Origin of the sequence: Stenotrophomonas sp., from assembly GCF_035634915.1 — a bacterium.
Lineage (GTDB): Bacteria > Pseudomonadota > Gammaproteobacteria > Xanthomonadales > Xanthomonadaceae > Stenotrophomonas.
This window is the reverse complement of sequence record NZ_DASQCB010000013.1, coordinates 114474-172144: the sequence shown is the minus strand read 5'-3', so window position 1 is coordinate 172144 and position 57671 is coordinate 114474. Positions and strand designations below refer to the sequence as shown.

The window sequence follows — 57671 nt, the reverse complement described above, 5'->3', positions numbered from 1 at the left end:
ACCATTCGTAGTAGCCGGCCATGGGGATGACACAGCGGCGCTTCTTGAACGCCGTGCGGAAGGCAGGCTTGGTGGCCACCGTCTCGATGCGGGCATTTATGGTCGAGCCCTGCAGGCCCTTGGCTTTCGCCCAGAACGGCAGCAGGCCCCATGCCATCCGGGTGACCTGTCGGCCTTCGCCGCGGTCGAGGATTACCGAGGCGCGTTGGGTCGGGGCCAAGTTGTAGCTCGTTTCGATGCTGGCCAAGCCTGGGGCGAGGTCAGCCAGGCTGGGCTGGCCGAAGTCGACAACGGGGAGCTGGACGAATCTTCCGCACATGGCCGGAGGGTAGCCCTGCCGCCCGTGCCCGGCACGTGTAGGACTAGGTCAATAGTCGAACCAGAGCCGCAGGCGGCACGTCGGCAACCATGTCGCCAGTGTCATTGGTAATTTTACTAAGAGAGGTGAGGGATCTTCCCATCACAACGCCAACTGATACAATTTTAGGCGTTTGCATCCAATTGAACTCTCCACCGCTTGGGCTGTCGTAGCGTATGCGCAGGACGCACCTGATCGAGTATTAATCGCATGGAGGAATGAAACTGATGGCTGAATTGCTAGAGACTGCTCAACTTGCGCTATTCCCTGGAGCGCCGGCAAGTTTAAGCGTCGAGGAGGTCGCGAAGGTCTTGTTCGGTAAATCGCCGGAGAGAATCGAATCCCGGCCAGCCGAGGGGGTGCAGATGGCAAGTGTTCCCCATTTGGGAGGGAATGTCCAGATATCAGTTAATCCGCTTCGCGTCGATGTTATCTATCAGGCCGGTCCCTCTCAAGCATTCGACGGCCCGCCAGTGTTGGGGACGAAGGATATTGCTGGGGTACGTAAGTGGATTTCGGAAATAACTCCTAAGCTCCTGAAAGTGATTCCGCCGATCAATCGTGCTGGTGTTGTCGTTGCGCGCAGCGAGGAGTTCGATACGCAGGCTGCGAGCGTGGCTGGTTTTTCTCGCGCCGTTCCAAGTGACGTGAAAATTCCGGGCGATGTCGTTGAGTTGGCGTTGCAGTTCAATAGGCCTCGTCCGGCTACGACGTTCGCTGGTTCGATCAATGTCATGTACGCGTGGCAGAACTTGGCCAGACAGGATATTAGTTTTACGAATAGTGGGTTTTCGCATACCACGAAATATTCAGTCCGATCGATGATTGACGTGAATACACCGCCGGGTGAGCCGTGGGCAGTTGCGGTATTGGCCACTACGGAAGCGCCAAAGCTTGTCTGTGAGTTAATTGATATTGCCTTTAAGAATGCTTAAAAGGGCGGGAGGCAGCATGCTTTTTTACAATGGTATAGCGAAGCCAACCGCCCGGGCGCTTTCGATGACAGGAGTGCCATCTGTCAACGCCGCAGGTTGGGACGATGTAAAGAATTCAATGTTGGAGATCAGAGCCCAAGACAGGGTTAATGTTCTATCAGCAATGGTTGCCGCAGCGCTTCTCGCCAACCTGCAGTCTGTGGGCGGGCCCCCACCTACATCCGCCCTCGATCCGGATGGAGATGTGATCCTCACTTGGCATGAGGGTGCACGAAAGGGTAGTGCCGTTGTGGCGGAAGATAAGCTATCAGCGGTTGTGACCAATGGCGCACGGGTTGAGTATGTGTCGCCAGAGGTCAATGTTGTTGATGACGGTAGCTATCGGTTGGAGTTGTTCTCACAGGGGGTGGTGAAATGGATGCAACAATCGATGGGATCGAGCCCATCCTCGACGACGAGCATGTGCGCCGAAATATCTTTGCCCCTCATATGGAGTCAGAGAGGACTGGGGTCCGAAGTCTATTCGGGTTCCCAAACGCTTTCGAATTTCAGTCGAGAAGTGGGAGCCGAGTGGAATCTGTCGTCTGGAGCAAGCACGCTACTCCTGAGCAAACTATAGCTATTGGCGGAGAGATGGCAGAAGCCAAAAGACTGGCAAAAATGGAGGCAAATCCAGATATTTCTGCTGACCGACTCCCTCACTATGCAGGCTATCTTCAGGCGCAGGTTGGCCTTATTCGTGCCAGCGAATACGTTGGGGTGGTAACTCGCCCTGGCGAGCGTCGTTGTATACCAGGCCTCTTCGAAGTGGTGCATTTGCCAGAAAATGGGGTGCATGCCCATGCGCACGTGGTGCTTGCCGAGGATTATGCTGACGCCATCAAGGCTCAGATGTCCTTGGATGGTTCGCCGGGTGCTGAGAATATGTCTAAGAAACAGGCGTTCCCCGTGGCCATTAATATGTTACTTGCGACCATGGAGTTAACTGGATTTTTCTGCCATAACGGGGATCATATCCCTTGTTCCGCAATTGTCTGAGCTAAACAGATGGGGCCGCGTTCGCGCGGCCCAGGAGCAGCCGTCCATCAGCATCGCGCCGACGGGATCTCCCGCACGGAGGTCGTGTAGTTTGGCGAAAGCATGTGCTGCCGCATGCCCCACGCTGGCCGCGCCTGCCAACCCGATGCGCCAAGGCCGGCCGTGCCTCGCCCGAACTTCTGGTTGATCCGGTCCATGGTGGCCATCAACCTCTCGTTGCCGACCACCGTCGGCCCGAACAGATCCGCCTGCAACTCATCCGGCCGGGCCAGGTCGAGCAGTGCCACGCCGGCCTTCTTGTATCCGATTCCGTCGCGGAGCAGGCCGCGCAGCAGCTTGCGCACGACGCCCAGCACCACGGTGGTGTCTGCGGTCGACGCGGGCAGTCCGACGGTCCTACTGGCGTTGTGCTGCCGTAGCTCCTGCCGGAACACGTCGGAATGGGCGAACACCCATACACCGGCGGTGACCAGACCCCGGGCACGCAGCTTCTCGCAGGCGCGCACGGCGAAGGTGGCCAGCGCCTGGGCAACAGCTTCGTGGTCCTCGACCCGATCAGCGAACGACCGGCTGACCATGATCTGCTGTCGGTCCGGCTCCACCTCTTCCAGCTCCATGCAAGGATGCCCCTGCAGCTCGCGCTGGGTGCGCGCCAGGGTCACCCCAAAGGTGGCCAGGATGTCGTCCGCCGGGGCATCGCGTAGAGCGGCCGCGGTGCTGATGCCCATGGCTTCCAACCGCGGCGCCAGCCGGCGGCCAACGCCCCACAGATCACCGACGGGGAACGTCTGCAGCACCGAGGCCCTGTAGGCCGCCTCCCCTAGGTCGATCACGCCGTCGGCGCTCTTGGCCACCTTGTTGGCCAGCTTGGCCAGCGTCTTTGTTGGCCCGATGCCGATGCAGTTGGGTATGCCGGTCCATCGGTGCACTCGCTGCCGCAGATCCCGGGCGAACCGCTCGCGGTCCCGCACGCCCGCCAGATCGATGAAGCTCTCATCGATGCTGTAGACCTCCACCCGGGGCGCGGCTTCTCGCAGGATGGTCACGACGCGGGCGCTCATGTCGCCGTACAGGCCAAAGTTCGCCGAGCGCATCTGCAGACCATGGCGACGCACAAGGTGCTTCAGCTCGTGGGCCGGCTGGCCCATCTTGATGCCAAGGGCCTTGGCCTCGGCCGAGCGCGCGATCGCGCAGCCATCGTTATTGCTCAGTACCACCAGCGGCACGCCGCGCAGCGCCGGCTGAAACACGCGCTCGCAGCTGGCGTAGAAGTTGTTGCCGTCAACGAGCCCGAACATTGGGGCCTCGGCGCTTCATCTGGCGAACCACACCCACGACGGCGAACACCTCCACCTCGGTGGGCTGTTCCAGGACGATGGGCGGGAAGTCTGGGTTGGCCGAATGCAGCTCCATGTGGCTCTCGAACAGCTGCAGCACCTTGCAGGTGGGCTGGTTGCCATCCCAGATGGCAATGACCAAGTCACCGGCCAGCGGCGTGACTGAACGGTCCACCACCAGGATGTCCCCATCGCTGATCCCAACGCCGCTCATGGACCAGCCATCGGCCCGATACAAGAACGTGGCGGCCGGATTGCGCACCAGCAGGCGGTGCAGATCGATCGCTTCATCCATGAAGTCGTCGGCCGGCGACGGGAATCCTAGCCGCGCGCGTACTGCGGCCATTGGCACGAACTGCACGGGGCCGTCGATCATTGCAGGACCGAGAGGCAGGGCGAGGGTAGTGGGGTAGGGGAGGGACTGCATGGCGCGTACTCTGAGATTGGCGGGTCTCACCCGCCGCGACGGCGCAGATGTTAGTACAAATACTAACTAGCGGACAGGCAAGGAACTTTTGCGAAGGTGAATTGCTTCTTTATCGGGTGGCTGATCGGGCGTCAACAAACTATAAGCCACTGAAAAATAAAGATATGCGTAGGATTGCAAAGCCGTTGGCGTGAGATCCTGCTGGGTCCCTCCCAGGGCCACACGCGGGTGATCGAGCCTGGCCGCAAACGCGGCGCGCTCGTGGCACGCCGCCGGCTCTCCTCCGTAAAACTCACTGCTTGCGCAAGCAATCTGACGGGAAAAGCTGTCGGCCTTCCAAAAAAAAAATTACCGTAAGTTATTGAAATATGTGGAAAAGGGGCCGGACTTTTAATCTTTTGGTCGATGGTTCGAATCCATCACGGCCCACCAATGCATTCAAAGAAAAGACGCCCTTTGGGCGTCTTTTTTGTTTGCTCCGCACACTCCCTTTCACTCCGCAATCCGCCTGTCAGACAGACCCGTGGACAAGACCGTCGTCAGACGCTCATGTCCGCAGCGATGGCCAGGATTTCCTGGTGGCGGATGTCCGCGGCATTCCACACGGCGAACTGCTCTTGCGCGTTGGCCCCGGGGCCAGTGGCGATTACGAAGTGAAGCGTGCTTTCCGTGCCAGACGGCACGCAGGGAATTCGGGTTTCCAAGGCAGCGGGAAGATACTGCGTGGGGTAGGGGTCTTCCTGGAATCCAGACGCAGGAAGGCGCCAGCGCAGGGCATCAACGTCTTCGGTCGCAACCACAAGCACTTTGTCGCCCATCGTCCAGCATTGTGCGTCGACCCATTCGCCATTATCCGGGTCGCCTGCAATGCCGGGGTCGGTGGTCCAGCCGCAAGAGAATACGAGATCCTGCAGATCCCGGTGCGGTGTGATCGACAGCAGCGCGGCCATGACCTCGAAATTCCCGGAACCGAGCTGCGAAGCGTGGCCTTCCATCGGAACAATCCGAATGGACACGCCGTCGGTAACCGGCTCTCCCAGGCCGTCCTGCACGCTGCAGGTGAGCGTGCCCAGCCGAGTTTCAACAATCACGGATGTGGATGGTCGCATGCGGGCTTGTTCCTCGGTTTCGTCGAATCAAAGAGCAGGCTGCGCGGCGCGTTCAACAGGCACTGTGCACGACGATTGGCGCACTAGCCAATCCGCTGTGCAATACCACTCAATATCAGATCAACGCCCGCCATGAAGTCCGCATGGTCATCGTGGTGAGGCAACTGTGCCGCCATGCTGCAGGTGAATGGATACTCATCGGCGTCCAGCTCAGCCCAGCGCTGCGCAACCTCGGTAAGCGCGGGCGTGCGCTGCAGGTTCTGCTGACGCGCGAGCTGCGAGCGTGCGGCGTGCTGGCCGCCCACGCCCAGGATGTAACTCATCAGCGCCTGGGTGGTTGACCATTGGCTGGCGGAGTCTACGCCTAGTGCGCGTACCTGCTGGCCCAGCGCTTCCAGGATGCGCACCAGTGGCAGTTCGCCTGCAGCGACAGCCAGCGCCGCGCCCATCCACGGATGCGCTTCCATGGCATCGAACAGGCCGATGGCGATCGCACGGATACGCGCGCCGGGCGCGTCATCCGCTGGCGCCTGCACGGCGGGGCCGACGAACAGATCGCAGGCGGCCAGCACCAGGTCGCGCTTGTTGTCGATGTGCCAGTAGATGGCGCCGGCACCGGTTTCCAGCCGTTGCGCCAGCGCCCGGAAGGTCAGCCCCGGCTCGCCGCTCTCGTCGAGCAGGGCCACGGCCGCCCCGATGATGCGTTCGCGGGTGAGCGCACTGGCTCGGCGGTGGTTGCTTGCGGGCGTGTTCATGCGCGCATCTTGACAGCTCTGGAACGTCATTCCAATATTATGGAACGTCGTTCCATACTGCTTTCGAGGATTTCTTCATGAGCCGCAACATCGTGATCGTCGGCGCCGGCCTCGGGGGCCTCGCCCTTGCGCGCGTCCTGCACGTGCACGGCATCGCCTCCACCGTCTACGAAGCCGAGCCGTCGCGGGATGCCCGTGCGCAGGGTGGCATGCTCGACATCCACGAGCACAACGGGCAACGCGCCTTGCAGGCCGCCGGGCTGTTCGATGCATTCGACGCGATCATCCATGCCGGTGGCCAGGCCAGCCGGGTACTGGACCGCTCGGGAGTGGCGCTGCTGGAGGAAGCTGACGATGGAAGCGGTGGCCGCCCGGAAGTGCCGCGTGGCGAGCTGCGGCGCATCCTGCTGGATTCGCTGCCGGAAGGCACGCTGCGCTGGGGCCACAAGCTGACCTCGGTGACGGCGCTGGGCAACGGCCGCCATCGTCTGCAGTTCAGCCAAGGCGAAACGGCGGATGCCGACCTGCTGGTGGGTGCCGATGGCGCGTGGTCGAGGGTGCGCCCGCTGCTGACCCCGGCCGTGCCGGCCTACAGCGGCATGCTCTACGTGGAGACCCATCTGTTCGATGCCGATACACAGCACCCGCTGGCAGCCGCTGCAGTGGGCAGTGGTGCCCTGTTCGCGGTCGAACCGGGAAAGGGCATCCTGGCCCATCGCGAACCCAACGGCGCGCTGCACGCCTACGTGGCGTTGCGTAAACCGCTGGAATGGGTCGAACAGCTCAAGGGGGACGATAGCCCGGCAATCATCAGCGCCGTTGCCGGCGAGTTCGAAGGATGGGCGCCAGCGTTGACCGCGCTTATCACTGCTGCGCAGGCACCGCCGGTGCTGCGGCCCATCTACGCGCTGCCTGCCGGACAGCGCTGGCCGCGAACGCCCGGGGTGACGCTGCTGGGCGACGCCGCGCATCTGGCCATTCCGGCCGGCGAGGGTGCCAATCTCGCCCTGTTCGATGGCGCCGAACTGGCCGCTGCGCTGGTGGCGCATGGCGATGACACGGAAGCGGCGTTGGCGGCCTATGAGCAGGCGATGTTCACCCGCAGCGAGGCGGAGGCGGTGGCAGCTGAAGAGGTGACCGAAGCACTGCTGGGGGCGCGAAGCCCCCACTCGTTGATCGACTTCTTTGCCGGCCACGTCGGGGCGGCTTAGTCCTGCCCCCGCCAGCGGCCGCTCTCCCCCGTCGCCTGCTTTGCCTGAGCGTCCTTGGCCTTGACCGCCGCACGATCTGCCGCCGCCTGCGCAGCGATGGCCGCCGCATTCGCGGCCGCATTGGCATGCCGCTCTGCTGCAGCGTGCTCCGCTTCGATCTGCGCCCGCCGCTGGTTGCTGCGTTGACGCTCCAGCTCCATCGCGGCAACAAAACTGTCCGGGTGCTTTGCAGCGCACGCCTGCTGCACCAGCTGCACGGCGCGGTCAGACAGGCCGGGCTGGATGTTGGCCAGCAGGCAATCGCCATACGGCACCGAGGCGGTGGGGCCTGCGGCCAGTACGGCAGATATCAGTACATTCAACATGCGAACCTCCTTGTAGTAGTTTTCCAGTGACCCTGCACCGGCCCTGCCTGCAGGTGGGCCGGTATGCAGCAAGCGTGCAGCTACTGCGGCCGGATATCCCGGCATACCAGCTCGGCCAGCCCACGGCAGGCCAGGAACAGGCCATCGACCACGCCTTCGTCCAGATGCCGATCGGGCGTGGCCATCTGCCGGCAGCGATCTGCGGCATGCAGCATTTCCGCCACGGTAAGCAGGCCGACCGCAGCGCGTTCGACGCGGGCCAAGTCCTGGACGCGGCCGGGCAACAGCTTGGCTTCCGGCCAGAGCAGGCCATCGGCGCCGTCGCCATCACGGATGCGTTTCAGGCATCCCCAGAAGGTGCTCAGATCCGGTGCGGGATTGCTCTCATCATCGTTGACGCTGTTGCTGGTGGGGTAGGGAGCATGGGGTGGACGTCGGTTCATCGTGGCTTCCTCGCGAAGGAGCAGAAGAGCCACCGCGCAGAGCGGGTGGCGGACGGTGCGTGGCTGCAAGCCGGGATGACAGTAAGCAGTTAACCGGCGGGTCCGAAAACCCCCACGCACCGCCCGCCATAAAGGCCGACGGATCACCCGCCGGCACCATCCAGAGACAGTGCCGACGGGTGAGCGTAAACAACATGCTTACAGTCATTACGGGCTTGCAGACCCGCTGCCACCCGTTGTCGGTGGCACGGCATGTTGGTTACACCCGCGCCGGGAATTCAATCCCAGTTTTCCGAAAGTGATGCGAGGCCCGCGCGCGAAGAGGGAGTGTGGCAGGTGAACGTGATGCAGCAAACGACAGCCCGCGACGCATTGGCGACCACGTTCGGTGGATTGCGCTGAGGAATGCCGCAAATGGCTCGCTGGTGCCAGTCGAGTGTGCGCCGGCACGTGCAAAGCTGGCTTCTCATTTTTTGTCAGTGGTGGGCGCGTGGCTGGACCGCACCGGTCCAGATGCGACTGTCGTGACGTTCTGCGGGGTGCAGAAGCGACAGTCGTTGCGGGGAATCATCCACGCATCTGCATGGCTTCTCCACATCTGCAACGTGTCTGATTCCCTTTCCCCAGCAACCCGTGCAACGTCGATGCGTGTCTTCCACCGTCCGCCGGACACTCAACGAGGGGCTGACGCATGAATGCAGTGCTGTGTAGTGCCCGTGTGCTGCCTGCTGTACTGCTGCTTTCGGGGTGCGGGTTCCATCACCTCCCGCCGCCCACAGCGGTTGGCGATGAGGGGGCTGCGGGCATGCTTGCAAGCGGTGTGGCACCGCACCGGAGGCTGCAGACGTTTTCGGTGCTGCCAGGTCCGGACTCGAGTGAGGTTGCCGTGCAGAAGGCCCGCTGCGCAGCGGATGGTGTCCACGTGCAGGTGTGGTCCGCCGTCCACGATGTGGAGCAGGCTGCGCACGTGTGCCGTGCTGCTGCGCGGGCTGCTTTGAACTCACTGGATGCCGCAGGAAGGGCAGGCACGCGTGTGGACTATCGGCTCACGCTGGTGAGCGACGGCGGCGGTACGTGGCGCCATCGAGGTTCTGCTGGAACAGCCATCCCTTCGCTCGCGTTCTGGTTTCCTGCGCAGCAGCCTCTCACCGAGCGGGTGCTGGCGCGGATTGTCCGCACCACCGCACATGAGTTCCATCACGCGGGGTGGGCGCTGAACGGATCACCGCGGAGAGTGTATGCCGATGAGCCCGCAGCGTACGCCGCAGGCGCCTGCGCGCAGCTCAGGGTCCTTGGACGGCTTCGCCGTGAATGGCTGCCGCCCGCGCATAACTGGCTGGAGGATACAGTCTCCGACCAGGCTGTCATGCGGTCTTCCCGGGCCGGGGCGGACCTGCATGTCGCACTGCTGCCGTTCTTTGCAGGGGCCGAGGAAATCCAGCGCGATTCGCAACCCGGTCGGTCCGTCATGGCATGGTGCGGGGACGCGCGCGTTGTACGGTGAATCATGGTTGCCGCCATCCACGCATGGCGCGGGTCCACCGTCGGGTAGCGGCGTAAAGGCCTGTCAGGGCGCTATGCTCGGCGTCTTTCCCAGGATGGGTCGCCCCATGCGCTTGATCGTGCTGTCGCTGTTGTTGTCCGCCGTTTCCACCGCGCCGCTGATGGCAGCAGAACCGGTACCCACCACGCAGGCTGCACCCGCCACGCCGCTGGTGATCGGTGAGACCTTCACCCTCGAATCGAAGGCGCTGGGCGAAACCCGCCGCATCAACGTGTACCGCCCGCAGCCCTGGGGGCTGGACCCGAAGGCGCCGCTGCCGGTGCTGTACATGCCCGACGGTGGCATCGGCGAGGATTTCCTGCACGTGGCCGGGCTGGTGCAGGTGCTGGCCGGCAACTTCAGCATGCGCCCGTTCCTGCTGGTGGGCATCGAGAACACCGAGCGCCGCCGCGACATGACCGGCCCCAGCAGCGACCCGCAGGACCAGAAGATCGCACCTCGTATTGGTGGTTCTGCCGCCTACCGTGCGTTCCTGCGCGATGAGCTGATGCCGCAGGTGCGCCAGCGCTACCCGACCACCGATGAGCGCGCACTGATCGGCGAATCGCTGGCCGGCCTGTTCGTGGTGGAGACGCTTCTGCAGGAGCCCACGCTGTTCAGCAGCTATATCGCGCTGGACCCCAGCCTGTGGTGGAACAAAGGCGCGCTGTTGGCTGCGGCGCCGAAGCGGCTGCCTGCCGTGGCCAAGGTCCAGCCGCGCGTGTTCCTGGCCAGCAGCGGCCAGCCGGAACTGGCGCAGAGCGCGGCGCAGCTGGCCGCGCTGCTGCAGCAGGCCTCGCCCTCGCCGCTGGTGAAGTACCAGCCGCTACCGGAGGAGACCCACGCCACGATCTACCACCCCGCTGCGCTGCAGGCACTGCGCACGCTGTTCCCGGCGCTCGCGTCGGAACAGCTGTGAGGAAGCCGTACAGCAGCGGCCCAAGGCGAACGCCATCCACGCGTGGCGTGGATCTACCGGGACAGGCGCACTCACGGCGCGGATCTACCCGGTGTCAGTAGATCCATGCCATGCGTGGATGAGTACTTCAGGCTGCCTGCGCGTCCGGGCCGGTCAATACGCCGGCATCGGCGTGGCGGAAGCACAGCCGGATGGCATCGAGCAGCTCGCTCATGTTGTACGGCTTGGGCAGGAAGTGGATGCCATCACGCAGCTGCGGCAGCACGGCGTGCTGGTCCATGCCCGACGTGACCAGGATCGGCAGGTACGGGTACAGACCGCGCACCTGGTTGGCGGCTTCAATGCCACTGACAAGGCCCAGGTTGACGTCGGTGAACAGCAGGTCGAAGCACTCACCGGCGGCCAGCAGGCCCAGCGCGGCTTCGGCCGAGCTGACACCCACCACGTGGCAGGCCTGGCTTTCCAGCGCCATGCGGCTCAGCTCGCGGGTTTCCTCGGCATCCTCGATCAGCAGGACGCGGGGCTCAACGTGGCGCTTGGACAGCAACATGACGCGACAACTCCGGACAGCAGGGGTGAAATGGCGCGCAAGTATGCTCGACCGTGCAGTGATACCCGCGTGCAGGGCCGGCTAACGCAGCGTTACAGCGCGTTTGTTGCGCCCATACAGGCTCAATGCGACAACCGCCAGCAGCGCGGTGCCGATGCGCAGGCTGGTGGCCTGCCAGCCCAGCGCCACCGCATCATCAAGGCTGAACACGTTCCAGGCCAGGTTCATCGACACGTGCAGGGCCAGGCCGCACCACAGGGTGTCGCCGTCCAGATGGTCGAGCCAGGCGAAGATGAAGCCGCCCAGTGCGATGACCGCACCCACGAACAGGGCCAGGCCGCCGCCCTCGACGCCACCGAAGCCCTGCCAGTGCACCATGCCGAACAGCAGCGCCTGCGGCAGCGCGAGCAGCGCCCAGGGGCCGCGCACGATCTTCACCAGCAGCACGAAGCCGAGGCCACGGAACAGTACTTCTTCGGCCAGCGGAAACAGCACGGCCAGCATCGTGGCGTCCAATGCGGTCAGCGCGGTGTTGGGTGTGCCCAACGCGGCTAGGCCCAGCCAGCACGCCAGGCTGGCCAGCAGGACACACAGCGGTCCGCGCGCGCCGTTCCAGCGCAGGCCCAGGCTGGCCGCCAGGCCCACACCGTGCGGACGCAGCAGGGCCGCCAGCAGCAGCGCGACCAGCACCGCCAACGTGTTATCGAGCAGGCTGCCGCCATACGGCATGGGCAGGGCGGGGATGGGCAGGCCTGCTGCCGCGCTGAGGTCACGCAGGTTCAGGCCAAGGCCGACGCCGAGCAGGACCAGCAGCAGACGCATGGGGGTGGGCAGACGGTAGGGCTGGGGCACGTGCGCATTCCGTGCGGGATGAATCCGCAGTGTGCGCGGCCCGCCATGCGCGGGCACGCGCCGTTGGTCCCTGTGCCATCGGTCATGTTGCCGGACAGTCATCGATGTACAGGTACAGTCGAAGGCTGACCAACAGGAGCGACGCCCATGCAGTGCCCCGTGTGCACCACCCAGACCCTGCAGATCGCCGAGCGCCACGGCATCGAGATCGACTACTGCCCGGGCTGCCGCGGCGTGTGGCTGGACCGCGGTGAACTGGACAAGATCATCGAGCGCGCCGGGGCTGCGGTGCCGCCGCCGGCACCCGTGCAGGCTGCACCGCAGGTGGCGCCGCCGCCGGTGATGCATCGCGATACGCGTCATCTTGGCCAGCGCCCGAAAAAGAAGAAGGAAAGCTTCCTGTCGGAGTTGTTCGATTTTTAAGGCCAGCAGGTAGAGTCGAGCTTGCTCGACTGCTTTTCTGCCGGTTGCCGGCAGTCGAGCAAGCTCGACTCTACAGGTGAGGTGCAGTCGAGCAAGCTCGACGCTACGGCCGGCGCAGGATGTATTCGCGGTCGCGCGTGCTGCCCACGATGAAATCGTACTCGCCCGCCTTTTCGCAGCCATACCGCGCGTAGAAGCGCTGCGCGGCGAGGTTTTCTTCCCATACGCCCACCCACAGGGTGCGGCGCTGTGGCCGGTCCAGCCAGGCGATGAATGCATCCATCAGGCGCGCGCCGTGCCCGCCGTTCTGGTGCGCGGCCAGGATGTACAGCCGCTTCAGTTCGATGTCGCCCTCGCGTGCCTCGGCATGCGGCAGGGTGTTGGCACCGGCGGCCAGGTAACCCACCACTTCCGCGCCATCCAGCAGCAGCCAGACCGCGCAGCGCTCGTCGGACAGTTCCTCGCGCTGCGGCACGATGCCGTAGTGCGCCTGCAGGAACACGTCCAGCTCCTGCGGCGGATACGAGTCGCCCCAGGTTTCGGTGTAGGTGGCGATGGCGATGGCCGAAAGCGCTTCGGCATCGGCCAGGGTGGCGCGGCGGATCTGCAGGGACATGACGGTCTAGGGGATGGAACGCGGCGCAGTGTAGCGGGCCCCGGCCATTGCCGGGGCCCTGCCGTGCTTCAGAACCACATGCGCACACCGGCCACCCAGCGCGTGTCGCGCGCGTGGTCGCCGGCAGCGTCGGCGGCATCGCCGAAACTGCGCTCGTGGCTGATGCCGATGTACGGCGCGAAGCGGCGGCTGAACTCGTAGCGCAGGCGCAGGCCGGTCTCGACTTTGTTCAGGCCGCGGCCGATGCCGTACTCCGGTTCGTCCTTGGCCGCCAGCGTGGCTTCCACCACCGGCTGCAGGATCAACCGGTTGGTCAGCAGCACCTCGTATTCCACTTCGGCCTTGGCCAGCACCTGCCCGCCGGAGCCCAGGTAGAGCGTGGCCGAGCTTTCGAACTTGTACGGTGCCAAGCCCTGGATACCGAGGGCCGCCCAGGTGCGCGAGTCTGCCGGGCGGAAATCCTGGCGCACGCCGACCAGCACGTCCCACCACGGCGAGACGCTGCGGCCGTACAGCGCTTCCAGCGACGAAGACTCGGTGCGGCTGCCACTGCGCTCGCCATCGCTGCGCAGCCACAGGCGGTTGATGTTGCCGCCGATCCAGCCGGTGGCTTCCCAGGCCTGGCCGTTCCCGTTCCTGCCGTCCCAGTGTTCCAGGCGGTCGATCAGCAGCAGGCTGTTGATCTCCGGCGCGTGCTGCATGGCGCCGTGGTCGATGGGCGGGAAGGCGGCGGCGCGGTCGGCGTCGGTGGGTACCGGGATCGGTTCGCGCGGTTCACTCGGCGCGGGCATGGACATGTCGTGGCCCATCGCCGAGTGGTCCATCGTCGTATGGTCCATCTGCGAGTGATCCATCTCGCCGTGGTCCATTTTCGAATGATCCATCTTGGAATGATCCATCTTCGAGTGGTCGACCGGCGCCTGTGCGAGCGCTGCCATGTCATGGCCTGCGTGCGCGTCATGCGACTGCGCGAACGCGGGCAGGGCAGTGGCCAGGCCAATGGCCAGCAGGCTGCGGGAGAGGTGACGGCTCATTCTTCGATCCTCACTTCGCGCATCATCCCCGCTTCCATGTGGTACAGCAGATGGCAGTGGTAGGCCCAGCGGCCGAGCGCATCAGCGCGCACGCGGTAGCTGCGGCGGGTGCCCGGCGGCATGTCCACGGTGTGCTTGCGCACCTGGAATTCACCCTGTGCGTTTTCCACGTCGCTCCACACGCCGTGCAGGTGGATCGGGTGCTGCATCATGGTGTCGTTGACCAGCACGATGCGCATGCGCTCGCCGTAGTTCAGTCGCAGCGGTTCGGCGCTGGCGAAGGGGATGCCGTCGAACGACCAGGCGAACTTCTCCATGTGCCCGGTCAGGTGCAGCTCGATCTCGCGGCTGGGCTCGCGGCCATCGGGGTCTTCAAACAGGCTGTGCATGGCGGCGTAGGTCAGTACCTGGCGCCCGTTGTCGCGCAGGCCGATGCCGGGGTCATCCAGCTTGGGGTCGGTAGCGCTGCTGCGCATGTCCACCAGCGGGTTGTTGCGTTCGCTGGCGGGGTGCTTCGGTGCCTTGCTGGCGCTGGCATCACCGTGGGCAGCATGGCCCATGCTGGCGCCACAGCCACCTTCCATGCTCTTCATCGCGGCCATGTCGTGGCCGCCGTGAGCCCCCATGTCATGACCGCCCATGTCATGGCCCATGTCACTCATCGTCAGCAGCGGGCGCGGGTCGCGCTGCGGTACTGGTGCCTGCAGGCCATGGCGCACGGCCAGGGTGCCGGCGGCGAAACCAGTGCGGCCCATGTCCTGGCAGAAGAGGGTGAAGGCATCCTGGCCGGTCGGTTCCACCAGCACATCGAACGTCTCTGCCGGGGCGATGCGGAATTCATCGATGCTGACCGGATGGATGTACTGGCCGTCAGCGGCGACGACGGTCATCTTCAGGCCGGGGATGCGCACGTCGAAGTAGGTCATCGAGGCGCCGTTGATGAAACGCAGCAGTACCTTCTCGCCACTGCGGAACAGCCCGGTCCAGTTGCCGGCCGGGGCCGTGCCGTTCATCAGGTAGGTATAGGTGTGGGCGTTGACGTCGGAGATGTCGGTGGGCGTCATCCGCATCCGGCCCCACATGCCGCGGTCGGCCACGGCGGCCGACCAGCCATCGCGGCGCACGTCGCGCACGAAGTCGGGCAGGGTGCGCTTGTAGTAGTTGTCGTGCTCGGCGAGCTTCTTCATGCGCCGGAACAGCGCGCCCGGGTCCATGTCGGTCCAGTCCGAGAGCAGGACCACGTGCTCGCGGTCGTGGTGGTACGGGGCCGGTTCGGCCGGGTCGATGATGAGCGCACCGTACAGCCCCGCCTGTTCCTGGAACATCGAATGGCTGTGGTACCAGTAGGTGCCCGATTGCTTCAGCTGGAAGTGGTAGTGGTAGGTCTCGCCCGGGCCGATGCCGTTGAAGCTGAGGCCGGGCACGCCGTCCATGTTGGCCGGCAGCAGGATGCCGTGCCAGTGGATGGAGGTGGGGTGGCGTTCGAGCGTGTTGCGCACGAACAGGTCCACGGTCTGGCCTTCGCGCCAGCGCAGGATGGGCGCGGGCAGCGAACCGTTGACGGTGATCGCCGGGCGGGTGCGGCCGGTGAAGTTGGCCAGCGACTCGCCGATGGCCAGCTCGACGCGGGTATCGGTGAGTACGGCGGGGGCGCCGGCCAGGCGCGGGGTGGCGCTGGCCGCGGCGAGCGCGCGCTGCGGCACGCCGATGGCGGTGGCTCCGGCGACCACGCCGCCAGCGGCCAGACCCTGGACGAACAGGCGGCGCGACGCCATGGGCAGGCCGCCCGGGCCGGGGGGAATGCGGGTATTCATGAGTGACTCCAGACACGGGAAGGCGCCGGCAGCTGGCCGGCAGCGGTACGCGTGGAATCAGCCGATGGGAGGGCGTGAGATGGGCGGCAGCGGCGGTGCCGGGCGGCCCGCGCCGGGCATCGGCTGCGGGGCCAGTGAGAGCGCCGGGCCGGTCAGGAATGGCTGCGGCTGCACGGCCAGCAGCGGGTGCTGGGCGCAGCTGCGTACACAGTCCTTGATCTGGCAGTGGGCGTCGTGGGCTGGGGCTTCAGCCTGCGCGGCGGGCGCGGCCTTCATGCCGGCGTGGTGGTGGCAATCGCCCTCGGCTGCGTCTGCGGCGGCCATGGCATGCGCCATCCGGCCCATCTGCTCGTGCCCGCCGGCCATGGCCGCGTTCAGCCCGTTGAGCAACAGGCTGAGCATGAGCACGACGCGGAGCAGGGTCGAGGCGAGGGACATGGGCGTCAATCTAGCGGCAAGCGGGGCGCAATGCACATCCGCCTGAATGGATGGTTCAAGGTTGGACCCGCACGAGGGTAGAGTCGAGCTTGCTCGACTGCGCTTGGCGCAGAATCAACAGCAGTCGAGCAAGCTCGACTCTACAAAGGCATGCACCACGGCAGGCGACGCAGCGCGCGGCGCGGCACGCCAGGACGGTCAGCCTTCCTCGCGCACGACCTCCACCAGGCGCGGGCCGTAGCGGCTCAGCTTGGTGCCACCGATGCCGCCGACCCGGGCCAGTTCGTCCAGGCTGGTTGGCCGCTGTTCGGCGATGTTGCGCAGGGTGCTGTCGTGGAAGATCACGAACGCCGGCACGTTCTGTTCGCGCGCCAGCTCGGCGCGCAGGCCACGCAGGGCGTTGAACAGCGCAAGGTCCTGCGGCAGCACCGACAGGCCGGTGCGCTGGGCGCTGCGCTCGCGGCCGCCGCTGCTGCTGGCAGCGTCGCGGCGCATGCTGATCTGGCGGCGCCCGGTCAGCACCGCGCGGCTGGCGTCGGTCAGGCGCAGGCCGCCATGGCCCTCGCTGTCCACTTCCAGCAGGCTGGCCGCCACCAGTTGCCGGAACACGCTGCGCCAAGTGCGCGCATCCAGGTCGCGGCCGATGGCATAGGTGCTGAGCTTGTCGTGGCCCTGCTGCTTGATCTTCTCGTTCTCGCTGCCACGCAGGATATCGATCAGGTGGCCCACGCCGAAGCGCTGGCCGCTGCGGTAGACGCAGCTCAGCGCTTTCTGCGCGGGGATGGTGGCATCCCAGGCGGCGGGCGGGGTCAGGCAGTTGTCACAGTTGCCGCAGGGCTGCGGATAGGTTTCGCCGAAACCGGCCAGCAGCACCTGGCGGCGGCACTGCATGGATTCGCAGTAGCCCAGCAGGTGGTCCAGCTTGGACCGTTCCAGCTGCTTGCGCTCCTCGCTGGCTTCGGACTGCTCGATCATCTGCTTGAGCAGCACCACATCGCCCAGGCCGTAGCACAGCCAGGCCTCGGCGGCCTCGCCATCGCGGCCGGCGCGGCCGGTTTCCTGGTAATAGCCTTCCATCGACTTGGGCAGGTCGGTATGCGCCACGAAGCGCACATCCGGCTTGTCGATGCCCATGCCGAAGGCGATGGTGGCGCACATGACGATGCCGTCCTCGCGCAGGAAGCGGCGCTGGTTGCTGGCGCGCACTTCCGGCGGCAGGCCGGCGTGGTAGGGCAGGGCGTTGAAGCCCTGGCCGCAGAGGAATTCGGCGGTTTCCTCGACCTTGCGGCGTGACATGCAGTAGACGATGCCGGCCTCGCTGCGGTGGCCACGCAGGAAATCGGTCAGCTGCTTGCGGGCGTTGTCCTTCTGCACCACGGTGTAGCGGATGTTGGGCCGGTCGAACGAGCTGACGAAGTGGCGGGCCTCGGCCAGGTCCAGGCGCTCGGCGATCTCGCGCTGGGTGGGCGGGTCGGCGGTGGCGGTCAGCGCGATGCGCGGAATGTCCGGCCAGCGCTCGTGCAGGACGGTGAGCTGGCGGTACTCGGGGCGGAAATCGTGGCCCCACTGCGACACGCAGTGCGCCTCGTCGATGGCGAACAGGGCGATGTGGCTGCGCGAGAGCAGCGACAGGAAGCGGCCGGTGAGCAGGCGTTCGGGAGCGACATAGAGCATGTCCAGCTCGCCGGCCAGCAGCTCGCGCTCGACGCGGGCGGCGGTTTCGCCATCCAGGGTCGAGTTCAGGTATTCGGCGCGCACGCCGAGCTGGCGCAGGGCTTCGACCTGGTCCTGCATGAGCGCGATGAGCGGGGAGATGACGATGCCGCAACCGTCACGCAGCAGGGCGGGGACCTGGTAGCACAGCGACTTGCCACCGCCGGTGGGCATGAGGACGAGTGCGTCATGTCCGGCAGCCACGTGCTCCACGATGTCCTGCTGGGGACCACGGAAATCGTCGTAACCAAAGACGCGTTGGAGCAGATCGTGCGCGGGACGGGAAGCCATCCGGCTAGTTTACCCCGGCGGGGGGGTAGGGGTTCGGCAGGGCTGCGCCCTGCACCTGCTTGGAGCAACGGCAACGTCAACGTCAAAAGCCGGCTATCCGTGGGTTGGCGGGGCGGTGTCGGATTGCGGGGACGCCGCAAGTACGTCCTTGTAGGCTTGGCAGCCGCATCCATGCGGCTGACACCCCGCAATCCGACACCGCCCCACCTCTGACAGGTTCACGCGGCTGTAGGTAGGTGTCGACCTTGGTCGACACATCTGTCAGATATCGAATGAACCATCCACGCGTGGCGTGACTCTGCTGTGTCGACCAAGGTCGACACCCACCAGAGCAGAGGGCCGTTCCGGCAGATCGCGGAAAACTGTCGAAGGCGGGGTGGGGCCGGTTGAGGGGGTGTGAGCCGCATGGATGCGGCGACCAAGCCCCCATGGGTGAGGGCGCTTTGCTTGCGAAGCACTGCTTCGCAAGCGCCCGAACGCCCAGCCGCCAGCGGCTGGGCCGGACCCCGGAGGGGGGGTACGGCGTCCCCCTCAACCGGACCCACCCCGCCAACCCACGGAAAGCCAGCTTCTGACGTTGACCTTGACCTTGCCGTTGATTCGGCAGGTGCAGGGCTGCAAGCCCTGCCGAAAAACCCCAAAACCCTTACTGGAGCAGGGAACGCAGCATCCAGGCGTACTTCTCGTGGGTCTGCAGGCGCTGGGTCATCAGATCCTCGGTCGGGGCGTCGTCGGCGTCGTCGGCCACATCCAGCACTTCACGCGCCGTACGGCAGACCGCTTCGTTGGCGACCACCAACTGGCGTACCATTTCCCGCCAGTCCGCACTGTCGGTCAGCCCCGGTTCCTCGGCGATCGAGGTCAGCGCAGCGAATTCCCGGTAGGAGCCCGGGGCATTGAAACCCAGCGCACGGATACGTTCGGCCACATCATCCAGCGCCGCCCACTGCTCGGTGTACTGCGTCTCGAACATCGTGTGCAGCGAGTTGAACATCGACCCGGTCACGTTCCAGTGGAAGTTGTGGGTCTTCAGGTAGAGCGTGAACGCATCAGCCTGGAACCGCGACAGACCGTCGGCGATCTTCTTGCGGTTGCCCTGGGTGATCCCGATATCGATGTTGGGTGCCGACGGTGCCGCCGCTGCAAGCTTCTGCTTGCCGGTCTTGGGCTTGGTCGTGCTCTTGGTCTTCGCCATGGGGTTCCTCCTTGTGGAATCGTTGGCCTTCACAGTAGATCAGTCTTGATGACTGGTCGCTTTCAAAGTTTTGAACGAACCGATTGATGAACGCTATCGATAAAAATCCGCCGCCCCGCCTGCGCCAACAGCGTGCCGCCATCGACGGTGCCATGAGCCGCGACCGGGGCCGCTTGCTGGGAATGCTCTCGCGTTGCCAGGCCAAACCGCAGGATGCGGCGCTGGCCGCTACCTTCGAGCAGGCCTTGCAGGCGTCGGTGCAGCGCCGGCAGGTGCGGGCGCAACAGCAGCCATCCATTACTCTGGACCCGCAGCTGCCGATTGCGCGTGAAGCCGAGGCGATCATCGGCCTGATCCGCGACCACCAGGTGGTGGTGATCGCCGGCGAAACCGGCTCGGGCAAGACCACCCAGCTGCCGAAACTGTGCCTGGCCGCGGGCCGTGGCCAGGCCGGCATGATCGGCTGCACCCAGCCCCGCCGCATCGCCGCACGTGCGGTGGCCAGCCGCGTGGCGCAGGAACTGCAGAGCGAACTGGGCCAGCTGGTGGGTTACCAGGTGCGCTTCAATGACAAGGTCAGCGACGACAGCCGCATCAAGTTCATGACCGACGGCATCCTGCTGGCGGAGATCGCCAGTGACCGCTGGCTGTCGAACTACGACACGATCATCGTCGACGAGGCGCACGAACGCAGCCTCAACATCGACTTCCTGCTGGGCTACCTGAAACAGCTGCTGCGCAAGCGCCCGGACCTGAAGCTGATCGTCACCTCGGCCACCATCGACACCGAACGCTTCGCCCAGCATTTCGACAATGCGCCGGTGATCAGCGTGGAAGGCCGCACCTTCCCGGTGGAAGTGCGCTACCGCGCGCTGGAAGGCGAGGGCGAAGACCAGGGCGAGCGCACCGTCAACGATGCCATCGTGTCGGCCATCGACGAGATCACCCGCCTGGATTCGCGCGGCGACGTGCTGATCTTCCTGCCCGGCGAACGCGAGATCCGCGACGCGCACCAGTCGCTGGAGCGGCGCAAGTACCGTAATACCGAAGTGCTGCCGCTGTACGCGCGGCTGTCCAACCAGGACCAGGACCGGGTGTTCAATCCGGGCCCGAACCGGCGCATCGTGCTGGCCACGAATGTGGCGGAAACCTCGCTAACCGTGCCGCGCATCCGCTACGTGGTCGATCCGGGCTTCGCCCGTGTCAAGCGCTACAGCCCGCGCAACAAGCTGGACCGCCTGCACATCGAGCCGATCTCGCAGGCCAGCGCCAACCAGCGCAAGGGCCGTTGCGGCCGTATCGCCGAGGGCATCTGCTACCGCCTGTATGCCGAAGCCGATTTCCAGGCACGGCCGGAATTCACCGATCCGGAAATCCGCCGCTCCAGCCTGGCCGGGGTGATCCTGCGCATGCTGCAGCTGGGCCTGGGCCGCATCGAGGACTTCCCGTTCCTGGAAGCACCGGACGAACGCGCCGTGGCCGATGGCTGGCAGCAGCTGACCGAGCTGGGTGCGATCGATGCCGAGCGGCGCATGACCACCATCGGCAAGCAGATGGCGCGTCTGCCGGTGGACGTGAAGCTGGCGCGCATGCTGGTGGCCGCGCAGGCCGCCGGCTGCCTGCGGCCGATGCTGGTGATCGCCTCGTTCCTGGGCATCCAGGACCCGCGCGAACGGCCGCCCGAAGCGCGCGGCGCGGCCGACAGCGCGCATGCGCAGTTTGCCGATGGGCGCTCGGAATTCGTCGGTGTGCTGCGCCTGTGGGACGCCTACCGGCAGGCCCATGAAGATCTGACCCAGTCCAAGCTGCGCGACTGGTGCGGCCGCCACTTCCTCGGCTTTCTGCGCATGCGGGAATGGCGCGAGCTGCATCGCCAGCTGCGCCTGCTGTGCGAGGAACTGGGCTGGAAGGAAGAAGCCACTGATGCCTCGATGGCACCGCTGCTGGCTGGCAGCAGTGCGCCTGCCCCGGCGCGTGATGATGCAGCGGCAGTGAAGGCCACCCGTGGCCAGCTGCACCGCGCCGCGCGCCTGGCCCGCGAAGGCAAGGCCGAAGCCGCACCGGCCCCGGTGGCCGTGCGCGCGCAGAAGGAACAGGCGCCGGCCGGTGGTGGCTTCAGCGAGCGTGTGCGCGCTGCCGCCTACCAGACGCTGCACCGTGCACTGGTGGCGGGTCTGCCGACGCAGATCGGCCACCGCACCGAGAAGGGTGATTTCCAGGCGCCGCGCCAGCGCCGCTTCCTGCCGTTCCCGGGCTCGGCGCTGTCCAAGCGCCCGCCGCCGTGGCTGCTGGTGGCCAACCTGCTGGACACGCAGAAGGTCTGGGGCATGACTCTGGCCGCGATCGAGCCGGACTGGGTGATTGCCGAGCTGCCGCACCTGCTGCTGCGCAAGCACTTCGACCCGCACTGGTCGCGCGCGCAGGGCCAGGTGCTGGCCTCCGAGCAGATCAGCCTGTTCGGCCTGGTGCTGGCGCCGAAGAAGCCGGTGCACTACGGCCGCATCGAACCCGGCGAAGCGCATGACATCTTCGTGCGGCAGGCCTTGGTGACCGGCGAGATCAACACCCGCGCCAGCTTCGTGGCCGACAACCAGAAGGTGCTGGAACTGGCCCGCGAGGAAGAGGCCAAGCTGCGCCGTGCCGGCATCGTCGCCGACGAGGACTGGCAGGCGCGCTGGTACCTGGATCGCGTGCCGCCGCAGATCCATTCGGCGGCCGGCCTGGATACCTGGTGGAAGGCACTCCCGCCGGAGCAGCGCAAAAGCCTGCACTGGTCGCTGGTGGACCTGCTGCCCGGCGAAGGCAGCGAACAGGAGCGCTACCCGAAGTACCTGCCGCTGGGCCAGGCACGGCTGCCACTGCATTACCGCTTCGAACCAGGTGCCGACGATGACGGCGTGACCCTGGATGTGCCGCTGCACCTGCTCAATGCGCTGGACCCGGTGCAGCTGGGCTGGCTGGCGCCGGGCTTCGTGGCCGACAAGGCCTCGGCGCTGATCCGCAGCCTGCCCAAGGCGATGCGCCGCAACTACGTGCCGGCACCGGATTTCGGTCGCGCCTTCTTCGAGGCGTTCCCGCAGCCCAGCGCCGATGCCATCACCGGCGAGCTGGCGCGCTTCCTGTCGCGCGCGACCGGCGCGACGGTGACCGCGCTGGACTTCGAGCCCGGTTCGATCGAACCGCACCTGCACATGAACCTGCGCCTGCGCGACGAGCACGGCAAGGTGCTGGCGACCTCGCGTGACCTCGATGCGCTGCGTGCGAAGTTTGGTGGCCGTGCCGGTGATGCCTTCGCCGCGCGTGCCGGCCGCGAAATGGCGGCCGACGGCCTGCGGACGTTCCCGGCCACGCCGATTCCGCTGCAGGTGCCCGGCGAAGCCGGCGTGCCCGCGTACCCGGCGCTGCTGGACGAAGGTGACAGCGTGGCGCTGCGCATCTTCGCCGACCGCCAGCAGGCGCAGGAGGCCCATCCGCTGGGTGTGCGCCGCCTGCTGGAAATCGCCCTGGCCGAGAAGGTGAAGCAGGCACGCAAGCAGCTGCCGGTCGCGCCCAAGACCGGCCTGCTGTACGCGGCCATCGAATCGCAGGAGCGCCTGCGTGGCGATCTGGTCGATGCGGCGATGAACGCAGTGCTGGCCGAGGGCCTGGAGGACATCCGCGATGCGGCGGCCTTCGAACAGCGTCGCGACCATGCGGCCAAGGCGCTGTTCGGCGAAGCGATGTCGCGGCTGAAGCTGGCCGAGACCATCCTGGCGCTGGTGGCCGAACTGAAGCCGCTGCTGGAAGCGCCGCTGATGGGCTGGGCGCGCGGCAACCTGGACGACATGGAAGCGCAGCTGGTCGGCCTGATCCACCCCGGGTTCCTGCGCGATACGCCGGCCGATGCGCTGGCTCAGTATCCGCGCTACCTGAAAGCGATGATCCTGCGTACCGAACGCGCCAAGCGCGATCCGCCACGCGACCAGGCGCGCATGCTGGAACTGACGCCATTCCTGGATGCGCTGCGCGAAGGGGACGCGCAGGGCCTGCGCGAGCGACCGCAGTGGCAGGCGCTGCGTTGGGATCTGGAAGAGTTGCGGGTGTCGTTGTTCGCGCAGGAACTGGGCGCGCGCACCGGCATTTCGGCCAAGAAGCTGGCGCAGCGGGTGACCGCACTGCGCCAGGCGTGAATCCGGTCCTGTAGAGCCGAGCCCACGCTCGGCTCTACAGCAAGGTCACGGCGTTACTTGGTGCGGCGCACCTTGGGCTGGGTGTTCACGCCGTCGACCTTCATGTACCACACGCCCATCAAGCCGGGCTTGATGCTGACCTTCGGCGATTGCGCCCGCACGCCGGATACGCTGGTGGCGTCGACCTGTTCCCAGACCTGGCCGTTGTCCAGCGTGTAGGTGCGGCCTTTGCCGAAGCCGCGGAATTCGCCCTGCAGCACGCCGGTGACCGGTTCGCTGCTGCCGAAGTCGAAGAAGCCACGGTTCTTGACGATCACTTCCTGGCGGCCTTCCTCCCGCGCCTCTTCGCGCACGGCGGCCACCGCCTGGGTGGTGGCCGCTTCGACCTTGCCCTGCAGCCAGCGGTTGAGCGCGGCCAGCTCGGCGGCGCTCAGTCTGTCCAGACCGGCGGCCTTGAACTCCTCTGGGCTCATCTGCTGCTGCAGATCGCCATCGACAACGCGTTGGGCCAGGGCCGGCAACGCGGCAGTGCACAGAACGAGGGCGACACACAGCGGGCGCAACAGGCGCAGGGACATGGCATTCCTCCTGGATGTGGCCCGAGTGTAGAGCAGCGCATGCGGGCCAGCACCCCCCTACGGCCTGCGTTGCGTCCTCCAGGCGCGCACCGGTCGTGCCTGATCGTCCATGCGCACGGTCACCACCCGGTGCCGGCGCAGTGTCTGCATCACCTGGGCCGGCGCCTGCAGGCGGGCCTGCACGGCTGCGTCGGCCACGTCCGAGCGGCGCAGGCGGCGGTCGGCGTCGGCAAAGCGGGCCCGGTTGTATTCCGCCCAGCCGATCAGCAGCAGCCCGCACAGCAGGGCGATGATCGGCAACGCGGCCAGGATGAAGGGATCGACCGCGTTGCGCTGCAGGTACAGGCGCTGCCAGCCGGCCTGCAGGCCCAGCACCCAGGCGATGAGGGTCACCAGCGGCACCCACAGCCAGGCGTAGGCCGACCAGGCCAGCAGGGTGGCGGCCCGCTGCAGCAGGCGCTTCTGCCGGGCCAGCCGTTCGGGGCGGACGATGACGGGCGCCGGGGTCATGACAGCCCCCGATCCGGACTGATCCAGCGTGCGCGGCGTTGCTGCCGCCATGGCAGCAGTGTGCGGGGAAGGGCCACCACCGCCGCGGCCATGCCGATGGTCCAGAACGCCAGTGGATACCAGATGACCCAGTAGAACTGGCGTGCCAGGCCGCGCTCGTAGCGGCGTTCGATCAGCAGGCTGGTGCCGAACTGCAGCAGGCACACCAGGGCCAGCACCACCCCGTGCCAGCGCGGCAGCAGGGTATCGACGTAGAGGGCGCGGGGCAGCGGCATCGCCTTGCCCAGCAGCCACAGGATGACGATGACCAGCATCGTGTAGGCCCAGGCCAGGCTCAGCGCGTATTCCAGCAATACGCCCCACATCCGCCGTCGCCGCCAGGACAGCACCTTGCGGCCGTGCTGCAGCAGTACCTCCACGCCGCCGCGGGCCCAGCGCAGGCGCTGGCGCCACAGTCCACGCAGGGTCTCGGGCATCAGCACCCAGCACAGTGCGTTGGGCTCGTAGCGGATATCCCAGCCATCCAGCTGCAGGCGCCAGGAGATGTCGATGTCTTCGGTGACCATGCGATCGTTCCAGAAGCCGACCCGGTGCAACGCGGTGCGGCGGAACGCGCAGATCGCGCCGGACAGGGTGAACAGCCGGCCGTAGACGCGCTGGGCACGCTTGATCAGGCCGATGATGGCCGAGAACTCGCCCACCTGCATGCGTGCCAGCAGGGTGGTGCGGTTGCGCACGCGCGGGTTGCCGGTGACCGCGCCGACCCGAGGGCCGTCGATCAGGTGGCCGACCATCCAGCGGGTGGCGTGCGGGTCCAGCAGCACGTCGGCGTCGACACAGACCAGGTATTCCGAGCGCGCAGCCAGGGCGCCGATGCGCAGTGCGTTGGCCTTGCCCTGGTTTTCTTCCAGATGCACCACGCGCAGGTTCGGGTACTGCGGCAGCAGCCCCTCCAGCACGGTGGCGCTGGCGTCACTGCTGCCATCGTTGATCGCGATGATCTCCAGGCGTGGATAGACCTGGGCCGCGATGGCATGGATCGTGTCGGCGATGTGGGTCGCTTCGTTGAAGCAGGGCACCAGCACGCTGACCGGCGGTTGGATGTGCAGCGGCGGCGGTGCGTCAGGGAGCGCAGACCCGCGTTCGCGGCGCAGGTAGTAGTAGATGCCGCCAACCATCCAGAAGAAGGCCATGATGACCGGATAGAAGAAGGCGAAATTGAACAGCAGTGAGACGGGTGAAACGCTTTCCATCCACGACATCGGCACTCCCCGCAGGCATGCTGCGGACCACTGCCGCAGCGGCCTCGACCATGCCGGTCGCGTTGTAAACCCGGCGTGGTTGTCTGAACCGTCCAGTCAGGAATGCCCACGCATGCCCGGTGATCACCACGGCATGCAGGCATGAAGACATGAGTGCGAAGGGTAGCGGTGACGATTGTTCCTGAACGGGTGGAGCGTTACCGTAGGGGCCTCTGTCTTTGATGTCCGATGCTGTGAACCGCGCGTCTGTCCCCGGCCTGGAAGCCTTGTTGAACCGTCCCTCGGCGGCGGTGCTGCCCGCACCGCTGCGCGAAGCCCTGCTGCAGCTGTGGGATGCCACCGATACCCCACACGAGATGCGTGCCAGCAGCTGGCCGGTCCTGGCCGATACGCTGGACGCGCTGGCCCTGCTGTCGGCCGATGACGGCGCAGTGCTGGCCGCGTTGCTGTTCGACCTGCCGGGTCTGCGCGCGCACCTGGACACCCTGCCGCTGGGCAGCCACAAGGCGGCAGTGATCGGCCTGCTCGACGGCCAGGACGCGGCCGACCCGGTGTGGGCGCTGCATGCCGGTCGTGAGGCCGGGCGCAACAGCGAGGGCCTGCGTCGCCTGCTGCTGGCCATCATCCACGACCTGCGGGTGGTGCCGATCCTGCTGGCCCGCCAGCTGGCGCGCATGCGTGCGGCCGACAAGCTGGATGAAGTGCAGCGCCGTGCGCTGGCCCAGCTGACCCGTGACATCCACGCCCCGCTGGCCAACCGGCTGGGCATCTGGCAGCTGAAGTGGGAGCTGGAAGACCTGGCGTTCCGCCACCTGGAACCGGATACCTATCGCCGCATCGCGCGCGAGGTCGATGAAACCCGCATCGCCCGCGAGCGCTATGTCGAGCACGTCAAGAAGACGCTGTCGCGCGAACTGGCCGCGCAGGGCATCCACGCCGAAGTGAGCGGACGGCCGAAGCACATCTACAGCATCTGGCGGAAGATGCAGAAGAAGCGGCTGGCCTTTGACCAGCTGTACGACATCCGCGCGGTGCGGGTGATGGTCGACGACGTGGCCGCCTGCTACGCCGCGCTGGGCGTGGTGCACGCGCTGTGGGCGCCGGTGCCGAGCGAGTTCGACGATTACATCGCGCGCCCCAAGGCCAACGACTACCGGTCGCTGCATACCGCCGTGGTCGGCCCGGAAGGGCGCACCATCGAAGTGCAGATCCGTACCCACGACATGCATGCGCAGGCCGAGCTGGGCGTGGCCGCGCACTGGAAGTACAAGGAAGGCGGCAAGGGCGCGGAAAAGGCGTTTGATCGCAAGATCACCTGGATGCGCCAGCTGCTGGAGCAGGCGCAGGACGGGCAGGGCAGCGAACTGGCCGGCGCGCTGGATGCGGAGCTGACCGAAGACCGGGTCTATGCGCTGAGCCCGAAGGACGAGGTGCTGGACCTGCCGCAGGGCGCCACGCCGCTCGATTTCGCCTACCAGGTGCACACCATGGTCGGCCACCGCTGCCGTGGTGCCAAGGTCAACGGCCGCATCGTGCCGCTCACCTACCGGCTGCGCAGTGGCGACCGCGTGGAGATCCTGACCGGCAAGGAGGCCGACCCGCGCCGCGACTGGCTGATGCCGGCACTGGGCTTCCTGGCCAGCAACCGCTCGCGCGAAAAGGTGCGCAGCTGGTTCCACAAGCTGGACCGCGCGCGCAACGTGCAGGCCGGCCGCGAGCTGCTGGAACGCGAACTGAAGCGGCTGGGCCTGCAGCATTCGGACCTGGCCGCTGCCGCGAAGAAATTCCATGCCGACAGCGTCGACGACCTGTACATCCAGGTGGCGCTGGGCGATACCGGGCCCAACCAGGTCAGCCGTGCGCTGCTGGAAGCCGAGCGTGCGGCCAGCCAGCCGGCGCCGGCGCCGACCCTGCCGCGGCCGACCGCGCGCCGCGAGAACCTGGGCAAGTCCAAGTTCACCGTGCAGGGCGTGGGCAACCTGCTGGTGCAGCTGGCGCGCTGCTGCCAGCCGGTGGCCGGCGAACCCATTGTCGGCTACCTGACCCGTAGCCGTGGTGTCACCGTGCATCGCGCAGACTGCGCGGCGCTGGCGCGCCTTTCCGCGGCCAGCCCGCAGCGCATCCTGCCGGTGGAATGGGGCCAGGCAGGCGGTGGCTACGAAGTGGACGTGGTGGTCAGCGCGGTCGACCGCCGCTGGCTGCTGAAGGACATCACCAATCTGATCGCACAGGAAGACGCCTACGTGCTCGACATCCACAGCGACAACGTGCGCAACAGCGGCCGCGCGCACCTGCGCCTGCGCCTGAAGGTGAGCGATTACGGCCAGCTGTCCAACCTGCTGGGCAAGCTGGACGCACTGCCGGGCGTGAGCGAGGCGCGTCGTCTGGGCTGAGCTTCACGCTGCCCCGGCTACCCTGCACGCATGGAACGCGAGCCCCCGCATCGCCGCCACGGCGCCGACCACCCCGCGCTGGACCGCGTTCGTCGCGAGGGCCGCTGGTGGTGGCTGCAGGCGCGCCACGCGCGCCGGGTCTGGTGCTGGGCATTGCTGGCGGCGGTGGTGGTGTTCGTGGCGCTGGTGCTGCTGCGCAGGCCACTGGCCGACTGGTTCTGGGACGAACCGCAGATCGAACAACTGCTGGCCGAGGGCGACCGCGCGCTGGCCGCCGGGCGGCTGACGGCGGCCGATGGCAGTGGCGCGCGCGAACGCTACCAGGCCGCGCTGGCGCTGGATGGTGATCGCCTGCCGGCGCGGCAGGGACTGGCCAGCACCGCTGCGGCCGCGCTGCAGCAGGCACGTGACCGCCTGCAGGCCGGTGATCTTGAGGGCAGCGCGGAGGCGTTGGCGTTGGCCCGCGAACTGCAGGTGCCGCAGGGCCAGGCCGATGCGGTGGCGCGGCAGCTGCAGGCGCGGCGCAGCGCCGGTGCCGGCATCGGCGCCCTGCTGGCGCAGGCGCGCAATGCCTTTGCCGCTGGCCGCCTCGATGAGGGCGACAGCAGCGCGCTGCCGCTGTTCCAGCGCATCCTGGCCCTGCAGCCGGACTATCTGCCAGCGCTGGAAGGGCGTGAGGACGCATTGAGCGACCTGCTGCAGCAGGCACGGGCGCTGGCCGCGCGCGGCGAGCTGGCGCCGGCTGCCACCGTGCTGCAGCGTGCGCGCCAGTTCGATGCCGGCCACACCGATCTGCCGGCCAGCCAGGAGGCGCTGTCGCGCGCGCTGGACCAGCGCCTGCGCGAGGGCCAGCGTGCATTGAAGCAGCAGAAGCTGGAGGCTGCCGCCCAAGCGTTTGAAGCGGTGCTGGCGGTGGCGCCGGATGATGCCAATGCGTTGCGTGGGCGTGATCAGACCGCGCAGGCGCTGCTGGCGCGCAGCCAGCGGCAGGCCGCCGATTTCCAGTTTGAAGCGGCCGAGGCCGATCGCGCACGGGCCGCCGCGCTGGGCGCATCGCCGGCAGCGGTGCAGCAGGCCGCGCAGCGTATCCAGCGCGCCCAGCAGGCACGCAATGCGCAGCAACATCCAACCATGAGCGCGGCCCAGCGTGAGCGGCAGCTGCGCGACCACCTGCGGCAGATTGATCGCGCCGAGCGGGACGGGCGCTGGATCAGCCCGCCCGGGCACAGCGCCTTCGATGCACTGCGCGAGGCGCAGGCATTGGCCCCGCGCGATGCACGGGTGAGGGCGGCGGCGGCGCGCCTGTTGCCCGCCAGCCGGCAGTGCTTCGATGACAACCTGCGGCAGAACCGGGTCCAGGCGGCGGGCGCGTGCCTGCAGGCCTGGCAGACCCTGGCGCCGACCGCACCGGGCCTGGCCTCGGCACGGGTCCGGCTGGCGCAGCGCTGGCTGGCCCTCGGCAGCGAGCGGCTGGGCCGCGGCGATGTGGGCTTTGCCGAAGCTGCCATCGAGCAGGTTCGCCAGCTGCAACCGGACCTGCCGGAGCTGGCCGCGTTTGAACAGCGCCTGCGGCAGGCGGGGGCGGAGTCCTGGCGGCGCTGATCCAGCGTCATGCCAGGGAGTCGGGTATAGTCCAGCGGCTCCAACTTCCCCCCCTCCGGCCATGTCCTGCGCAGCACCTGAACTCCCTGTCGACCGGAGCGTACTGGCCGCGTTGCGGTGGGCCCGATGATCGGGCAGGCACCCGCGCACGCGGCCGATGGCGATGCATCCCGCGTCTGCGCGGTGATCGTTACCTATGGCCCTGACCCGGCCCTGTTGCCGCGCGTGGTTGATAGTGTCCTGCAGCAGGTGGGCCATCTGGTGGTGTTTGACAATGGCAGTGGCGGGGTCGATGTCGCCGCGCTGCTGGGCGACAGGGCGGGCGTCAGCCTGGTCGCCTCGCCGCACAACGTGGGGCTTGGCTGCGCGCTCAACCGTGCGTACGAAACGGCGGCCGCGCTGGGGTACGACCACGTCCTGTTGATGGACCAGGACAGCGTTCTGGCGCCGGGCATGGTCGATGTGCTGTGGACGGCGCTGGCCGAACTCACGCAGGCCGGGCCGGTTGCTGCCGTCGGTCCCCAGTTCCGCGATTCACGCAGCGGCGTACTGGCGCCTTTCGTCCGCTTCGGCTTTCCGCTCAACCACAAGCTGCGCGGCGGGCCGGGGCAGCGCGTGTCGTGCGACTTCCTCATCACGTCCGGCTCGCTGGTGCCGATGAAGGCGCTGCACGATATCGGCCCGATGGACGAAGGGCTGTTCATCGACAACCTGGACATGGACTGGTGTTTCCGCGCCAAGCGCGCCGGGTATGCGCTGTACGGCATCTGCGATGCGCAGATGAGCCACAGCATCGGCGAGGAACTGCTGCCCTCGCGCGCGAAGCCGGACGGGGTGATCGTGCACAAGCCGTTCCGCCTGTACTTCATCATGCGCAACCGGGTGCTGCTGTACGCGCGTGCCTACACCCCACGCGTGTGGATCGCGCAGGACATTCCCCGTCTGCTGCTGAAGCTGGTGGGCAATGGCCTGTTCCTGGCGCCGCGATGGGTTCGGCTGCGGTTCATGTTGAAAGGATTGTGGGACGGCATGCGCGGCGTTACCGGCGGCCTGCCACCGGGTAATCGCTGAACAGGCCCAATTCCAGATCTTTCCCCGGCGAAGGGCTGGGGTAGACTCGCCTGACCCTACATTCCCGCATTCCCGTGCCCCGACGCTACGATTCCGACGACATCGACGATTTCGACGACGACGACCAGCAGGACGCAGGCCCCCTGTGGCGGCGCCGGCTGATCACCTGGACCATGGCGGCAGTCGCACTGGGTCTGGGCTTCCTGATTCCCTATACGCTGTATCTGAACCAGCAGGTCACCCAGCGTTTTGGTGAACTGCGCTGGCAGATTCCGACCCGTGTCTATGCGCGCCCGCTGGTACTGGTGCCCGGCAAGGCGATGGATGCGGCCACGCTGAAGACCGAACTGGCTGCCTCGGCCTACCGCGATGATGGCCAGGGCAAGGATCCGGCCACCTATGCGGTGCAGGGCGGGCGCTTCACCATTTCCAGCCGCGGTTACAACGATGTCGATGGCCACGTCGCCGCCAAGCGGGTGGAACTGTCGCTGTCCGGCGGCAGCATCGCCTCGCTGCGTGATGCCGACTCGCGCAAGGCGCTGAAGGCCGCACGCCTGGATCCGGCACGCATCGCCACGCTGTACGGCCAGAAGCAGGAAGAGCGCCGCCTGATCCGCATGAACGAAGCGCCGGACCTGCTGGTGACCGGCCTGCAGGCGGTGGAGGACAAGGACTTCAACCGCCACCACGGCATCGACCTGTCCGGCATCGCACGTGCGGTATGGGTGACCATCCGTTCCGGTGGCCAGAGCCGCCAGGGCGCGTCCACGCTGACCCAGCAGCTGGCCCGCAGCGGCCTGCTCGGCATCGGCAAGGAACAGACCCTCACCCGCAAATTCAATGAAGTGCTGTACGCGCTGATCATGGAAGCGCGCTACGACAAGCGCACCATCTTCGAGGCGTATCTGAACCAGGTGTACCTGGGCCAGCGCGGCAGCCAGGCGATCCACGGCATGTCCTCCGGTGCCGAGTTCTGGTTCGGCCGTGATCTGTCCTCGCTCGATACCGAGCACATCGCGCTGTTGATCGGCCTGGTCAAGGGCCCGTCCTACTACGACCCGCGGCGCAACCCGGAGCGGGCGACCGACCGCCGCAACTTCGTGCTGGGCAAGCTGCACGAAGCATCCCTGATCGACGACGCCGAATACCAGCGCGCACTGAAGGCCCCGCTGGGCGTGCCCAAGAGCCCGGGCCTGGTGGCGGCCAACCGCTTCCCGGCCTATGTGGACCTGGTGCGCCGCCAGCTCGGCCATGACTACCCCGAATCGGCCCTGCAGGGCGCCGGCCTGAGCGTGATGAGCGGCATGTCGCCGTCCGCGCAGGCCTACGCCGAAGGCGCGGTGACCCGCACCATCAAATCGCTGGAAAGCAAGCGTCGTCCCGAGCTTCAGGCCGGCATGGTGATGACCGATGTGCACAACGGCGACGTGGTGGCGGTGATCGGCAGCCGCGAAGTGTCCGAGGTCGGCTTCAACCGTGCGATCGAGGCGCAGCGCCCGGTCGGTTCGCTGCTGAAGCCGTTCGTGTATCTGCTGGCCCTGGCCCAGCCGGACCGCTATTCGCTGGCCAGCTGGGTGGATGATTCACCGGTGACGGTGCAGCTCGGCCGCGGCCGCAACTGGAGCCCGGGCAATGCGGACAACCGCAGCCATGGCACCGTGCGCCTGATCGATGCGCTGGCCCATTCCTACAACCAGGCCACCGTGCGCGTGGGCATGCAGGTCGGCCCGGAACGGGTGACCCAGCTGATCCACGTGCTGGCCGGCATCAAGGCCGATGCCAACCCGGCGGTGATCCTCGGCTCGACCGACCAGAGCCCGTACGCGATGGCCCAGCTGTATCAGTTCCTGGCCTCCGGTGGTGAGATCCAGCCGCTGCATGCGGTGCGTGGCGTGCTCGATCCGCAGGGCAAGCTGCTCAAGCGCTACGACAAGACCCCGGCGCCGGCCCAGGAAGGCGATTCGATTGCCGCCAACCTGATCAGCATCGGCCTGCAGCAGGTGGTCGCCAGCGGCACCGGGCAGCGCCTGAACGCCGACGGCCTGGGCCGCCTGCAGCCGGCCGGCAAGACCGGCACCACCAACGACGGCCGCGACAGTTGGTATGCCGGCTACACCGGCGATCATCTGGCGGTGATCTGGATGGGCAACGACCAGAACGAACAGGCGGGCCTGTACGGCGCCACCGGTGCGATGCGGGTGTGGTCGGGCATCTTCCAGCGCCTGCCGAGTGCACCGCTGAAGGTCAGCAACAAGGGGCTGGACTGGCAGTCGGTGGCCGCCACCGGTACCAACAGCACCGATGAAAGCTGCCCGGACGCGCGCCGCTTCCCGTTCGTGGTCGGCTACGCGCCGGCTTACGCCCCCTGCGCCCCGGCTGCGTTGCCGGACGAGCAGGGGGGTGAAAGCGAAGGCGGTGGCTGGCGCAGCTGGTTCGGCCTGGACCGCAAGCAGGAACCGCCTGCCGCCGAACCTGCCGCAGCGCCCGCTGCCGCTACTCCCCCTCCCAGCCGGTGATGCCGATGACCTTTCGATCCCTGTATCCGCTGCTGGCCGTGACCGGCCTGAGCCTTGCCCTGGCCGCCTGCGTGAGCAGCCCGCCGCCGGCGGCCAAGCCGGTGGACACCACCACGCCGGCGCAGCGCTTGGCGGCCGTGGAAGCCGCTGCCGGCCCGGACGACAAGGAACTGTCGGTGCAGCCGCTGCGGGACCCGCAGGTGGAAGACCTGCGCCAGACCGCGCTGTCGCAGCGCCAGGGCAATGATCTGCCTGCGGCCGCAGGCAGCCTGGACCAGGCACTGCAGATCGTGGCCGGCGACCCGGCGGTGCTGCAGGAACGCGCGGAGATCGCGCTGTTGCAGGGCCAGTGGGCGGAGGCGGAAACCTTCGCGCGCAAGGCGGTGGATCTGGGCTCGAAGACCGGGCCGCTGTGCCGCCGGCACTGGGCGACGATCGAGCAGGCGCGGTTGGCGCGCGGCGAGAAGGAGAATGCGGTGTCGGCGCATGCGCAGATTGAAGGGTGCACGGTGCCGGGGATCAAGCGGTACTGAGGTGTTCCAGCCAACGGCGCAGCCCCTCGTGGCTGGTCGCGGAATGCGGGTCATGTGATTGGGCCGGGCGGGTGGGTTGCGCAGGGGACGCTGCAAGTACGTCCCTGTAAGCTCGTAGGCGCCATCCATGGCGCCTGCGCCCCTGCGCAGCCCACCCGCCCGGCCTCTGACAGTTTCCGTGTGCGTCCAGCCACGGAAAAGAAAAAAGCAGATCAAAAGCGGATCGCGCGCTGCGCGCACTCGCCGTGGGGTCGGAGCCGTTTTCCGCAGGAAAACGGCTCCGACCCCTTCTTGTTTCCGTTCGACTACCGCTTCTGAATCCAGTCGAGCAAGCGCGACGCCACGAAGCATGTCCATCCGTCACCGGGAAACTGCCGAAGGCGGGGCGGGAGGGGCAGGCGGGACCGTTGGCGCCATGGATGGCGCCATCGAGCCCCCATGGACGGGTTAACGGCGTGTCCTGCCTGCCCCTCCCGCCCCGCCAAACACGCAGCAACCCAGAGCCATGAACCACGCCGTTGCCGTTGCCTTTGCCTGCGCCCTGGCTTGAAACGGGTGCCGGGCAGCGCCCGGCCGGGTATCCTTCCTGTCTGATGTCCGACCTCGTTCATGCCAGCCGCGAAGCCCTCAGCGAAGGCGGCGCGCTCGCCTCGCATCTGGATGCCTTCAACCCGCGTCCCGCACAGCTGCGCCTGACCGAGGCCATCGCCGATGCGCTGCAGCAGCGCGACCTGCTGCTGGCCGAGGCCGGCACCGGTACCGGCAAAACGTTCGCCTACCTGGTGCCGGTGCTGCTGTCCGGCCTGCGCACCATCATTTCCACCGGCACCCGTGCGCTGCAGGACCAGCTCTACCACCGCGATCTGCCCCGTGTGCGCCAGGCGCTGGGTGTGGGCCTGCGCAGTGCGCTGCTGAAAGGCCGGGCCAATTACCTGTGCCGCTACCGCCTGCAGCAGGCGCGGGGCGAGCCGCGTTTTTCCAGCCCCGAACAGGCCGGGCAGTTCCAGCGCATCCTCGCCTGGTCCGGCCGCTCGCAGTTCGGCGACATCGCCGAACTGGACGGCCTCGCCGACGATTCGCCGCTGCTGCCGATGGTCACCTCCACCGTCGACAACTGCCTGGGTACCGACTGCCCGTTCTGGGACGACTGCTTCGTCGTCCATGCGCGGCAACGCGCGCAGGCGGCCGACGTGGTGGTGGTCAACCACCATCTGCTGCTGGCCGACCTGGCGCTCAAGCAGGATGGCTTCGGTGAGCTGCTGCCCGGTGCGCAGGCCTTCGTCATCGACGAGGCGCACCAGCTGCCCGAGCTGGCCGCGCAGTTCTTCGGCGAGGGCTTCGGCATGCGCCCGTGGCAGGAACTGGGCCGGGACTGCCTGGCCGAGGCGCGTGGCGTCGGCGGTGCGCAGTCGGCGTTGCAGGAGCCGGTGGATCAACTGCAGCAGGCGCTGTTGGCGTTGCGCCTGGCGATGGAAGGGCTGCCGCTGCGGGGTACGCAGTGGCGCGCGTTGGCGATGCCACAGGTACGCGAGGGCTTCGATACGGCGATGAGTTGCCTGGTGGCGCTGGAACAGGCGCTGCAGCCGCTGCGCGAAGCCGCCGCCGGCCTCGATGCTTGCCATGCCCGTGCACGCGAAGCGGTTTCGCGGTTGGCCCGCTGGCTGGGCGACGACGAGCCGACCCTGGATTTCGATGCCGACCCCGCCGATGCGGCCAGTACCGCCGACGTCCTCTGGTATGAACTCACCCCGCGCGGTTTTCGTTGCCAGCGCACGCCGATGGATGTATCCGGGCCATTGCGCGAGCATCGTGAGCGCAGCCGAGCGGCCTGGATCTTCACCTCGGCCACGCTGACCGTGGGCGGTGGCTTCGAGCACATCGCCACACGCCTGGGCCTGGACGACCCGCATACGCTGGTGCAGCCCAGCCCGTTCAACTGGCCCGACCAGGCGCTGTGCTATCTGCCCGAGGGCCTGCCCGATCCCGCTGCGCGTGGCTTCGGTACCGCCCTCATCCAGGCCCTGCGGCCGGTGCTGCAGGCGTCGCAGGGCAGGGCGTTCCTCCTGTTCGCCTCGCACCGTGCGCTGCGTGAAGCTGCCGAGGCACTGCGCGACGGGCCGTGGCCGCTGTTCGTGCAGGGCGAGGCGCCGCGCGCCACCCTGCTGCAGCGTTTCCGCGATTCCGGCAACGGCGTGCTGCTGGGCTCGGCCAGCTTCCGCGAGGGCGTGGATGTGGTGGGTGAGGCGCTGAGTGTGGTGGTGATCGACAAACTGCCCTTCGCCGCGCCGGACGACCCGGTGTACGAGGCGCGGCTGGAGGCGATCCGCAGCCAGGGCGGCAATCCGTTCCGCGACGAACAGCTGCCGCAGGCAGTGATCGCCCTCAAGCAGGGCGTGGGCCGGCTGATCCGCAGCGAGACCGACCGTGGCGTGCTGGTGCTGTGCGACCCGCGCCTGCTCAACCGTGGCTATGGCCGGGTCTTCCTCGATTCGCTGCCGCCGTTCCGGCGGACCCGCGCGCTGGCCGATGTGCAGGCCTTCTTTGCGCCACAATGGACCCCCGTAGCCGACGACGCTGCTGCCCCGACCGTCCCGGACCCCGCGCCGGGTCCCCCGCCGGCCCCCGGTGCCACGTTCCCCCTGTTCTGATTCCATCCGATGAAACTGCTCGCCTTTGAAACCGCCACCGAAGCCTGTTCCGTTGCCCTGCATGTCGATGGGCAGGTGCTGGAGCGCTTCGAAATCGCCCCGCGCCGCCATGCCGAACTGAGCCTGCCGTGGGCGGAGGCGCTGCTGGCCGAGGCCGGCATCAGCCGCCGCCAGCTCGATGGCATTGCCCTGAGCCGCGGGCCGGGGGCGTTCACTGGCGTTCGCCTGTCGATTGCCATCGCGCAGGGTATTGCGCTGGCGCTGGACCGGCCGCTGCTGCCGGTGTCGACGCTGCAGGTGCTGGCGCTGCGCGCGCCGGCCGAAGAGGACCAGATCCTGTCGGCGATCGATGCGCGGATGGGTGAGTTGTATGTGGCCCGTTTCGAACGGGTGGATGGGCTGCCGGTCGCCCGCGATGCCGAACGCGTGTGCGTGCCGGCGGCGGTGGCGTTGCCGGAGGGGCTGCCGGTCTACGGCGTCGGTACGGGTTTCGGCGCGGCCGAGGGTGCGCTGGCGGCGCAGCTGGGTGCTGGCCTGCGTGGTTCCGACGCCACGGCGCTGCCGCGTGCATCGGACGTGCTGGCACTGGCAGTGCCGGCGTTTGCCCGGGGCGAAGGCATGGCGGCGGAGCGGGTCGAGCCGGCCTACCTGCGGGACAACGTGGCGTTGACCCTGGTCGAGCAGCAGGCCGCCCGCGAGGCGAAGGCGAAAGCCAACGGCTGAGCCCCTCGTGGCGGAGGCGGTTTGTGGATTCGTGGGGTTGGCCGGGCAGGTGGGCTGCGCAGGGGACGCTGCAAGTACGTCCATGTAAGCTCGGTCGCCGCATCCATGCGGCTCACGCCCCTGCGCAACCCACCTGCCCGGCCACGGACAGTTTCCGTGCGCGTCCGCAACGGAAAATCAAAAAAAGAAAAGTCAAAGTCAAAGTCAGAAGCCGATCGCTTCGCTCGCATCCACGCGTTGCGTGGATGTGTGTCGACCAAGGTCGACACCTACCAGAGGCAGAGATGCGCCGCGATCTGTCAGAGGTGGGGCGGTGTGGGCTTGCAGGACCGCAGGCGCCATGGATGGCGCCTACGAGCCCCCATGGACGGGTTTACGGCGTGTCCTGCAAGCCCACACCGCCCCGCCAGACCCACAGTCCAACCGCCGCTTTTGACGTGGAAGTTGACGTCCAGCGGGTCCCGGGCCGCAGGCCCGGGCAACAAACCCCTACCGGTCGTCGCGCAGTTCGCCACCCGGCAGGAACACCCAGGTGCGGGTCACCTGCAGGATATCCACCCCATCATCCGTCTTCGGCAACGCCGGGAACGGCTGCGCCAGCTTGATCACCCGCAGTGCCGCCTCATCCAGCAACGGCGTGCCGCTGGACTTCAGGATCCGGCTGCTTTCCACGCTGCCATCGCGGCGCACCCCCACGCTGATCACCACCTGGCCGCCCAGCCGGCGCTGCCGCGCCTCGTCCGGGTAGTTCAGGTTGCCCACCTGCTCGGCGCGGTCCACCCACGCGCGCAGGTAATTGGCATAGGCGTACTCGCGGGTGCTGGCCGAGACGAACTTGCGGTTCGGGCGCTTGGCGTACTGCGCCGAGCGCAGGTGCACTTCTGCGGCCAGCCGTGCCATTTCCGCATCACGCTGCTCGCGTGCGGTCATCGGCGCGTCCGGGGTCGGCTCCAGCGGGGTGGGCTGGGCCTGCGCCTGCGCCACGCTGTCCGGGCTGTTGCGGCTGCTGACCACCCGCGCCTGCGGCGGCGGCACCGGCGCGGCCGACTGCTGTTGCTGCGGTACCGGGCTCAGTCCGCTCTGCGCCTGCGGCACAATGCCGGTCTGGTTGTCGCGCGGGCGTTGCGCGCGGTCATGCTCGCCGCCGCCTTCCTGGCTGGCCGCGGCCAGGAAATCGGCCTGCTTCGGCGTCAGTGCCATGCGGGTCTGGCTGAAGATCACTTCCAGCGTCGGCACCAGCGGTGCCTCGCCCTTCACGGCAAAGCCCACGCCCAGGATCAGCAGGGCGTGGATGATGACCGACAGGGCGAGAGTGGCCCCCAGCCGCTGCGCTTCACGCGGCGGCGGCGCCAGCACGGCGGACGCGGCGTCCATCAGCGCAGGCCGGCCTCGATCGCGTCGAACAGGGTGCCGGCGATGTTCAGTCCGTACTGCGCGTCCAGTTCGCGTACGCAGGTCGGGCTGGTCACGTTCACTTCGGTCAGGTAATCGCCGATCACGTCCAGACCGACGAAGCGCATGCCGCGGCGCTTCATTTCCGGCCCGACCTGGGCGGCGATCCAGCGGTCACGCTCGCTCAGCGGGCGGCCTTCGCCGCGGCCACCGGCGGCCAGGTTGCCGCGGAACTCGTCACCCTGCGGGATGCGGGCCAGGCAGTAGTCCACCGGTTCGCCGTCGACCAGCAGGATGCGCTTGTCGCCGGCAGTGATGTCGGGGATGAATTTCTGGGCCAGCGCCAGCCTGCGGCCGCCGTCGGTGAGGGTTTCCAGGATCACGTTCAGGTTCGGATCGCCCTGGCCGCTGCGGAAGATCGAGCGGCCGCCCATGCCGTCCAGCGGCTTCAGCACGGCCTGGCCGTGTTCCAGGGCGAAGGCCTTCAGGGCCTTGGCGTCGCGGCTGACCAGGGTCGGCGGGCAGCACTGCGGGAACAGCAGGGCGGCCAGCTTCTCGTTGTAGTCGCGCAGGCCCTGCGGGTTGTTGACCACGCAGGCGCCGGCAGCGGCGGCCACGTCCAGCACCTGGGTGTCATAGACGTATTCGGCATCTACCGGCGGGTCCTTGCGCATCAGCACGATCTGGCCGGGGCCGAACACCGTGCGGCTGAATGCGCCAAGCTCGTACCAGCCGGACGGGTCGTCGCGGACCTGCAGCGGCGCGGTCCGGGCCACCGCCACGCCGCCTTCCAGGGCCAGGCCGCCGGGCTGCACATAGTGCAGGGCGTGGCCGCGGCGCTGGGCTTCCAGCAGCATGGCGAAGGTGGTGTCCTTGGCGATCTTGATGTGGGCGATGGGGTCCATCACCACGATGACGTTCAACGGCATGGGTGCACCTGTCAGGCAAGGCGTTGATGGTAGCGGCAACGCCCCCCGCGTGCCTGCCTGCGGCGCTGCAACGCTGCGTCCGCCCGGCCGCCTGCGCAGTCTTTGCCAAACCGGTCACGTTCAGCCGGCCGCCACCCCAAGCCCCGTGGACGTCGCTTGAAGCGGGCGCGGGAAGTGCGATATAGATACGCTTTCGCAGCGACCCCCAGCACAGAAGGGTCGCGCGCTTGGGGAAAGGCAATGACTGAAAACACGACTGCGGGCGGGGAACTCGCAGGACTCCGGGTGATGGTCATCGATGACTCGAAGACCATCCGCAGGACTGCGGAAACACTGCTCAAGCGCGAAGGCTGCGAGGTGGTGACCGCGACCGATGGCTTCGAGGCCCTGGCCAAGATCGCTGACCAGCAGCCACAGATCATCTTCGTGGACATCATGATGCCCCGTCTGGACGGGTATCAGACCTGCGCACTGATCAAGGGCAACCAGCTGTTCAAGGCGACCCCGGTGATCATGCTGTCCTCCAAGGACGGTCTGTTCGACAAAGCCCGCGGACGCATCGTCGGCTCGGAACAGTACCTGACCAAGCCTTTCACGCGTGAAGAACTGCTGGGTGCCATCCGCACATACGTCAACGCCTGACCAGGGGGGAAAGGCACAATGGCTCGTATCGTTCTGATCGAGGATTCACCGACCGACCGCGCGGTGTTCACCCAGTGGCTGCGCCGTGCCGGCCACGAGGTGCTGGAAGCGGACAATGCCGAAGATGGCCTGCAGCTGATCCGTGACCACGTTCCGCAGCTGGTGCTGATGGACGTGGTCCTGCCGGGCATGAGCGGTTTCCAGGCCACCCGCGCGATGTCGCGCGACGCGGCCATCAAGCACATCCCGGTCATCATCGTCAGCACCAAGGCGATGGAAACCGACAAGGCATGGGGCCTGCGCCAGGGCGCGGCCGATTACATCGTCAAGCCGCCGCGCGAGGAAGAGCTGATCGCGCGGATCAACGAACTGGTGGCCTGATGCGTTCGCCCTTCGACATTCTTGAAGCCTACGAACGGCGCAGCCTGAACCATGCAGTGCAGCTGCCCGAGCGGCAGTTCGCCCAGGACCTGTGGCGCGGTGTTGGTTTCCGCGTGGGACAGCGCCGACTGGTGTCCGATTTCCGCGAAGTGGTGGAAATCGTGCCGATGCCGCCGGTGACCCCGGTACCCTGCGCGCAGCCCTGGCTGCTGGGCGTGGGCAACCTGCGCGGCAACCTGTTCCCGGTGGTCGACCTGAAGTATTTCCTGGAAGGCACGCGCACCGTGCAGCAGGAAGGCCAGCGCGTGCTGATCATGCGCCAGGCCGGCGGTGACGTCGCGCTGACCATCGACGAACTGTTCGGCCAGCGCAGCTTCGAACTGGGCCAGCAGGTCCAGGCGGGCACCCTGGCTGAAGGCCGCTACGGGCATTTCGTCGATCGTGCCTTCCATGCCGATGGCCACGACTGGGGCGTGTTCTCGCTCTCGTTGCTGTCGCGCACCCCTGAATTCCGGCAAGCCGCGGCCTGAGGCCGGGCAACGCCCCCTGCATTGAAGATCGAGGTTGAACGATGAGTACTGCTTCGGACGCTCCCAAGACCGGCAAGCTGCGGCTGGGCGGCAGCAACCTCTGGCTGGCCCTGCTGGCCCTGTCGATGATCGTGTTCGGTGTGAACACCGGCGTTTCCACCTGGCAGGGCAGCCGCCTGGCCGATGCCGGCTCCAAGGCCGCCGACCTGCAGGTGCTTTCGCAGCAGCTGGCCAACCAGGGCCGTGATGCGGTGGGCGGCAACGCGCAGGCGTTCACCGCCTTCAAGGCCACCCGCAACGCCATCGAACAGAACGTCTCCACCCTGCAGGGCCGCTATGGCAACGAGCCGGGCGTGTCCAAGGCGATCACCACCCTGGCCGACACCTGGACCCCGCTGGGCAAGCAGGCGGGCCAGCTGGTGGCCAGTGAGCCGGCGGTGCTGGCCCTGGCCGGCAACGCCAACAACTTCACCGGCGCGGTGCCGGGCCTGCAGGCCCAGCTGAACGAGCTGGTGCGCGCGATGTCCGCCTCCGGTGCACCCGCTTCGCAGGTGTACAGCGCCCTGCAGCAGGTCGTGGTGGCCGGTTCGATGGCCCGCCGCGTGACCGAAATGCGCGCCGGCGGCACCGCTGCGGCCGCCTCCGGCGATGCCCTGGCCCGTGACATCACCGTGTTTTCGCAGGTGCTCGATGGCCTGCGCAACGGCAACGAAGAGCTGGGCATCACCGCCGTGCGCGGTGCCGGTGCGGTGGCCGCGCTGGAACAGTCGCAGCAGAAGTGGGAAGCGATGAAGCAGGACGCTGACGCGATCCTGGCCAGCTCGCGCCAGCTGTTCGCCGCACAGTCCGCCGCCAACGCGCTGGGCCAGGGCTCGGCGCGCATGCTGGACGACAGCCGCAAGCTGTTCGAAGCGTTCTCCTCGTTCGGTTCGGTGTCCGATACCCGCCTGTTCCCGAACTTCTGGATCGGCGTCATCTCCGGTGCGCTGTCGCTGATCGCGATCATCGGCTTCGTCTCCACCAGCGTGCGCAGCCGTTCGCGCGAGCAGGAACTGCGCTATCAGACCCAGGTGGAGTTCAACAGCCGCAACCAGCAGGCCATCATGCGGCTGCTGGACGAAATTTCCTCGCTCGGTGAGGGTGACCTGACCGTCAAGGCCTCGGTGACCGAGGACATGACCGGCGCGATTGCCGACGCCATCAACTACGCCGTCGACGAACTGCGCCACCTGGTGACCACCATCAACGACACCTCGGCCAAGGTCGCCATGTCCACCCAGGAAACCCAGGCCACCGCCATGCAGCTGGCAGAGGCCGCCGGCCACCAGGCCAACCAGATCACCTCGGCATCGGACCGCATCGGCGAAATCGCAGCGAGCATTGAACAGGTGTCGCGCAACTCGGCCGAGTCGGCCGACGTGGCACAGCGCTCGGTGGTCATCGCCGCCGAGGGTGCCGGCGTGGTCCGCGAGACCATCCAGGGCATGGACCAGATCCGCGACCAGATCCAGGAAACCTCCAAGCGCATCAAGCGCCTGGGCGAGTCGTCGCAGGAAATCGGCTCGATCGTGGAACTGATCAACGACATTTCCGAGCAGACCAACATCCTGGCGTTGAACGCGGCCGTGCAGGCCGCATCGGCCGGTGAAGCAGGCCGCGGTTTCGCGGTGGTGGCCGACGAAGTGCAGCGCCTGGCAGAACGTACCTCGGGTGCGACCCGACGCATCGAAAACCTGGTCCAGGCCATTCAGGCCGATACCAACGAAGCGGTCACCTCGATGGAGCAGACCACCGCCGAAGTGGTGTCCGGTGCACGCCTGGCAGAGGATGCCGGTACCGCGCTGACCGAGATCGAGCGCGTGTCCAACGCCCTCAACACCCTCATCAAGAACATCTCCATCGCCGCCCAGCAGCAGTCCGCCGCGGCCTCGGACATCACCCGCACGATGGGCGTGATCCGCCAGATCACCGGCCAGACCTCGCAGGGTGCCGGACAGACCGCCGAGTCGATCGGCCACCTGGCGCAGTTGGCGGCCGACCTGCGTCGTTCGGTCGCCGACTTCAAGCTGCCGGCGTGACGCGGGCAGGGCGGCGAGCAAGGAATCATTCGATGAAGCATTTCCATTTCCCACGCCAGAACACGCGCGACCTGCGCGCGGCGGCGACCGGAGCGCGTCCATGAGCAGCCTGCGCGATGCGATGAGCCATGCAGCGCTGGGCTGGGTCAAGCCGGAGCTGGACGAGACCCTGCGCCAGGTGCGCAACGAGGTCGAGTACTTCGTCGAGGACCCGGCCGACGGCAGCCGCATGCGCATCTGTGCCGGCTACCTGCACCAGGTGCAGGGCACCCTGCGCATGGTCGAGCTGTATGCCCCGGCCATGGTCGCCGAGGAACTGGAACAGCTGGCCGTAGCCGTCGGCGAAGGCCGCGTGGCCGAGCGCGATGAAGCCTGCGCCACACTGATGCGTGGCAGCGTGCTGCTGCCCGATTACCTGGAACGCCTGCAGAACGGCCACCGCGATATTCCCATCGTGCTGATGCCGCTGCTGAACGAGATCCGTGCCGCGCGCGGCGAGGAAGGCGTCAATGACAGCGTGCTGTTCGCCTTCGCGCCGGACAGCGTCAGCGCCACCGAGGCCGAGCTGGACCACGCCCGTGGCAGCCTGAGCGGGCGCAACCGCGAGCTGCTCGACACCGTCGGCAGCGCGGTCAAGGAAGAACTGCTGCAGGTCAAGGATGCCCTGGACCTGCACCTGCGTACCGGCGGTGCGCCGCAGCAGCTGCAGGAACAGGTGACCAAGCTGGGCGCCGTCGGCGACACGCTGGGCATGATGGGCCTGGGCGCTGCCCGCGGCGTGGTCGCGCAGCAGCGCGATGCGCTGCTGGCTGTGGTCGAGGGCCGCCAGCAGATCGACGAGGACATGCTGCTGGATATTGCCGGCGCGCTGCTCTATGTCGACGCATCGCTGGATGACCAGGTCGCCCATCTGGGTGCTGGCGGCAGTGGCGAGGATGACCCGAGCGCGGTGGAAAACCGGCGCACGGTGGAAGTGCTGGCGCATGAGGCGATCGCCAATTTCGCCGCCGCCCGCGAGCATTTCGTCGCCTTCATCGAAACCAGCTGGAACCATGCCGAGCTGCAGGACGTGCCGCGCCTGCTGGGCGATGTTTCCGGTGCGCTGCGCATGCTCGACCTGGGCACCGCCGCCGATTACCTGCGCGGCGTCCAGCAGTACATCCAGGCCGAACTGATCGGCCGCCAGCGCGTGCCCAGTGGCCGCCAGCTGGACACGCTGGCCGACGCCATGGCCAGCCTCGAGTACTACCTGGAAGCGCTGCGTGACCGCCGCCCGGGGCGCGAGGACATCCTCGACATCACCCGCAGCAGCCTGGAAACCCTGCGCTACTGGCCGCTGCCCGCACCGCACAGCGACGAGGCCGAAGGCGAAACATCGGCCGGAGCGCTGCAGCCGGTCGAACGCGAGATCGTGCCGCTGGCCGCCACCCCGCTGCAGCGCGAGGCGGTGGAAATTGCCGTACAGCCTGCGGCGCCCGCACCGGGCGAGATTCCGCCGCCGCTGCCGGACTTCACCTTCGATCCGCTGCCGGCTGCGCCGGTGGCCGACAACACCCTGATGTTCGGTGCGCTGGAAGGGCAGGACGACGCTGCACCGGCACCGGCCAGGAGCGAACCGGCGCCGCTGCTGTTCGCGGCCTCCACCGCACCGGCACCGAGCGTGCCGCAGTGGGAGATCGGCGCGTACGAGACGCTGCCGGTCGCCGAGGAACGCGCGCCGACGTTCGCCAGCTTCGATCCGGCCGGCTTCGACCCGGTCAGTGCCGAGCACGATGGGCTGCCGGCGCACACCGCGCCGCAGTGGACGCTGTCTGAAGCCGTCGATGCACAGGCCGACGACGGCGACGCGCTGGTACTGGAAGACAGCAGCGAAGCCTTTGCATTTGCCGCAGGCGACGACGACGGCGCCGGCACTTCGCTGGATCTGGCTGCCGCCCCGGCCTTCGACCCGGTGGCCGCCGAACATGACGGCCACACTGTGCTGGCGGACGAGGTGGTGTTCCACTTCGACTCCAGCGCCCTGGACAACGCCGACGACGTGCTGTCGCTGCAGGCGATGGAAACGCTGTCGCTGGGCGAAGAAGAGGACGTCGCGCCGCTGCTGCTGGAGCCTGCCGATGACACCGCGGCTGCACCGTTCGAGGCGAACGCCACGATCGAGCCGGTCGCACAGATCGACGTCGCCGACGTTGCCGCCGTCGCTGCAGAGTCAGCGCCTGTGGAGATGGTCGAGGCACTGGCCGCTGCCGGGACCGGCATGGACGAAGATCGGGCGGCGGCCACTCCGCCTGCTGCGACGGTGTCCCTGGTCGACGTCGATACCATCGCACCGATCGATTTCAGCGAAGCGGATGCGCAGTTCTTCGCCGAGCTGAGCGCGGCTGCAGCCGAGTTCAATGCGCATGCCGCACCGGCAGCGCCGACGCCTGTAGCCGAAGCATCACCGGTGACGGCCGACGATGCCGGTTTCGATGCCGGCTTCGATGACGATGCCGAGAACATCGACCAGGACATCCGCGAGGTGTTCCTGGAAGAGTTCGACGACGAGATGGGCAATCTCGGCACGCTGCTGCCGGCCTGGCGCATGCAGCCGGACAACATGGACCGGCTGCGCCCGATCCGCCGCATCTTCCACACGCTCAAGGGCAGTGGCCGCCTGGTCGGCGCCCGCACCCTGGGTGAGTTCGCCTGGAAAATCGAGGGCATGCTCAACCGCGTGCTCGATGGCAGTCGTCCGGCCACCCCGGCGGTGCTGGCGATGGTCGACCACGCCAGCGACGCGCTGCCGCAGCTGAATGCCGCACTGCGCGATGGCCAGCGCGTCACCGTTGATCTGCAGGCCATGCAGGCCATCGCTGACCGCGTGGCTGCCGGCGAGGAAACCTTCTACGTGCCGTTGCCGGTGGCTGCGGCCCCGCAGCCGGTCGAGCAGGTCGAAGCCGGTGTCGATGCATCGCAGGCGGCAGACGCTGCTGTCGCGGACGAGGCGATTTCCGTCGAACCTGCGGCCGAACCGGTCGGTACCCCGGCCAATATCGACAGCGTGCTGCTCGAGATCCTGGAAGCCGAGGTGGACGTCCACCTGGCAACCCTGCAGAACTGGCTGCAGTCGGCGCAGCAGGGCGGGCAGCCGGTTGACGACGCGCTGCTGCGTGCCGTGCACACCATGAACGGCGCTTTCGCGATGACCGAAGTGCCGGAGATCACTGCCGTCACCGGTGCCGCCGAGTCGTACATCAAGCGCGCGCTGGCCGCCGATGTCGTGCCGGGCGCCGACGCCCGGGATGCACTGGACGGCACCGCGCTGGCCATCAGCTCGACCATGGCCGCGCTGCAGGCTGAACAGCCGCGCATTGCACCGCAGGCCGAACTGGCCCAGCGCCTGCAGGCGCTGGCCGCCGAGCTGCCGGAAGCACGCTGGCCGATGGTGGATCTGGCGCTGGACGACGAGGCGCCGGGCGAAGCCGAAGCCGAAGCTGCCGACATCGCAGCGCAGACCCTTGTCGAGTCCGAAGCGGAGATCGCCGCAGACGTTGAAGCGCCTGTTGACGCCGAAGTGCTGCCGGTCGACGCCCTGGCGGAAGCTGCGCCGGATACCGGCCTGGAAACAGCCGAACTGACCGGTGGCGAAGATCTGTCGCGCTACTTCGACGCCGGCTGGCCGTCGATGCCGGAGGCCGCGGCCATGCTGCCGACGGCGGTTGAAGAGACCGTTGCCAGCGAAGTCACCGGATCCGACGAATCCACTCGTGAAATCCTGGATGTCGCACCCGTTGCCGACGCCCTGGACGAGACCGCGCTGACGGCGGCCGATGACCTGTCGCCGTACCTGGACGCCAGCGCGCTGCCGGTGGACGACCGTGACCCGGACGAGGATCACCTCCTCGCCATCGATGATGCACTTGCCGTGGATGGGCAAGCGCCGGTGCTGGTCGTTGAGGGTGACGAGGAAGACATCGATGCACTGGCCGATGAGACGGCTGTGCCGACGTTTGCCGAACCGGTCACGCTGGAGGCTGCGCTGGAAGCCGGCCTGCACGTGATCGAGGACGAACAGGCGCAGGACGAAGACGGCCAGTGGCCGGTGCTCGGCCTGCAGGCCAGCGAATCTGCGCCGGGCGAGGCCGATGCTTTTGCCGCGGATGCGGACGTCGATGCGGAGACGGAGGCCGGTGACGGAGAGAGCGCCGAACTGCCGTCGCTGGCGACGGTGGACGATGCGTTGCCGGGCGAGGTAGCTGTAGAGGCTGCCGCACCGGCGCGTCTGTTCGAGATGGAAGATGCGCCCGGCCAGGGCCCGGAAACCGCCGCCGCGCCCATCGCGATCGAAGCGGCCGAAGCCGAAGCCGATGCGCTCGACTTCAGCATCTACGACCGCGAGCTGGTCGATATCTTCGTCGAAGAAGGCAAGGACCTGCTCGACCATTGCGATGGCCTGATCAGCGAGCTGCGTGATGCGCCGCAGGACCGCGAAGTCGTGGCTGGCCTGCAGCGCGATCTGCACACGCTGAAGGGCGGTGCACGCATGGCCGGCATCAACGCCATCGGCGATCTGGGGCACAGCATCGAGTCCCTGCTGGAAGCCGTGGCTGCTGGCCGCACCGAGATCGAGCGTCGTGACGTGCAGCTGCTGGAGCGTGGCTTCGATCGCCTGCACCAGCTGCTGACCCGCACCGGCGACCACCGTGTGGTCGAACCGGCGCAGGACCTGGTGGAAGCATTCGAAGCCCGTACCCGTGGCGACGGTGCCGAAGCCGCGAGTGCCGCTGAAACTCCGGCCGCCAGCGTCGGCGAAGCACCGGCTGCGCTCGCACCGCTGGCCCTGGCCGACGCACCCCTGTCGGCGCCGCTGCCGGTGGAAGGCAGTGCCGAAGAAGACCCGCTGGCACGTCCGCAGCAGGAGCAGGTGCGCGTGCGCGCCGATCTGCTCGACCGCCTGGTCAACCATGCCGGTGAAGTGGCGATCTACCGCTCGCGCCTGGAACAGCAGCTCGGTGCCTTCCGTGGCGCCATGGGCGAGCTGGAGCGCACCAACGCGCGACTGCGCGACCAGCTGCGCCGCCTCGACCTGGAAACCGAGGCGCAGATCGTCGCCCGTTACCAGCGCGAGCAGGACCAGGCCGACCAGAAGTTCGACCCGCTGGAACTGGATCGCTTCTCGACCCTGCAGCAGCTCAGCCGCGCGCTGAACGAATCGGCAGCCGACCTTGGTGGCCTGCAGGGTGTGCTGGATGATCTGTCGCGCCAGTACGATTCGCTGCTGCAGCAGCAGTCGCGCGTCAGCTCCGAGCTGCAGGACGGCCTGATGCGTGCGCGCATGGTGCCGTTCGACGGCCTGGTGCCGCGCCTGCGCCGTGTCGTCCGCCAGGCCGGCATGGACACCAGCAAGCAGGTGCACCTGACCCTGGAAGGGACCCACGGCGAACTGGACCGCAACGTCCTGGACCGCATGGTCGCGCCGCTGGAACACATGCTGCGCAATTCCGTGGCCCACGGCCTGGAAGCACCGGACCAGCGTCGCGCCGCCGGCAAGCCGGAAGAAGGCGAGATTGCCATCCGCCTGCACCGCGAAGGCTCGGAAATCGTGCTGGAAGTGGCCGATGACGGTGCCGGCCTGGACCGCGAGGCGATCCGTCGCCGCGCCATCGACCGTGGCCTGCTGGCCGCCGATGCCGCGCCGAACGAACAGGAACTGGACAACCTGATCTTCGCTGCCGGCTTCTCCACCGCCGACCAGGTCAGCCAGCTGGCAGGCCGTGGCGTGGGCATGGACGTAGTGCGCAACGAAGTGCGCCAGCTCGGTGGCTCGGTCGACATCCAGTCGGTGCGTGGGCAGGGCGTGCGCTTCACCCTGCGCCTGCCGCAGACGCTGGCCGTCACCCAGGCCGTGTTCGTGCAGATCGGTGAAACCACTTTCGCGGTGCCGGTGGCCTCGGTCAGTGGTATCGGCCGCCTGTCGCGCGAGCGTTTCGAAGCGGCCGACAGCAGTTACCGCTACAGCGGCGAAGATTACCCGCTGTACGACCTGGGCAGCCTGGTCGGCCAGGCCCCGGCCCGCGCTGACGGCCAGGACCAGGTGCCGCTGCTGCTGGTCCGTGCCGGCGACCTGCGTGCCGCCGTGGCGATCGACCAGGTGCTGGGCAACCGCGAAATCGTGGTGAAGCCGGTCGGCCTGCAGATCGCCTCGGTGCCGGGCATCTACGGTGCCACCATCACCGGCGATGGCCGCGTGGTGGTCATCCTCGACGTGGCCCCGCTGGTCCGCCGCTACCTGGCCAACCCGACCGCGCCGGTGCAGGACAATGCGCCGCGCCTGGAGCGCCAGGTTCCGCTGGTGATGGTGGTCGACGATTCGCTGACCATGCGCAAGGTGACCGGCCGCATCCTGGAACGCCACAACTTCGAGGTCAGCGTCGCCCGCGACGGTGTCGAAGCCCTCGAACAGCTGGAAGAGCGCGTGCCCGACCTGATGCTGCTGGACATCGAGATGCCGCGCATGGACGGTTACGAGCTGGCCACCACGATGCGTGCCGACCCGCGTTACAAGGACGTGCCGATCGTGATGATCACCTCGCGCAGCGGCGACAAGCATCGCCAGCGCGCCTTCGAGATCGGCGTGCAGCGCTACCTGGGCAAGCCGTACCAGGAGCTGGACCTGATGCGTAACGTGTACGACCTGCTGGGGATCGCCCGTGTCCGTGAGTGACGTCAATCCGGTTCCGGCCGTAGCCCTGCTGGCCCGCCCGGGCGCAGCGCGTGAACGCCTGCGTGAAGCGCTGGCCCATGCCGACGTGCAGCTCGTGCTGGAAGACGACCCGACCACGCTGGAGCCGCAGGCGCTGGCCGACGCGCACCCGCAGTTCGTGGTGATCGCCCTGGAAGCGGCCATCGAAGACGCGCTGGAGCGGCTGGAGGCGGCACTGTCTGCGCCGGGCCTCACGCTGGTGTTCGACGAAGCCGAACTTGCCGCGCGCCGCGACGGCTGGGAAGCGCAGCGCTGGGGCCGCCATCTGTCGGCCAAGCTGCACGGCCACCAGCAGGTGCTGCCGCCGGGCGCCGAAGACGAGCCCAGCCTGCAGCTGGAACCGGGCCGGCCTGCACCGCCGCCGGTGCCGCCGCAGGACGCGGTGCTGCACGCCCATATGGAGCAGGCCCAGGACTGGGCGGGCGACGTGCCGGCAGACGGCCTGTACGCGCCGCCTGCAGCGCCGGTGGCCTTCGTCGAGCCGGTGTCGCTGGAACAGCATCTGGCTGCCCTGCAGGCACAGGTGGAGGCCGCCGATACGGCCCCTGCCGCGCCGTCGGTGCCCGAGCCGGTGGTTGCCGACCCGCCGCCACTGTCCTTCGACCACACCGCCTGGTCGCTGGTCGACGAGGCCGCCGATGCGCCCGCCGCAGAAGCCGCCACGCGCAGTGATCCGGCGGTCGTGCCGTCCTTCGATACCGGCCGCCTGAGCCTGGTCGACCTGGATGCCAGCCTGCCTGCCGGCGCCCGCGCCGGGGCCTTGCTGGTACTGGCCGGCATCGGTGGCCCGGATGCACTGCGCCGCCTGCTGGCCGCGCTGCCCACCGGGCTGGCCGTGCCGGTGCTGGTGCACATGCGCCTGGACGGTGGCCGCTACGGCAACCTGGTCAAGCAGATGGCCCGCGTCTCCCCGTTGCCGGTGCAGTTGGCCGAAGCCGGCCAGCGCGCCACCCCGGGCGAGGTGCACGTGCTGGCCGATGACATCGGCGTGCGTGCGGCAGCCGATGGCCTGCACTTCCAGACCGATCCGGCGGGCATTTCGATTGCGGCCCTGCCGGCCGAACACAGCGCCCTGGTGCTGCTCAGTGGCGCCGACCTGGCCCACGTCGGCCCGGCCCTGGACCTGGCTGATGCCGGTGCCTGGGTGGCCGGCCAGGTGGGCGAGGGCTGCTATGACCCGGCCGCCGCAACGGCCGTGGTCGCTGCCGGCATGGTTGCCGGCGAACCGCAGGAACTGGCGCAGGCCATCGCCGCGCGCTGGGGGGTGGATGAGGACAACGGAGAGACGCCATGAGCTACGCCAGCAATGATGAAATCCGCGGCGTCCTGATCCAGGCCGGTGGCGAACGCGTGCTGCTGCCCAATGCGACGGTGGCCGAAATGATGTCGCGCGTACCGGTGGAACCGGTGGCCGATGCGCCGCGCTGGCTGGTCGGGCAGATCGCCTGGCACGGTTGGCAGGTACCGCTGCTGTCCTTCGCCCGCCTGTCCGGGCTGGGCGAGGAGGTGGTGGGTGGCCACAACAAGGTCGTGGTGCTGAAGGCCCTCAGCGGCAATGCACAGCGCCCGTACTACGCGCTGCTGACGCAGAACTTCCCGCAGCTGATCTCGGTACCGCGCGACGGCCTGCTGGCCGACGCTTCGGAAGAAACCCTGCCGGACATCGTGCACATGCGCGTGCTGCTGGGTGAACAGAGCGCGCTGCTGCCGAACCTGGACGCGCTGGAATCGGCGCTGGATTCGCTGGCCGCCTGACCCGGCGTCCACGCGCGCGCCCTCGGTAGGTGCCGACCTTGGTCGGCACTTCGCTTGTGGGACCTTTCCCTTACCCCAGATCCCCCAGCCGCGCCTGCAGCGCCGCGATCGCGGCCAGGCCGGCGGTTTCCGTGCGCAGGATGCGCGGCCCCAGCTGCAGGCCCTGGAAGCCCGCCATGGCCAGCTGGTCACGATCACGCGGCGACCAGCCGCCTTCAGGGCCAATCGCAATCACGATGCCACCGGCTGGCGCAGCGTCCAGCGTCGACAGCCGATGTGCGCCCAGCGGGTCCAGGGTCAACCGCAGCGTGTCGGCAGGCAGCACCGCCGCCGCCTGGGCCAACGACAACGGCGCGCCCACCTGCGGAATGCGCGCGCGCCCGGACTGGCCGCAGGCCGAGGTCACCACGTTGTTCCAGTGCGCTACGCGCTTTTCCGCACGCGCGGCATCCAGCTTCACCTCGGTCCGCTCGGCATTCACCGGCACGATGGCGCTCACGCCCAGCTCGGTGGCCTTCTGCAGGATCAGATCCATCTTCTCGCCACGGGCAATGCCCTGCAGCAGGGTGATGGACAGCGGCGATTCGTTGTCCACCGCATGCATCGCGTCGATGCGCACCTGCACCTCGCGCTTGCCGGCCACGGTCAGCGTGGCGCTGTAGTCGTGGCCATCACCGTTGAACAGCACGCAGGTATCGCCTTCGCGCAGGCGCATCACCCGCACCAGGTGGTTGGCCGTCTCTTCCAGCAGGGTCACGGTCTGGCCGCTGTGCAGCGCCAGGTCGATGGGGCAGCGGGTCACGCGCATGCAATCGCCTCGTCGATGGCTGCCAGCGTGGTATGTGCCAGCAGCTCCAGTTGTTCGTCATCCACGCAGTAAGGTGGCATCCAGTACAGCACGTCGCCCAGCGGGCGCAGCACAACGCCGCGCTTCAGCGCGGCGTTGTAGGCGTGCAGGCCAAGCCGCAGCGCCGGGTTGAACGGGGTGCGCCGGTTGCCGTCGCGCGACAGCTCGAAGGCCACCACCATGCCCGCCTGGCGCACGTCGGCCACGTGCGGGTGGTCGGCGAAGGGCGCGGCGAGCGTGCCCATCACCGCGGCGGTACCACGGTTGCGCGCGATCACGTCCTCGTCGCGGAAGATGTCCAGCGTGGCCAGGGCGGCCGCACACGCCAGCGGGTTGCCGGTGTAGCTGTGCGAATGCAGGAAGGCACGCTCGCGCGAATCATCGAGGAAAGCGTCGTACAGCGTCTGCGTGGCCAGCACCGCGGCCAGCGGCAGGAAGCCGCCGGTCAGGCCCTTGGACAGGCACAACAGGTCGGGCATCACCCCGGCCTGTTCGCAGGCGAACATCGTACCGGTGCGGCCGAAGCCGGTGGCGATCTCATCGGCAATCATGAAGGCGCCGTGTGCATCGCACAGCTCGCGCACGCGCTGCAGGTACACCGGGTCATGCATGCGCATGCCACCGGCGCACTGCAGGCGCGGTTCCAGGATCACCGCGCAGATCTCGCCGGGATGCTGGTCGAACACAGTGGCCAGGCCATCGGCGGCCTGCCGCGCACGGTCGGCCGCGCTCTGCCCCGGCTCGGCCAGATAGACATCGGGGGAGGGCGCGAACAGGCTCTCGGCCAGCAGCGGTGCGTACACGCGGCGGTACAGCGGGATGTCGCCCAGCGCCAGCGCGCCGAGGGTTTCGCCGTGGTAGCCGTTTTCCAGCGCGATGAAGCGCGTGCGCCGGGTCTCGCCGCGGTTCTGGAAGTACTGGAAGGCCATCTTCAGCGCCACTTCCACGCCCGCCGAGCCGTTGTCGGCGTAGAACACCTTGGACAGCGGCGCGCGACCGGCCTGGCGCGGCGCCAGCGCCAGCAGGCGCTCGGCCAGGGTGATCGCCGGTTCATGGCTGAACCCGGCCAGCATCACCTGTTCCAGCTGCCCGGCCTGGGCGGCGATGGCCGCACCGATGCGCGGCTCGGCATGACCGAACAGGTTTGTCCACCAGCTGCTGACCGCATCCAGGTAGCGGTTGCCGTCATGGTCGATCAGCCAGGCCCCCTGGCCACGCGCGATCGGCACCAGCGGCAGGGTGTCCGGATGCTCGCGCATCTGCGTACACGGATGCCACAGCACCTGCAGGTCGCGTTGCCGCCACTGCCGGGCCAGCGGGGAGGGGGTTGGGTCTGCTAGCATTTCGGGCTCATGAACATGTTGCTGCCTGCACATTCTATCGGCCCCGGCGCACGCGCCGGCCGCCGCGGAGATTCCGCATGAACGACGACCGCAGCGGCCGTCGCCTGCCGATCATCCACCGGATCACCGATGAGGAGAACGGCCCCTTCCAGCGCCAGCACCTGGACCTGGAGTTCTCCAACGGTGAACACCGGCGTTTCGAGCGCCTGGTCAGCCGTGGCCATGGCGCGGTGGTGGTGGTGCCGATGCTGGACGAGGAGACCGTGCTGCTGGTTCGTGAATACGCTGCCGGCGTGCACCGCTACGAACTGGGCCTGGTGAAGGGCCGCATCGATGCCGGTGAAACGCCTGAACAGGCCGCCGACCGCGAACTGAAGGAAGAGGCCGGCTACGGCGCACGCCAGGTCGACGTGCTGCGCGCAATGACCCTGGCGCCGACCTACATGAGCCACCAGTCGTGGCTGGTGGTGGCGCGCGACCTGTACCCGGAAAAGCTGGCCGGCGACGAGCCGGAAGAGCTGGAAGTGGTGCCGTGGAAGCTGGCCGAGCTGGACCAGCTGATGCTGCGCGAGGACTTTTCCGAAGGCCGCTCGCTGGCCGCGCTGTTCATCGCGCGCCAGTGGCTGCAGGCACGCCGATGATCAAGCTGACCACCGAGCTGCGCGAGACCGCGATCGCCATCGCCCAGGAAGCCGGGCAGGCGATCATGCAGATCTACGGCAGCGGTTTCGATGTCACCCTGAAGGCCGATGACAGCCCGGTGACCGCAGCCGATCTGGCCGCCGACCGGGTCATCCAGCAGGGCCTGCGCCAACTCACCCCGGACCTGCCGATCCTGTCCGAGGAATCGGCGCTGGTGCCGTGGGAACAGCGCCAGCACTGGGGGGCTTACTGGCTGGTTGATCCGCTGGATGGCACACGTGAATTCGTCAAGCGCAATGGCGAGTTCAGCGTCAACATCGCCCTGATCTACCAGGGCGCGCCGGCCTTCGGCGTGGTCCAGTCACCGGTCACCGGCATCGTCTGGCACGCCATGCGGGGCGAGCTGGCCTACCGCCGCCAGGGCCTGCACGACAGCGTGCTGCGCACCCGCACCCCGGCCACCGCGCCGCTGCGGGTGGCGGCCAGCCGCTCGCACCGCTCACCGGAAACCGTCGCCCTGCTCGAACGCATGGGCGAGATCGAAACGGTGGCGCAGGGGTCTTCGCTGAAGTTCTGCCGCATCGCCGAAGGCGGGCTCGACGTGTACCCGCGGCTGGGCCCGACCTCGGAATGGGACACCGCCGCCGGCCAGTGCGTGCTGCACGCCGCCGGTGGCGCGGTGCTGTCGGCCAGCAGTGGCAAGCCGTTCCGCTACAACCGCCGCAACACCCTGTTGAACGGTGATTTCATTGCCCTTGGCGACACCTGCCTGCCGTGGCGCAGCTGGTTGTCCGACTGACCCTGGAGCCCGCATGAGCGATACCCCCACTGCCGGCCGTGCCGCCAGCACCGAACTGGAACGCCTGCTGGCGGTCATGGCGCGCCTGCGCGATCCACAGGGCGGTTGCCCCTGGGACCTGGAGCAGAACTTCGCCACCATCGCCCCGTACACCATCGAAGAGGCCTACGAGGTCGCCGATGCGATCGATCGCGGCGACCTGGATGACCTGCGCGACGAGCTGGGTGACCTGCTGCTGCAGGTGGTGTTCCATGCGCGCATGGCCGAAGAGCAGGGTGCGTTCGCCTTCGCCGACGTGGCCCGCGCGATCAGCGACAAGATGCAGCGCCGCCATCCGCATGTGTTTGCCGATGTGAGCGTGGACGATGCCGATGGCGTGATGCGCAACTGGGACGCGATCAAGCGTGCCGAGCGCGCGGCCAAGGGTGACCAGGACACCTCGGCGCTGGCCGGCATCTCGCGTGGGCTGCCCGAATGGCAGCGTGCGGTGAAGCTGCAGTCGCGTGCGGCCAAAGTTGGCTTCGACTGGCCCGGTCCGCTGCCGGTGCTGGACAAGGCGGCTGAAGAACTGCAGGAACTGCGCGAGGAATTCGAGCGCGGCGACATCGCCGGCAACAAGGTGCGGCTGCAGGAAGAGCTGGGCGACCTGCTGTTCGTCTGCGCCAACCTGGCCCGCCATGCCGACATCGACCTGGGTGCGGCCCTGCGCGGTGCGAATCACAAGTTCGAGCGTCGTTTCCGCGCCATGGAAGCGCAGGCCGAAGCCAAGGGCAACACCTTGGCGGCGATGGACCTGGATGCACAGGAAGCCCTGTGGCAGCACGCCAAGGCGACGGAGAAGGCGTGAAGACGCTGGGCTTGTTCCTGCTGACCGCACTGGCCGAGATCGTTGGCTGCTACCTGCCGTGGCTGTGGCTGCGCAAGGGGGGCAGCGTCTGGCTGCTGCTGCCGGCCGCGGCCAGCCTGGCCCTGTTCGCCTGGCTGCTGACCCTGCACCCCACCGCCAGCGGCCGCGTGTATGCCGCCTATGGTGGCGTCTACATCGGCACCGCGCTGTTCTGGTTGTGGCTGGTTGATGGCATCCGTCCCAGCCGCTGGGACCTGCTGGGCGCCGCCCTGTGCCTGGCCGGCATGGCCGTGATCATGTTCGGGCCGCGCCAGCCGGTGTGATGGCGGCTGTTGATCTTCTGTAGAGCCGAGCCATGCTCGGCTGCTTCTGCCAACAGCCGTCGAGCATGGCTCGACGCTACAGTACCCGGGTCACCATCGGATCCGGCCGCGCAGGATGTCGGCGAACATCACCCAGTCGCCCACGAACGAGTACAGCGGGTGGCGGAAGGTGGCCGGGCGGTTCTTCTCGAAGAAGAAATGGCCGACCCAGGCGAACCCATAGCCGCATGCCAGTGCCGCCAGCAGCAGCATCGGCTGGCCGCGCAGCAGCGCTGCGGCCACCAGCAGCAGTACGCCACAACTGCCAATGAAATGCAGGCGCCGCGAGACCGGATGGCGGTGCTCGTCCAGATAGAACGGGTAGAACTCGCGGAAGCTGGCGAAGCGGGACATGCACGTACTCCGGGGCGATGACCGGCTACATCATGCGCCTTGCCTTGTTTGACCGTTGTAGAGCCGAGCAAGGCTCGGCTGCTTCGGCCAGAACAAGCCGAGCATGGCTCGGCTCTACAGGAAGCAACGGCAGCCGAGCATGGCTCGCCTCTACACGAATCCCGGGCAGCCAAGCATGGCTCGGCTCTCCAAAACTGCGTCAGCGCGGGGCCGTGCACCCCAGCATCTGCAGGTCGATCGCTTCGGCCATGCGCCGGTAGCCTTCATCGTTCGGGTGCAGGTGGTCGCGGGTGATGTTGGCCGGCAGCGATTCCGGCTGTTTCGGGTCGCGCAGCGCGGCATCGAAATCGACCACGCCGTCAAAGCCGTTGTCCTTGCCGCGCGCCCACTGGTTGATCGAAGCACGGGTGGTGGCCGAGACCGGTTCATAGCGCTCGGAGCCGCCGAACGGGGTCAGCGTGCCCAGATACGCGCGGATGCCATGCGCATGCAGGCGCGCGGCCACCTGCTGGTAGCCCAGCAGCATGTCCGGTGCGTTGCGCCCGGGCAGCGGCTGCGCACCGCCGCCGTGGCGGATGTCATTGATGCCTTCGAACAGGATCACCTGGTCGGCGTCGGCCACCGCGATCACATCGCGGTCCAGGCGTGACAGCG

At 67.6% G+C, this 57671-nt stretch carries 49 protein-coding genes (2 of these 49 cut by a window edge); 25 read left to right on the top strand and 24 right to left on the bottom strand.

Annotation, left to right across the window (positions count from 1 at the left end):
- Positions 1-319 carry the 5' portion of an SOS response-associated peptidase gene (locus VER16_RS11085; RefSeq protein WP_324808086.1) on the bottom strand. Its footprint begins 347 nt before the window's first position, so the window shows 319 of its 666 coding nt (coding positions 1-319); its start codon is at positions 317-319; its stop codon lies off the left edge, out of view.
- Positions 320-576: 257 nt separating this feature from the next.
- Between VER16_RS11085 and VER16_RS11080 the strand changes: the two genes are divergently transcribed.
- A complete protein-coding gene (locus VER16_RS11080) occupies positions 577-1293 on the top strand; it encodes a hypothetical protein (protein WP_324808084.1) in 717 nt (238 codons plus the stop codon).
- Between the two features lie 570 nt (positions 1294-1863).
- Positions 1864-2331, top strand: coding sequence for a hypothetical protein (locus tag VER16_RS11075; protein ID WP_324808082.1), 468 nt, complete (start codon positions 1864-1866; stop codon positions 2329-2331).
- A gap of 47 nt (positions 2332-2378) precedes the next feature.
- On the opposite strand, the gene VER16_RS11070 is transcribed toward VER16_RS11075, so the two are convergent.
- From VER16_RS11070 to VER16_RS11055, 4 genes are all read right to left on the bottom strand, one after another.
- Positions 2379-3629, bottom strand: a complete 1251-nt coding sequence (locus VER16_RS11070) for a Y-family DNA polymerase (RefSeq protein WP_324808080.1) — start codon at positions 3627-3629, stop codon at positions 2379-2381.
- Positions 3613-4044, bottom strand: coding sequence for a translesion error-prone DNA polymerase V autoproteolytic subunit (locus tag VER16_RS11065; RefSeq protein ID WP_324808077.1), 432 nt, complete (start codon positions 4042-4044; stop codon positions 3613-3615). The genes VER16_RS11070 and VER16_RS11065 overlap by 17 nt, the downstream gene beginning before the upstream one ends.
- Before the next feature lie 590 nt (positions 4045-4634).
- Positions 4635-5186, bottom strand: coding sequence for a hypothetical protein (locus tag VER16_RS11060; protein ID WP_324808076.1), 552 nt, complete (start codon positions 5184-5186; stop codon positions 4635-4637).
- A gap of 101 nt (positions 5187-5287) precedes the next feature.
- The gene (locus tag VER16_RS11055; RefSeq protein WP_324808074.1) at positions 5288-5959 is read right to left on the bottom strand and encodes a TetR/AcrR family transcriptional regulator; all 672 of its coding nucleotides are present in this window, start codon (positions 5957-5959) and stop codon (positions 5288-5290) included.
- Between the two features lie 77 nt (positions 5960-6036).
- Here VER16_RS11055 and VER16_RS11050 point away from each other — a divergent pair, with 77 nt between their 5' ends.
- Positions 6037-7170 carry an FAD-dependent oxidoreductase gene (locus VER16_RS11050; protein ID WP_324808072.1) on the top strand — a complete coding sequence of 378 codons (1134 nt, stop codon included), beginning with the start codon at positions 6037-6039 and terminating at the stop codon, positions 7168-7170.
- Here the strand turns inward: VER16_RS11050 and VER16_RS11045 are convergent.
- Together VER16_RS11045 and VER16_RS11040 are read right to left on the bottom strand one after the other, a co-directional pair.
- Positions 7167-7535 (bottom strand): hypothetical protein, encoded by a 369-nt coding sequence (locus tag VER16_RS11045; RefSeq protein ID WP_324808070.1) that lies wholly within the window; start codon positions 7533-7535, stop codon positions 7167-7169. The two genes, VER16_RS11050 and VER16_RS11045, sit on opposite strands and share 4 nt — an antisense overlap.
- Positions 7536-7615: 80 nt before the next feature.
- A complete protein-coding gene (locus VER16_RS11040; RefSeq protein WP_324808069.1) occupies positions 7616-7978 on the bottom strand; it encodes a hypothetical protein in 363 nt (120 codons plus the stop codon).
- An 886-nt stretch (positions 7979-8864) separates the two neighbouring features.
- Between VER16_RS11040 and VER16_RS11035 the strand changes: the two genes are divergently transcribed.
- Both VER16_RS11035 and VER16_RS11030 read left to right on the top strand, forming a co-directional pair.
- The gene (locus VER16_RS11035; RefSeq protein WP_324808066.1) at positions 8865-9482 is read left to right on the top strand and encodes a hypothetical protein; all 618 of its coding nucleotides are present in this window, start codon (positions 8865-8867) and stop codon (positions 9480-9482) included.
- 106 nt (positions 9483-9588) lie between these two features.
- On the top strand, positions 9589-10440 hold the full coding sequence (locus VER16_RS11030) for an alpha/beta hydrolase (protein ID WP_324808064.1): 852 nt from the start codon (positions 9589-9591) through the stop codon (positions 10438-10440).
- 127 nt (positions 10441-10567) lie between these two features.
- Here the strand turns inward: VER16_RS11030 and VER16_RS11025 are convergent, their stop codons facing one another.
- Positions 10568-10990, bottom strand: a complete 423-nt coding sequence (locus VER16_RS11025; protein WP_324808062.1) for a response regulator — start codon at positions 10988-10990, stop codon at positions 10568-10570.
- Between the two features lie 81 nt (positions 10991-11071).
- Entirely contained in the window at positions 11072-11812 is a 741-nt protein-coding gene (locus tag VER16_RS11020) for a type II CAAX prenyl endopeptidase Rce1 family protein (protein WP_324808229.1), read from the bottom strand.
- 177 nt (positions 11813-11989) lie between these two features.
- On the opposite strand from VER16_RS11020, the gene VER16_RS11015 reads away from it, so the two are divergent.
- A complete protein-coding gene (locus VER16_RS11015) occupies positions 11990-12265 on the top strand; it encodes a zf-TFIIB domain-containing protein (protein ID WP_324808060.1) in 276 nt (91 codons plus the stop codon).
- 103 nt (positions 12266-12368) lie between these two features.
- On the opposite strand, the gene VER16_RS11010 is transcribed toward VER16_RS11015, so the two are convergent.
- From VER16_RS11010 to VER16_RS10985, 6 genes are all read right to left on the bottom strand, one after another.
- On the bottom strand, positions 12369-12881 hold the full coding sequence (locus VER16_RS11010) for a GNAT family N-acetyltransferase (protein WP_324808059.1): 513 nt from the start codon (positions 12879-12881) through the stop codon (positions 12369-12371).
- 68 nt (positions 12882-12949) lie between these two features.
- Positions 12950-13915 (bottom strand): copper resistance protein B, encoded by a 966-nt coding sequence (locus tag VER16_RS11005; protein WP_324808056.1) that lies wholly within the window; start codon positions 13913-13915, stop codon positions 12950-12952.
- Positions 13912-15729 carry a copper resistance system multicopper oxidase gene (locus VER16_RS11000; protein ID WP_324808054.1) on the bottom strand — a complete coding sequence of 606 codons (1818 nt, stop codon included), beginning with the start codon at positions 15727-15729 and terminating at the stop codon, positions 13912-13914. Before VER16_RS11000 ends, VER16_RS11005 begins: the two co-directional genes overlap by 4 nt.
- Positions 15730-15786: 57 nt before the next feature.
- Entirely contained in the window at positions 15787-16167 is a 381-nt protein-coding gene (locus tag VER16_RS10995) for a CopL family metal-binding regulatory protein (RefSeq protein WP_324808052.1), read from the bottom strand.
- A gap of 198 nt (positions 16168-16365) precedes the next feature.
- The gene (gene recQ / locus VER16_RS10990; protein WP_324808050.1) at positions 16366-18171 is read right to left on the bottom strand and encodes a DNA helicase RecQ; all 1806 of its coding nucleotides are present in this window, start codon (positions 18169-18171) and stop codon (positions 16366-16368) included.
- Positions 18172-18817: 646 nt separating this feature from the next.
- The gene (locus tag VER16_RS10985; RefSeq protein ID WP_108753905.1) at positions 18818-19366 is read right to left on the bottom strand and encodes a Dps family protein; all 549 of its coding nucleotides are present in this window, start codon (positions 19364-19366) and stop codon (positions 18818-18820) included.
- Positions 19367-19452: 86 nt separating this feature from the next.
- Here VER16_RS10985 and hrpA point away from each other — a divergent pair, with 86 nt between their 5' ends.
- Positions 19453-23535, top strand: a complete 4083-nt coding sequence (gene hrpA, locus VER16_RS10980; protein WP_324808047.1) for an ATP-dependent RNA helicase HrpA — start codon at positions 19453-19455, stop codon at positions 23533-23535.
- A 53-nt stretch (positions 23536-23588) separates the two neighbouring features.
- On the opposite strand, the gene VER16_RS10975 is transcribed toward hrpA, so the two are convergent.
- The 3 genes from VER16_RS10975 to pgaC are packed head-to-tail and all read right to left on the bottom strand — an operon-like array spanning position 23589 to position 25876.
- Positions 23589-24113 carry a hypothetical protein gene (locus VER16_RS10975; RefSeq protein WP_324808045.1) on the bottom strand — a complete coding sequence of 175 codons (525 nt, stop codon included), beginning with the start codon at positions 24111-24113 and terminating at the stop codon, positions 23589-23591.
- 57 nt (positions 24114-24170) lie between these two features.
- On the bottom strand, positions 24171-24623 hold the full coding sequence (gene pgaD / locus VER16_RS10970) for a poly-beta-1,6-N-acetyl-D-glucosamine biosynthesis protein PgaD (RefSeq protein ID WP_324808043.1): 453 nt from the start codon (positions 24621-24623) through the stop codon (positions 24171-24173).
- Entirely contained in the window at positions 24620-25876 is a 1257-nt protein-coding gene (gene pgaC, locus VER16_RS10965; protein WP_324808227.1) for a poly-beta-1,6-N-acetyl-D-glucosamine synthase, read from the bottom strand. The genes pgaD and pgaC overlap by 4 nt, the downstream gene beginning before the upstream one ends.
- 242 nt (positions 25877-26118) lie before the next feature.
- Here pgaC and VER16_RS10960 point away from each other — a divergent pair, with 242 nt between their 5' ends.
- The 7 genes from VER16_RS10960 to tsaB all read left to right on the top strand — a co-directional run bounded on the left by VER16_RS10960 (position 26119) and on the right by tsaB (position 37371).
- On the top strand, positions 26119-28278 hold the full coding sequence (locus VER16_RS10960; RefSeq protein ID WP_324808225.1) for a bifunctional (p)ppGpp synthetase/guanosine-3',5'-bis(diphosphate) 3'-pyrophosphohydrolase: 2160 nt from the start codon (positions 26119-26121) through the stop codon (positions 28276-28278).
- Between the two features lie 30 nt (positions 28279-28308).
- On the top strand, positions 28309-29880 hold the full coding sequence (locus VER16_RS10955) for a hypothetical protein (RefSeq protein WP_324808041.1): 1572 nt from the start codon (positions 28309-28311) through the stop codon (positions 29878-29880).
- 126 nt (positions 29881-30006) lie between these two features.
- Positions 30007-30951 carry a glycosyltransferase family 2 protein gene (locus VER16_RS10950; protein ID WP_324808039.1) on the top strand — a complete coding sequence of 315 codons (945 nt, stop codon included), beginning with the start codon at positions 30007-30009 and terminating at the stop codon, positions 30949-30951.
- Positions 30952-31025: 74 nt separating this feature from the next.
- Entirely contained in the window at positions 31026-33467 is a 2442-nt protein-coding gene (gene mrcB, locus VER16_RS10945; RefSeq protein WP_324808037.1) for a penicillin-binding protein 1B, read from the top strand.
- On the top strand, positions 33467-34000 hold the full coding sequence (locus tag VER16_RS10940; protein ID WP_414716043.1) for a hypothetical protein: 534 nt from the start codon (positions 33467-33469) through the stop codon (positions 33998-34000). Before mrcB ends, VER16_RS10940 begins: the two co-directional genes overlap by 1 nt.
- 593 nt (positions 34001-34593) lie before the next feature.
- The gene (locus VER16_RS10935) at positions 34594-36648 is read left to right on the top strand and encodes an ATP-dependent DNA helicase (protein ID WP_324808033.1); all 2055 of its coding nucleotides are present in this window, start codon (positions 34594-34596) and stop codon (positions 36646-36648) included.
- A 9-nt stretch (positions 36649-36657) separates the two neighbouring features.
- Entirely contained in the window at positions 36658-37371 is a 714-nt protein-coding gene (tsaB, locus tag VER16_RS10930; protein ID WP_324808031.1) for a tRNA (adenosine(37)-N6)-threonylcarbamoyltransferase complex dimerization subunit type 1 TsaB, read from the top strand.
- Positions 37372-37860: 489 nt separating this feature from the next.
- Here the strand turns inward: tsaB and VER16_RS10925 are convergent, their stop codons facing one another.
- The gene (locus tag VER16_RS10925; protein WP_324808029.1) at positions 37861-38745 is read right to left on the bottom strand and encodes an energy transducer TonB; all 885 of its coding nucleotides are present in this window, start codon (positions 38743-38745) and stop codon (positions 37861-37863) included.
- Positions 38745-39692 (bottom strand): glutathione synthase, encoded by a 948-nt coding sequence (gene gshB / locus VER16_RS10920; protein ID WP_324808027.1) that lies wholly within the window; start codon positions 39690-39692, stop codon positions 38745-38747. Before gshB ends, VER16_RS10925 begins: the two co-directional genes overlap by 1 nt.
- Positions 39693-39932: 240 nt before the next feature.
- On the opposite strand from gshB, the gene pilG reads away from it, so the two are divergent.
- The 7 genes from pilG to VER16_RS10885 all read left to right on the top strand — a co-directional run bounded on the left by pilG (position 39933) and on the right by VER16_RS10885 (position 51823).
- Positions 39933-40334: a twitching motility response regulator PilG gene (gene pilG, locus VER16_RS10915; RefSeq protein ID WP_005418455.1), complete on the top strand. Its 402-nt coding sequence runs from the start codon at positions 39933-39935 to the stop codon at positions 40332-40334.
- Positions 40335-40352: 18 nt separating this feature from the next.
- A complete protein-coding gene (locus tag VER16_RS10910; RefSeq protein WP_324808025.1) occupies positions 40353-40715 on the top strand; it encodes a response regulator in 363 nt (120 codons plus the stop codon).
- A complete protein-coding gene (locus VER16_RS10905; protein WP_324808024.1) occupies positions 40715-41245 on the top strand; it encodes a chemotaxis protein CheW in 531 nt (176 codons plus the stop codon). Before VER16_RS10910 ends, VER16_RS10905 begins: the two co-directional genes overlap by 1 nt.
- A 41-nt stretch (positions 41246-41286) precedes the next feature.
- Positions 41287-43323: a methyl-accepting chemotaxis protein gene (locus VER16_RS10900; RefSeq protein WP_324808023.1), complete on the top strand. Its 2037-nt coding sequence runs from the start codon at positions 41287-41289 to the stop codon at positions 43321-43323.
- 100 nt (positions 43324-43423) lie between these two features.
- Positions 43424-50029 (top strand): Hpt domain-containing protein, encoded by a 6606-nt coding sequence (locus VER16_RS10895; protein ID WP_324808021.1) that lies wholly within the window; start codon positions 43424-43426, stop codon positions 50027-50029.
- Positions 50016-51362 (top strand): chemotaxis protein CheB, encoded by a 1347-nt coding sequence (locus VER16_RS10890; protein ID WP_324808019.1) that lies wholly within the window; start codon positions 50016-50018, stop codon positions 51360-51362. Before VER16_RS10895 ends, VER16_RS10890 begins: the two co-directional genes overlap by 14 nt.
- A complete protein-coding gene (locus VER16_RS10885; protein WP_324808017.1) occupies positions 51359-51823 on the top strand; it encodes a chemotaxis protein CheW in 465 nt (154 codons plus the stop codon). The genes VER16_RS10890 and VER16_RS10885 overlap by 4 nt, the downstream gene beginning before the upstream one ends.
- Before the next feature lie 70 nt (positions 51824-51893).
- Here VER16_RS10885 and VER16_RS10880 read toward each other — a convergent pair whose 3' ends face one another.
- Both VER16_RS10880 and bioA read right to left on the bottom strand, forming a co-directional pair.
- Positions 51894-52631: a 16S rRNA (uracil(1498)-N(3))-methyltransferase gene (locus VER16_RS10880; protein WP_324808015.1), complete on the bottom strand. Its 738-nt coding sequence runs from the start codon at positions 52629-52631 to the stop codon at positions 51894-51896.
- Positions 52622-54013 (bottom strand): adenosylmethionine--8-amino-7-oxononanoate transaminase, encoded by a 1392-nt coding sequence (gene bioA / locus VER16_RS10875; protein ID WP_324808013.1) that lies wholly within the window; start codon positions 54011-54013, stop codon positions 52622-52624. The genes VER16_RS10880 and bioA overlap by 10 nt, the downstream gene beginning before the upstream one ends.
- Positions 54014-54090: 77 nt before the next feature.
- On the opposite strand from bioA, the gene nudE reads away from it, so the two are divergent.
- Genes nudE through VER16_RS10855 form a run of 4 tightly spaced genes read left to right on the top strand, consistent with a single transcriptional unit; the run spans position 54091 to position 56624 of the window.
- The gene (gene nudE, locus VER16_RS10870) at positions 54091-54654 is read left to right on the top strand and encodes an ADP compounds hydrolase NudE (protein ID WP_324808011.1); all 564 of its coding nucleotides are present in this window, start codon (positions 54091-54093) and stop codon (positions 54652-54654) included.
- Entirely contained in the window at positions 54651-55454 is an 804-nt protein-coding gene (gene cysQ, locus VER16_RS10865; protein ID WP_324808010.1) for a 3'(2'),5'-bisphosphate nucleotidase CysQ, read from the top strand. Before nudE ends, cysQ begins: the two co-directional genes overlap by 4 nt.
- A 13-nt stretch (positions 55455-55467) precedes the next feature.
- Positions 55468-56301 (top strand): nucleoside triphosphate pyrophosphohydrolase, encoded by an 834-nt coding sequence (gene mazG / locus VER16_RS10860; protein WP_324808008.1) that lies wholly within the window; start codon positions 55468-55470, stop codon positions 56299-56301.
- Positions 56298-56624, top strand: a complete 327-nt coding sequence (locus VER16_RS10855; RefSeq protein ID WP_108765990.1) for a YnfA family protein — start codon at positions 56298-56300, stop codon at positions 56622-56624. Before mazG ends, VER16_RS10855 begins: the two co-directional genes overlap by 4 nt.
- A gap of 90 nt (positions 56625-56714) precedes the next feature.
- On the opposite strand, the gene VER16_RS10850 is transcribed toward VER16_RS10855, so the two are convergent.
- The gene (locus tag VER16_RS10850; RefSeq protein ID WP_108757977.1) at positions 56715-57017 is read right to left on the bottom strand and encodes a DUF962 domain-containing protein; all 303 of its coding nucleotides are present in this window, start codon (positions 57015-57017) and stop codon (positions 56715-56717) included.
- Positions 57018-57216: 199 nt separating this feature from the next.
- Positions 57217-57671: the 3' end of a GDSL-type esterase/lipase family protein gene (locus tag VER16_RS10845; protein ID WP_324808004.1), read on the bottom strand. The gene runs 733 nt beyond the window's last position; the window shows 455 of its 1188 coding nt (coding positions 734-1188); its start codon lies off the right edge, out of view; it ends in the stop codon at positions 57217-57219.

Bases quoted from the DNA above. Each gene is read 5' to 3' on its own strand.
- hrpA (WP_324808047.1), top strand. From the start codon at position 19,453: ATGAACGCTATCGATAAAAATCCGCCGCCCCGCCTGCGCCAACAGCGT.
- VER16_RS11010 (WP_324808059.1), bottom strand. From the start codon at position 12,881: ATGTCCCTGCAGATCCGCCGCGCCACCCTGGCCGATGCCGAAGCGCTT.
- VER16_RS10935 (WP_324808033.1), top strand. From the start codon at position 34,594: ATGTCCGACCTCGTTCATGCCAGCCGCGAAGCCCTCAGCGAAGGCGGC.
- VER16_RS11020 (WP_324808229.1), bottom strand. From the start codon at position 11,812: ATGCGTCTGCTGCTGGTCCTGCTCGGCGTCGGCCTTGGCCTGAACCTG.
- VER16_RS10985 (WP_108753905.1), bottom strand. From the start codon at position 19,366: ATGGCGAAGACCAAGAGCACGACCAAGCCCAAGACCGGCAAGCAGAAG.
- VER16_RS11040 (WP_324808069.1), bottom strand. From the start codon at position 7,978: ATGAACCGACGTCCACCCCATGCTCCCTACCCCACCAGCAACAGCGTC.
- VER16_RS10880 (WP_324808015.1), bottom strand. From the start codon at position 52,631: ATGCGCGTGACCCGCTGCCCCATCGACCTGGCGCTGCACAGCGGCCAG.
- VER16_RS10905 (WP_324808024.1), top strand. From the start codon at position 40,715: ATGCGTTCGCCCTTCGACATTCTTGAAGCCTACGAACGGCGCAGCCTG.
- VER16_RS11015 (WP_324808060.1), top strand. From the start codon at position 11,990: ATGCAGTGCCCCGTGTGCACCACCCAGACCCTGCAGATCGCCGAGCGC.
- VER16_RS11080 (WP_324808084.1), top strand. From the start codon at position 577: ATGAAACTGATGGCTGAATTGCTAGAGACTGCTCAACTTGCGCTATTC.
- VER16_RS11000 (WP_324808054.1), bottom strand. From the start codon at position 15,729: ATGAATACCCGCATTCCCCCCGGCCCGGGCGGCCTGCCCATGGCGTCG.
- pgaD (WP_324808043.1), bottom strand. From the start codon at position 24,623: ATGACCCCGGCGCCCGTCATCGTCCGCCCCGAACGGCTGGCCCGGCAG.
- VER16_RS10900 (WP_324808023.1), top strand. From the start codon at position 41,287: ATGAGTACTGCTTCGGACGCTCCCAAGACCGGCAAGCTGCGGCTGGGC.
- VER16_RS10950 (WP_324808039.1), top strand. From the start codon at position 30,007: ATGATCGGGCAGGCACCCGCGCACGCGGCCGATGGCGATGCATCCCGC.
- VER16_RS10895 (WP_324808021.1), top strand. From the start codon at position 43,424: ATGAGCAGCCTGCGCGATGCGATGAGCCATGCAGCGCTGGGCTGGGTC.
- VER16_RS11050 (WP_324808072.1), top strand. From the start codon at position 6,037: ATGAGCCGCAACATCGTGATCGTCGGCGCCGGCCTCGGGGGCCTCGCC.
- VER16_RS11025 (WP_324808062.1), bottom strand. From the start codon at position 10,990: ATGTTGCTGTCCAAGCGCCACGTTGAGCCCCGCGTCCTGCTGATCGAG.
- bioA (WP_324808013.1), bottom strand. From the start codon at position 54,013: ATGCTAGCAGACCCAACCCCCTCCCCGCTGGCCCGGCAGTGGCGGCAA.
- VER16_RS10885 (WP_324808017.1), top strand. From the start codon at position 51,359: ATGAGCTACGCCAGCAATGATGAAATCCGCGGCGTCCTGATCCAGGCC.
- VER16_RS10910 (WP_324808025.1), top strand. From the start codon at position 40,353: ATGGCTCGTATCGTTCTGATCGAGGATTCACCGACCGACCGCGCGGTG.
- recQ (WP_324808050.1), bottom strand. From the start codon at position 18,171: ATGGCTTCCCGTCCCGCGCACGATCTGCTCCAACGCGTCTTTGGTTAC.
- VER16_RS10940 (WP_414716043.1), top strand. From the start codon at position 33,467: ATGCCGATGACCTTTCGATCCCTGTATCCGCTGCTGGCCGTGACCGGC.
- VER16_RS11055 (WP_324808074.1), bottom strand. From the start codon at position 5,959: ATGAACACGCCCGCAAGCAACCACCGCCGAGCCAGTGCGCTCACCCGC.
- VER16_RS10925 (WP_324808029.1), bottom strand. From the start codon at position 38,745: ATGGACGCCGCGTCCGCCGTGCTGGCGCCGCCGCCGCGTGAAGCGCAG.
- VER16_RS10850 (WP_108757977.1), bottom strand. From the start codon at position 57,017: ATGTCCCGCTTCGCCAGCTTCCGCGAGTTCTACCCGTTCTATCTGGAC.
- mazG (WP_324808008.1), top strand. From the start codon at position 55,468: ATGAGCGATACCCCCACTGCCGGCCGTGCCGCCAGCACCGAACTGGAA.
- VER16_RS11045 (WP_324808070.1), bottom strand. From the start codon at position 7,535: ATGTTGAATGTACTGATATCTGCCGTACTGGCCGCAGGCCCCACCGCC.
- nudE (WP_324808011.1), top strand. From the start codon at position 54,091: ATGAACGACGACCGCAGCGGCCGTCGCCTGCCGATCATCCACCGGATC.
- tsaB (WP_324808031.1), top strand. From the start codon at position 36,658: ATGAAACTGCTCGCCTTTGAAACCGCCACCGAAGCCTGTTCCGTTGCC.
- VER16_RS11030 (WP_324808064.1), top strand. From the start codon at position 9,589: ATGCGCTTGATCGTGCTGTCGCTGTTGTTGTCCGCCGTTTCCACCGCG.
- VER16_RS11065 (WP_324808077.1), bottom strand. From the start codon at position 4,044: ATGATCGACGGCCCCGTGCAGTTCGTGCCAATGGCCGCAGTACGCGCG.
- VER16_RS11070 (WP_324808080.1), bottom strand. From the start codon at position 3,629: ATGTTCGGGCTCGTTGACGGCAACAACTTCTACGCCAGCTGCGAGCGC.
- VER16_RS10975 (WP_324808045.1), bottom strand. From the start codon at position 24,113: ATGTCCCTGCGCCTGTTGCGCCCGCTGTGTGTCGCCCTCGTTCTGTGC.
- gshB (WP_324808027.1), bottom strand. From the start codon at position 39,692: ATGCCGTTGAACGTCATCGTGGTGATGGACCCCATCGCCCACATCAAG.
- VER16_RS10955 (WP_324808041.1), top strand. From the start codon at position 28,309: ATGGAACGCGAGCCCCCGCATCGCCGCCACGGCGCCGACCACCCCGCG.
- cysQ (WP_324808010.1), top strand. From the start codon at position 54,651: ATGATCAAGCTGACCACCGAGCTGCGCGAGACCGCGATCGCCATCGCC.
- VER16_RS11005 (WP_324808056.1), bottom strand. From the start codon at position 13,915: ATGAGCCGTCACCTCTCCCGCAGCCTGCTGGCCATTGGCCTGGCCACT.
- pilG (WP_005418455.1), top strand. From the start codon at position 39,933: ATGACTGAAAACACGACTGCGGGCGGGGAACTCGCAGGACTCCGGGTG.
- pgaC (WP_324808227.1), bottom strand. From the start codon at position 25,876: ATGGAAAGCGTTTCACCCGTCTCACTGCTGTTCAATTTCGCCTTCTTC.
- VER16_RS10995 (WP_324808052.1), bottom strand. From the start codon at position 16,167: ATGTCCCTCGCCTCGACCCTGCTCCGCGTCGTGCTCATGCTCAGCCTG.